Annotated in this window: 39 protein-coding genes and 1 pseudogene (1 of these 40 cut by a window edge); 25 read left to right on the plus strand and 15 right to left on the minus strand. The window is 70.9% G+C overall.

Annotated features, from left to right (window positions below; all coding sequences use genetic code 11):
• The first annotated feature begins 72 nt into the window (after positions 1–72).
• On the plus strand, positions 73–1,212 hold the full coding sequence (locus ACFWQG_RS10660; RefSeq protein ID WP_378507589.1) for a winged helix DNA-binding domain-containing protein: 1,140 nt from the start codon (positions 73–75) through the stop codon (positions 1,210–1,212).
• Positions 1,213–1,257: 45 nt separating this feature from the next.
• On the opposite strand, the gene ACFWQG_RS10665 is transcribed toward ACFWQG_RS10660, so the two are convergent.
• Positions 1,258–2,514: a hypothetical protein gene (locus ACFWQG_RS10665; RefSeq protein WP_378507590.1), complete on the minus strand. Its 1,257-nt coding sequence runs from the start codon at positions 2,512–2,514 to the stop codon at positions 1,258–1,260.
• A 186-nt stretch (positions 2,515–2,700) separates the two neighbouring features.
• On the opposite strand from ACFWQG_RS10665, the gene ACFWQG_RS10670 reads away from it, so the two are divergent.
• Positions 2,701–4,527: a dynamin family protein gene (locus tag ACFWQG_RS10670; RefSeq protein ID WP_378507591.1), complete on the plus strand. Its 1,827-nt coding sequence runs from the start codon at positions 2,701–2,703 to the stop codon at positions 4,525–4,527.
• On the plus strand, positions 4,524–5,945 hold the full coding sequence (locus tag ACFWQG_RS10675; RefSeq protein WP_378507592.1) for a GTPase: 1,422 nt from the start codon (positions 4,524–4,526) through the stop codon (positions 5,943–5,945). The genes ACFWQG_RS10670 and ACFWQG_RS10675 overlap by 4 nt, the downstream gene beginning before the upstream one ends.
• 42 nt (positions 5,946–5,987) lie before the next feature.
• Here the strand turns inward: ACFWQG_RS10675 and ACFWQG_RS10680 are convergent, their stop codons facing one another.
• Complete coding sequence (locus tag ACFWQG_RS10680; RefSeq protein ID WP_378507593.1) at positions 5,988–8,141, minus strand: N-acetylmuramoyl-L-alanine amidase; 2,154 nt, start codon at positions 8,139–8,141, stop codon at positions 5,988–5,990.
• A gap of 245 nt (positions 8,142–8,386) precedes the next feature.
• Here ACFWQG_RS10680 and ACFWQG_RS10685 point away from each other — a divergent pair, with 245 nt between their 5' ends.
• The 3 genes from ACFWQG_RS10685 to ACFWQG_RS10695 all read left to right on the plus strand — a co-directional run bounded on the left by ACFWQG_RS10685 (position 8,387) and on the right by ACFWQG_RS10695 (position 11,838).
• Positions 8,387–9,913, plus strand: coding sequence for a SpoIID/LytB domain-containing protein (locus ACFWQG_RS10685; protein WP_378507594.1), 1,527 nt, complete (start codon positions 8,387–8,389; stop codon positions 9,911–9,913).
• A gap of 111 nt (positions 9,914–10,024) precedes the next feature.
• The gene (locus ACFWQG_RS10690) at positions 10,025–11,260 is read left to right on the plus strand and encodes a cytochrome P450 (RefSeq protein WP_378507595.1); all 1,236 of its coding nucleotides are present in this window, start codon (positions 10,025–10,027) and stop codon (positions 11,258–11,260) included.
• On the plus strand, positions 11,257–11,838 hold the full coding sequence (locus ACFWQG_RS10695; protein WP_378507596.1) for a TetR/AcrR family transcriptional regulator: 582 nt from the start codon (positions 11,257–11,259) through the stop codon (positions 11,836–11,838). The genes ACFWQG_RS10690 and ACFWQG_RS10695 overlap by 4 nt, the downstream gene beginning before the upstream one ends.
• Here ACFWQG_RS10695 and ACFWQG_RS10700 read toward each other — a convergent pair.
• The gene (locus ACFWQG_RS10700) at positions 11,814–12,548 is read right to left on the minus strand and encodes a VIT family protein (RefSeq protein WP_378507597.1); all 735 of its coding nucleotides are present in this window, start codon (positions 12,546–12,548) and stop codon (positions 11,814–11,816) included. The two genes, ACFWQG_RS10695 and ACFWQG_RS10700, sit on opposite strands and share 25 nt — an antisense overlap.
• A 66-nt stretch (positions 12,549–12,614) precedes the next feature.
• A complete protein-coding gene (locus tag ACFWQG_RS10705; RefSeq protein ID WP_378507598.1) occupies positions 12,615–13,424 on the minus strand; it encodes an arylamine N-acetyltransferase in 810 nt (269 codons plus the stop codon).
• A 118-nt stretch (positions 13,425–13,542) separates the two neighbouring features.
• Between ACFWQG_RS10705 and glf the strand changes: the two genes are divergently transcribed.
• The 13 genes from glf to ACFWQG_RS10770 all read left to right on the plus strand — a co-directional run bounded on the left by glf (position 13,543) and on the right by ACFWQG_RS10770 (position 35,126).
• Positions 13,543–14,763, plus strand: coding sequence for a UDP-galactopyranose mutase (gene glf, locus ACFWQG_RS10710; RefSeq protein WP_378507599.1), 1,221 nt, complete (start codon positions 13,543–13,545; stop codon positions 14,761–14,763).
• Positions 14,760–16,679, plus strand: a complete 1,920-nt coding sequence (locus tag ACFWQG_RS10715) for a glycosyltransferase (RefSeq protein WP_378507600.1) — start codon at positions 14,760–14,762, stop codon at positions 16,677–16,679. Before glf ends, ACFWQG_RS10715 begins: the two co-directional genes overlap by 4 nt.
• Entirely contained in the window at positions 16,663–17,178 is a 516-nt protein-coding gene (locus ACFWQG_RS10720; protein ID WP_378507601.1) for a phosphatase PAP2 family protein, read from the plus strand. The genes ACFWQG_RS10715 and ACFWQG_RS10720 overlap by 17 nt, the downstream gene beginning before the upstream one ends.
• Positions 17,175–18,080: a decaprenyl-phosphate phosphoribosyltransferase gene (locus ACFWQG_RS10725; RefSeq protein WP_378507602.1), complete on the plus strand. Its 906-nt coding sequence runs from the start codon at positions 17,175–17,177 to the stop codon at positions 18,078–18,080. Before ACFWQG_RS10720 ends, ACFWQG_RS10725 begins: the two co-directional genes overlap by 4 nt.
• Positions 18,058–19,992: a flagellar motor control protein ZomB gene (gene zomB / locus ACFWQG_RS10730; protein ID WP_378507603.1), complete on the plus strand. Its 1,935-nt coding sequence runs from the start codon at positions 18,058–18,060 to the stop codon at positions 19,990–19,992. The genes ACFWQG_RS10725 and zomB overlap by 23 nt, the downstream gene beginning before the upstream one ends.
• Before the next feature lie 297 nt (positions 19,993–20,289).
• Positions 20,290–21,285, plus strand: coding sequence for an alpha/beta hydrolase (locus tag ACFWQG_RS10735; RefSeq protein WP_378507604.1), 996 nt, complete (start codon positions 20,290–20,292; stop codon positions 21,283–21,285).
• Positions 21,286–21,812: 527 nt separating this feature from the next.
• Positions 21,813–23,699, plus strand: a complete 1,887-nt coding sequence (locus ACFWQG_RS10740; protein ID WP_378507737.1) for an alpha/beta hydrolase-fold protein — start codon at positions 21,813–21,815, stop codon at positions 23,697–23,699.
• 119 nt (positions 23,700–23,818) lie between these two features.
• Positions 23,819–24,364: a DUF732 domain-containing protein gene (locus tag ACFWQG_RS10745; protein WP_378507605.1), complete on the plus strand. Its 546-nt coding sequence runs from the start codon at positions 23,819–23,821 to the stop codon at positions 24,362–24,364.
• Between the two features lie 3 nt (positions 24,365–24,367).
• Positions 24,368–25,333, plus strand: coding sequence for a cutinase family protein (locus tag ACFWQG_RS10750; RefSeq protein ID WP_378507606.1), 966 nt, complete (start codon positions 24,368–24,370; stop codon positions 25,331–25,333).
• Positions 25,334–25,435: 102 nt separating this feature from the next.
• A complete protein-coding gene (locus ACFWQG_RS10755) occupies positions 25,436–26,428 on the plus strand; it encodes an LLM class F420-dependent oxidoreductase (RefSeq protein WP_378507607.1) in 993 nt (330 codons plus the stop codon).
• 171 nt (positions 26,429–26,599) lie between these two features.
• Positions 26,600–28,486, plus strand: coding sequence for a long-chain-fatty-acid--AMP ligase FadD32 (gene fadD32 / locus ACFWQG_RS10760; protein WP_378507608.1), 1,887 nt, complete (start codon positions 26,600–26,602; stop codon positions 28,484–28,486).
• Positions 28,487–28,553: 67 nt separating this feature from the next.
• Positions 28,554–33,581: a polyketide synthase Pks13 gene (gene pks13 / locus ACFWQG_RS10765; protein ID WP_378507738.1), complete on the plus strand. Its 5,028-nt coding sequence runs from the start codon at positions 28,554–28,556 to the stop codon at positions 33,579–33,581.
• A complete protein-coding gene (locus tag ACFWQG_RS10770) occupies positions 33,582–35,126 on the plus strand; it encodes an acyl-CoA carboxylase subunit beta (RefSeq protein ID WP_378507609.1) in 1,545 nt (514 codons plus the stop codon).
• A 57-nt stretch (positions 35,127–35,183) separates the two neighbouring features.
• On the opposite strand, the gene ACFWQG_RS10775 is transcribed toward ACFWQG_RS10770, so the two are convergent.
• The 3 genes from ACFWQG_RS10775 to ACFWQG_RS10785 all read right to left on the minus strand — a co-directional run bounded on the left by ACFWQG_RS10775 (position 35,184) and on the right by ACFWQG_RS10785 (position 43,040).
• Positions 35,184–36,155, minus strand: a complete 972-nt coding sequence (locus ACFWQG_RS10775) for a hypothetical protein (protein ID WP_378507610.1) — start codon at positions 36,153–36,155, stop codon at positions 35,184–35,186.
• 173 nt (positions 36,156–36,328) lie between these two features.
• Positions 36,329–39,616, minus strand: coding sequence for an arabinosyltransferase domain-containing protein (locus tag ACFWQG_RS10780; RefSeq protein WP_378507611.1), 3,288 nt, complete (start codon positions 39,614–39,616; stop codon positions 36,329–36,331).
• Positions 39,617–39,680: 64 nt separating this feature from the next.
• Positions 39,681–43,040 carry an arabinosyltransferase domain-containing protein gene (locus tag ACFWQG_RS10785; RefSeq protein WP_378507612.1) on the minus strand — a complete coding sequence of 1,120 codons (3,360 nt, stop codon included), beginning with the start codon at positions 43,038–43,040 and terminating at the stop codon, positions 39,681–39,683.
• 416 nt (positions 43,041–43,456) lie between these two features.
• On the opposite strand from ACFWQG_RS10785, the gene ACFWQG_RS10790 reads away from it, so the two are divergent.
• Entirely contained in the window at positions 43,457–44,995 is a 1,539-nt protein-coding gene (locus ACFWQG_RS10790; RefSeq protein ID WP_378507613.1) for a serine hydrolase domain-containing protein, read from the plus strand.
• A gap of 28 nt (positions 44,996–45,023) precedes the next feature.
• Here ACFWQG_RS10790 and ACFWQG_RS10795 read toward each other — a convergent pair whose 3' ends face one another.
• From ACFWQG_RS10795 to ACFWQG_RS10805, 3 genes are all read right to left on the minus strand, one after another.
• The gene (locus tag ACFWQG_RS10795) at positions 45,024–46,784 is read right to left on the minus strand and encodes a glycosyl transferase (protein ID WP_378507614.1); all 1,761 of its coding nucleotides are present in this window, start codon (positions 46,782–46,784) and stop codon (positions 45,024–45,026) included.
• An 89-nt stretch (positions 46,785–46,873) separates the two neighbouring features.
• The gene (locus ACFWQG_RS10800; protein ID WP_378507615.1) at positions 46,874–48,520 is read right to left on the minus strand and encodes a GMC oxidoreductase; all 1,647 of its coding nucleotides are present in this window, start codon (positions 48,518–48,520) and stop codon (positions 46,874–46,876) included.
• 82 nt (positions 48,521–48,602) lie between these two features.
• Positions 48,603–48,875 (minus strand): helix-turn-helix domain-containing protein, encoded by a 273-nt coding sequence (locus ACFWQG_RS10805; protein WP_378507739.1) that lies wholly within the window; start codon positions 48,873–48,875, stop codon positions 48,603–48,605.
• Between ACFWQG_RS10805 and map the strand changes: the two are divergent.
• From map to ACFWQG_RS10830, 5 genes and pseudogenes are all read left to right on the plus strand, one after another.
• Positions 48,798–49,460, plus strand: a pseudogene (gene map / locus ACFWQG_RS10810) (type I methionyl aminopeptidase); the annotation flags it as partial. The gene ACFWQG_RS10805 and the pseudogene map sit on opposite strands and share 78 nt — an antisense overlap.
• A 69-nt stretch (positions 49,461–49,529) precedes the next feature.
• Positions 49,530–50,528 carry a sigma-70 family RNA polymerase sigma factor gene (locus ACFWQG_RS10815; protein ID WP_378507616.1) on the plus strand — a complete coding sequence of 333 codons (999 nt, stop codon included), beginning with the start codon at positions 49,530–49,532 and terminating at the stop codon, positions 50,526–50,528.
• Positions 50,525–51,103 carry a TIGR03086 family metal-binding protein gene (locus ACFWQG_RS10820; RefSeq protein ID WP_378507617.1) on the plus strand — a complete coding sequence of 193 codons (579 nt, stop codon included), beginning with the start codon at positions 50,525–50,527 and terminating at the stop codon, positions 51,101–51,103. Before ACFWQG_RS10815 ends, ACFWQG_RS10820 begins: the two co-directional genes overlap by 4 nt.
• A gap of 141 nt (positions 51,104–51,244) precedes the next feature.
• Entirely contained in the window at positions 51,245–51,670 is a 426-nt protein-coding gene (locus tag ACFWQG_RS10825) for a DoxX family protein (protein WP_378507618.1), read from the plus strand.
• Positions 51,671–51,831: 161 nt separating this feature from the next.
• Positions 51,832–52,032, plus strand: a complete 201-nt coding sequence (locus ACFWQG_RS10830) for a PspC domain-containing protein (protein ID WP_378507619.1) — start codon at positions 51,832–51,834, stop codon at positions 52,030–52,032.
• A gap of 10 nt (positions 52,033–52,042) precedes the next feature.
• Here the strand turns inward: ACFWQG_RS10830 and ACFWQG_RS10835 are convergent, their stop codons facing one another.
• The 5 genes from ACFWQG_RS10835 to ACFWQG_RS10855 all read right to left on the minus strand — a co-directional run.
• Complete coding sequence (locus tag ACFWQG_RS10835; RefSeq protein ID WP_378507620.1) at positions 52,043–53,410, minus strand: MFS transporter; 1,368 nt, start codon at positions 53,408–53,410, stop codon at positions 52,043–52,045.
• A gap of 82 nt (positions 53,411–53,492) precedes the next feature.
• On the minus strand, positions 53,493–54,353 hold the full coding sequence (locus ACFWQG_RS10840; RefSeq protein ID WP_378507621.1) for a hypothetical protein: 861 nt from the start codon (positions 54,351–54,353) through the stop codon (positions 53,493–53,495).
• A 129-nt stretch (positions 54,354–54,482) separates the two neighbouring features.
• Positions 54,483–56,399 (minus strand): galactan 5-O-arabinofuranosyltransferase, encoded by a 1,917-nt coding sequence (locus ACFWQG_RS10845; protein WP_378507740.1) that lies wholly within the window; start codon positions 56,397–56,399, stop codon positions 54,483–54,485.
• Between the two features lie 86 nt (positions 56,400–56,485).
• The gene (locus ACFWQG_RS10850; protein WP_378507622.1) at positions 56,486–57,247 is read right to left on the minus strand and encodes a decaprenylphospho-beta-D-erythro-pentofuranosid-2-ulose 2-reductase; all 762 of its coding nucleotides are present in this window, start codon (positions 57,245–57,247) and stop codon (positions 56,486–56,488) included.
• Positions 57,247–57,671 carry the final stretch of an FAD-binding protein gene (locus ACFWQG_RS10855; RefSeq protein WP_378507623.1) on the minus strand. 1,027 nt of this gene lie beyond the right edge of the window, so only the last 425 of its 1,452 coding nucleotides appear in the window; its start codon lies off the right edge, out of view — the gene reads right to left on this strand; the stop codon is at positions 57,247–57,249. Before ACFWQG_RS10855 ends, ACFWQG_RS10850 begins: the two co-directional genes overlap by 1 nt.

A 57,671-nucleotide genomic window follows, 5' to 3' on the forward strand; every position in this document is an offset into this window, starting at 1 on the left:
GGGGGGGAGGAGGGGGGGGGGGGGGGGGGGGGGGGGGGGGGGGGGGGGGTCCCCGGGGGGTGTTGGCCCTGTTTGTCCCGCCGACATCCCTTGTCGCGGGGGGGGTGGTCCGCAACGGTAACCAACCCGCCCCGCGGCCTGGTGTGCCTGCACGCCACCGACCCGGCCACCGTCTACCTGTCCGCGCGGGCCCGGGTGGACGGGATGACGGTCGGTGACCTGGATCGGGCGCTGTACGAGGAGCGGTCGCTGGTCCGGCACCTCGCGATGCGCCGCACCCAATTCGTCTTCCCGCGCGAGACGCTGCCCGCCGCGCAGGCCGGGGCGAGCGGCCGGGTCGCCGACCGGGAACGCCGCAGCCTCGTCCGCGATGTGGAGAAGGCGGGGCTGTTCGGCGACGGCGCCCGATGGTTGGACGAGGCGGGTGCCGCGGTGCTCGGCGCGCTCGCCGACGGCGCCGGGCCGGTGTCCTACCGCGAGCTCAAGGCGGCGATTCCGGTGCTCGCCGGGGCCATCGTGCACGGGGAGGGCAAGAGCTGGGGCGGGAAGATGTCGATCGGGCCGCGCGTCCTGACCGTGCTGTCCGCGGAGGGCCTCGTCGTGCGCGCCGGCAACGACGGGTCCTGGTGGACGTCCCGAAACCGCTGGGCAACAACGGAATCGTGGCTCGGGTCGCGGATCGCGTCGGTCCCCGAGGGGGACGGCACCGCGCGCCTGGTCGCCGAATGGCTGCGCGCGTTCGGGCCGGGCACCGAGGCCGACCTGAAGTGGTGGCTGGGTTCGACCCTGACGGCCGTGCGGCAGGCGCTGTCGGTGCTGGACGTCGCCCGGGTGGACCTCGACGGCGGGGTGGGCTACCTGCTCGCGGACGACCTGGCGCCCGTCGGGGCGGTCGAGCCGTGGGCCGCGCTGCTGCCGGGTCTGGACCCGACGACGATGGGGTGGCGCGAGCGCGACTGGTACCTGGGGTCCTACCAGCAGCCGCTGTTCGACAGTGTCGGCAACGCCGGACCCACCGCGTGGTGGGACGGGCGGATCGTCGGCGGCTGGTGGCAGGACGAGGCGGGTCGGGTGGTGGTGCACCTGCTCGAGGACGTCGGAGTCGAGGCCGAGCGGGCGCTCGCCGCGGAGGCCGACGCGCTCACCGAATGGCTGGGCGGGGTCCGGGTGATGCTGCGCTTCCCGTCCCCGCTGTCCAAGCAGTTCGCCTGACCGGCTGCCGTTCCGGGCATCGGCGGTGCCCGGAACGGCGGCGTGCTACCGCGCGTCCTGGTCGGCCTTGGTCAGGATCAGGTACTGCGCCGAGATCTGCCGGTAGACGTCGGTGCGGTCATCGAGGCCGCTTGCCTCCCCGATGTAGCGGCCCACCTGGACCGAGCAGGAGTATTGGTCGGCGCTCTGCGTGGTCTTGGTCAGGCAGCTGGCATTCGGCAGGCCCGCCGGGCTGGGGATCGTCGTCCACCCGTTGGACCGGCTCAGGCCGTCGAATTCGGTGAGCATCGCGGCGGCGTCGTCCGGGGTCGACGCCCGGTACACCGTCGTCTTGTAGATCGCGTTGTGCTCGGAGCCGTGCTTGGACAGGGTCCGGTACATCTCGGCGGGGGAGGCGTAGAAGTGCGACATGCCGCGCGGGCCGTACACGCCGCGGTCCGCGTCGCCGGCAGGCGCGTCCGCCGCCGCCGGGATCGCATAGATCAGGATGTCGTTCTGGTCGACCTCCAGCTGGGGGCGCTCGCCACCGTTCTGGGACCGGGTGGGGGTCCGCGGGAACCGGTCGATCAGCGGTCCCTGCAGCTCCACGATGCGGGCGAGGGTCGCTTCCACCTCGTCGGCCCGGTCCTGCGGCGCGCTCGCCCAGGAGTAGAGGACGTACTCGCCGTGCGGGGTGAACGCCGCGAGCTCGACCTCGCCGGCCACCGCGGTGCTGCTGATGCCGTGCGAGTCCGGCAGGCCGGGGATGTCCACGGCCGTGCTCCCCGGGCGCGCCGCGGACGCCTCGGCCATCTGCCCGGCCGCGGCGGCGGCGGCCGCCGGGTCGATGTACCGCATCACCAGGTTCGTCAGGGCCCGTTCGGTCCCGGCCCGATCGCCAGCGGTCGAGGTCCGCGCCGAGGTGACGAAGCCGTAGATCGCGGACGAGGCGTTCGCGGGGACCTCGTAGACGCTCTCGTCGAGGGTGCCCTTGAGCATCTTGTAGTTGCGGACCACGAACGTCGGGAGGGTCGGATCGTTGAACTCCGGGTCGACCTCCCACGGGGCGACGACGAACTCGGCCATCCGCTGACCGTCGACCGGCGCCACCTCCTCCGGGGTCGCGTTGCCGAACGCGGGAGCCGGGTCGGTGGGGTAGTCGCCGGTGTCCAGCGCCGCCGGATCCACCTCGGCCGTTGCGGTCTCGGCGGTCGCGGTGGTCTCCTCCGACTGCGGGTCCGTCGCCTCGGTGCCGCCGCATCCGGCGACCGCCCCGACGGTCACGGCCGCCGCCACGATCAGCTTGCATCCTCGAAGTCGCACTGCGCTGTCCCCTCTGGGTGTCGATGTCCACCCGGCCGGGTGGTTGGGTCTCGCACGTTGGATGCGGCCGGGCGGCGAAATGTTCCCGGCGGCCGCGGTCAGCGCGCTAGCGCCCACGTCCGGGCCCCCTCGGAACGGCCGTTAGTGTAAGTGCGCAGCTGGCAGCCGGGCGGACGAGGGGGAATCGTGGGTGGTGTCGACTCCGCTCCAACGCCGGAGCGTGTGGCGGAGGTTGTTGCCGCGGCGGGGAAGGTGCTCCGCGCGTACGGCCTCGACGAGCTCGCCGACCTCGCAACGAGGAAGAACGACCCGGACCGGCAGAACCGCACGGTGGTCGTCGTCGGCGAGGTCAACCGCGGCAAAAGCTCGCTGGTCAACGCGCTGGTGGGGCGGCGGAACCTGTGCCCGGTCGGCGTGGACACCACCTCGTCGGTCACGGTGAGCGTCGTCCCCGACGTCGACGGCGAGGACGGGACGGCGACGCTGCTGACCCCCGGCGGGGCACGGCGGATCCCGGTCGCCGAGTTGGATCGGTGGGTGACCGTGGACGGTGCGGGGGTCCGCGATCCCGACGCGGAGTCGCTGCCCACCGCGGCGGTGGTGCCACTGGCCGGGCATGCGCTCGGCGACGTCTCCGTCATCGACACCCCCGGCGTCGGTGGCCTCGAACCCGGCCTGGCGGCGTTGGCGACCCAGACCTCCGCGCAGGCGTGCGTGCTGGTGCTGGTGTGTGATGCGTCCAGCCCGCTGACGGCGCCGGAGATGGCCTTCGCGAGGGAGGCGGCCGCGTCCGTCGACGCGTTGGTGGTCGCGGTGACGAAGACCGACAAGAACCTGCGCCGCTGGCGGCCGATCGTCGCCGAGAACGAGCGGCTGCTGCGCGAACACCTGCAGCGGGCGGTGCCCGTCATCGGGGTGTCCAGCCTGCGGGGTGTCCTCGCCGCCGATGACCCCGACCCGGCACGACGCGCGCACCTCGAGCAGGTCAGCGGAATCGGCTTGCTGCGCAGCGAGATCCATCACCGTCTCGCCGCCGCGTCGGCCCTGCCCGCCGCCGACGCGCTGCGCACCGCATTGGAGGGGCTGCGCACCGTCGCGACCCGGGTGGACGGCGAGTTGGCCGCGGTCGACGATGCGGCCGACCGGTTGCCCGGTCTCACCGCCGAACGCGACCGGCTGACCGAACTGGAGGAGCATTCCCGGCAGTGGGAGCAGTACCTCGCGCGGGACATCACCCTGGTGCGCCAGCAGTCCGCCGACGATCTCGACCGCCGACTCGACGAAATCCGCGACAAGTGGACGACATACGTGAATTCGCATGGCATGCAGGTGTTGCGGCGCAGCCCACAGAAATTTGTCGCCGACATGCAGACCGACCTGCAGGCGGCGATGGCCGAGACGCTCGCCGGTTTCCTGCAGCGGCTGCACGCGGAGGTGTACCAGCCGCGGCTCGGCGATGACCCGGTGCTGTGGGAGGACCTGTGCGGCCGGATCGTCGACTCCATGCGGGACCGGACGATCGAGTCGCATCAGGTGGCGAGCCGTCGGCAGGGTCTGATCGACCCGGCGCTGCTGACGATGGGCGTGGTGGGGTCGTCGACGCTCGGCGGCCTGATCGGGCTGTCCGCGGTCGTCGGAATCGGTGCGGTGGTCGGGACGGTGTGGGTGGGGGTGAACCTGGGGCACCGCGCGATCCGGTCGGGGAAGGCGAACCTGCTGACCTGGCTGCGGGAAACGATCGGCACCACCAAGGTCACCGTCGGCAGGCTGCTGGACGGCGCGGTCGCGCAGGCACGGCCGGAGATCGTGATCGGCTATCGCAGCCACCTGCGCCGCACCCTGGAGGACCTGCGTCGGACCATCAGCACCGCCGAGCAGGCCGCCTCCTCGGACGAGGCGAGCCGCACGAAAACCCGTGAGCGGCTGCAGAACAACCGCCGGATCGTCGGCAAGCGGATCACCGAACTCGAGGAACTGCTTGCCCAGTCGCCGGTCGGGGCGGTGACCCGATGACGCGGGCGGGCCACGACCCGGTGCACGCGGTCGTGGACGACGGGCTGCGCAGGCTCGCCGCGCTCGGCGGGGATCTCGCCGACCACGCGAACGGTCTCGGCGCGATCCTCTGGTCGCCGCCGCGGGTGGTGATCGTCGGCCGGCTCAAGGCCGGGAAGTCGACGCTCGTGAACGCGCTGATCGGGGCGCCGGTCGCGGAAACCGCCGCGCTGGAGGCGACGAAGGTCGTCACCATCTACCAGGACGGGGCACCGTCCCGGGCCGAGGTGGTCGGACTCGACGGGGTGCGCCGCCCGGTCGCGGTGTCACCCGGCGCCGAGATGGCGTTGCCGATCCCGGCCGCCGAGGTCGGGCACGTGCACCGATGGCTGCCGTCGGCGGCGATCCGGGACGTGACGCTGATCGACACGCCGGGGCTGGCGACGCTGACCGCACCGAACGAGGCGGCGACCCGCCGCGCGCTGATCGACGGTGTCGACCAGACCAGGACCGCCTCCGTCGACGCGGACGCCGCGGTGTTCCTGTTCGACGCGACGCCGCGCGCCGACGAGCTCGAGTTCCTCCGGACGCTGCCGTTCACGCCGCTGAACGTCCTCGGAGTGCTCTCCCGGGCCGACGGATTCGGGGAAGGTGCCCTCGGGCAACAGGATCCACTGGTGCTGGCGAGGTCGCATGCGGCGGAGCTGGGGCGACGACTGGCCAGAACGGCGACGGCGGTGACGCCGATCTCGGGGTTGATGGCGCAGACGGCGTACACCGGCGCGCTCACCGAGCGGGACGCACAGTTGCTCGCGGGCCTTGCCCCGTACCACCCACTGGACCTGGTGGACCTGCTCGACTCCGACGACCCGGCCCCGCTGACCCCCGCGGACCGGGACCGACTGCTCGACCTGCTCGGTGAGTACGGCATCCTGCACGGCCGCGGCGTCGCCCGGTCGGGCGCCGCCGCGCTGGGGGCGTGGCTGGCGGAGCGTTCCGGCGTGGAGGACCTGCGGCGGCTGATGCACGCCTCGATCGGGCGGGTCGCGGTGTGGCACAGGGCGGGACGGATCCTCGACCGCCTCGACCGGCTCGCGTATCAGCATCCGGCGCGGGACCAGATCCGCACCATCGCCCACCAGATGCGGTCGGCGCCCGCGCTGCGGCAGGTGACCCTGCTCGAGGATCTCGCGCGGCTGCTCCAGGTCGATCCCGAGTCGCCGCTGGTCGACGAGGTGCGTGACCTGTTGGCCGGCGACACCGCCTGCGGCAGGCTCGGGTTGGCCGCCGATGCCGACCCGGCGCTGATCCGGGCGACCGCCCAGCAGCGCCTCGCCGACGCCCAGCAGCGGGCCGCGTTCTCCACCCAGTCCGCGGCGGAGGACACCGCGCTGGTGACGGTCATCGCCGCCTACCAGGACATGCTCTCGGCCCGCTGAGGATCCGAACGGATCCTCAGCGGGCCGAGAGGGAATCGGGTGTCAGCCCGCGGGCGCGGGTGCCGGAACCAGTGCCTCCGCGGGTGCCGGAGCAGGGGCCTCGGCGGGGGCGGGCGCCTGCGGGGCGGACCCCGCGACCGGTGCTGCGACGTCGGCGGCCGCGCCGTTGTACGCCCGGAGCACGGTCGTCACCACGCCGGTGACCTCGTTGAAGATCAGCGACCCCTTCTCAAACTCGGCCCGCATGCCGTCCGGCACCGCGTACTCGTCGCTGATCGGGAGGCCGAGCGTGCCCGCGTCGAGCCCGCTCTGCTGCCACGTCTCGTAGATCTTGCCGAGCACCGTCCACACCCCGCCGTTCGGTGACGTCGCGATCACCCCGTTCGCGAACTTCACCAGCAGGTTGCCCGCCTTGGCAGGCAACTCCCCGGTCAGCGCGGCGCCGAGCCGTCCGGTGTCGCCGCCCTCCGCGATCCACTTCTGCGCGATCGGGGACTGATCGGTCAGCTTCAGGATCTCGTCGACGAGGGCGACGACCGAGTCGGCCGATCCGGTGTCGAAGGGCAGGGCACCGCCGGAGGCCGGGGGAGCGGGCGGGGCCGCGTCCGGTGCCGGGTTGGCGGGCGCGGCGGCGAGGACACCCGACCCGCTCGAGGAGCCACCGTCCGGGTTGGCCTTCGCGATGGCCCGGATCTCGTTCATCTTCGTGTACGCGGAGTCGCCGGGGCAGCTGGTGTTGCCGACATCGCGGTGCGCGAAGATGATCGGCAGGTCGACCGCCGCGCCCTGCGGGTACGGCGTGAACTCGGTGCCCTCCGACCACATCGTGGTGCGCCCCTGCGGGTCCAGGCCCGCCTTGGCGAGCCGCCAGCCGAGGAACCGGCCGACCGCGTCGACGGTCGCCTGCGGCGGGCTGACCGTGGAGAAGTCGCCCATCATTGCGATGCCCATGGTGTTCTCGTTGAATCCGCCCGCGTGCGCACCCTGGACGTTGCGATCCAGGCCGCCCGCCCGGCCCTCGAAGATCTGGCCGTACTTGTCGACCAGCACGTTGTATCCGACGTCGCACCAGCCGAGGGTCTGCGCGTGGTACGCGTAGATCGAACGGACGATCCCCGCCGACTCGGCGCGGGTGTAGTCGTTGCTGCCCGCGGTGTGATGCACCGTCGCGCCGCCGAGGCTGTCGTCGTAGGTCGGGCCGTCGCAGCGCAGCGACTCATCGGCCCCCCACTGGGCGCGGGTGATCACTCGCGGGCCGGACCCGCCGACCGAGGTCGCGATGTCGGACAGCGACGCGTCCGCGTCCCCCGATCCCGGCTGGATGAGGACGGCGGTGACCGCGTCCGCCAACGCCTGCGCCGGGTCCTGCGCGCGCAGCGGGGTGCTGACAGCGGCCGGGGCGAATGCGATCGGGTCCTTCGACGGGTCGGTCGGGGTCAGCACGTTCGGCCGGGCGGGATCGGCGGGCTGCGCTGCCCCGGCGGGGGCCGCGTCGGCGGATCCGCTCGGCGTCCCGGCGACCGCCTCCGCGGCCTTGGTGACCAGCACCTGCACCGCGGTCGTGTCACCGACGTACACCGGCTCGGTCCCGGTCTTTCCGCCCGCCGCCCGATCGTTCTTGCCGGTCTCGAGCTGCTCGGTCGCGAACCACGGACCCCACGAGCCGTCGGCAAGCCGGGCCCGGACCTTGGCCGCGGTCGCGCCGAGCTCGGAGGTCAGCGCGATCATGCTGAACGGGGTGTCGCGGACGATCTCCTTGACCGCGGTGCCGAGCTCCTCCGCTGGCGCGGGGGCGCCGTTCTCCGCTGGCGCGGGGGCGACCGGTTCGGCGACATCCGACGGCGCCGACGGCAGCAGCTCGGTCGGCAGGGTGATGGTCTCCGGGAGGGTGATGCCCTCGGGCAGCGGCAGGCCCTGCGGGACGGCGATCTCCGACGGGAGTGGCAGCTTCTTCAGGTCGGACAGGCGCAGGTCGGGCAGATCGAGCCCGGTCAGTTCCTTCACCGGAACGACGATGTCGGGGATCTGGGCGAGTGCGATCTCGGCGATCTGGGTTGGGACCGCGACCGGCGACGAGTCGCTGGTCGAGCGGATGCCCGACGTACTGGACACGCCCCAAACCGCGAACGGGGCGGCGATGGCCACGGCGGCGACCGTCCCCAGGACGATCGACGACTTCGGTCGACGGTGCGGCAAAACGGCTCCCTCGGTTGCTACTGGCGTGTGCGGTCTGCGCCGGCTGCCGGGATGGTGACATCCGACCCGACGGTGTTACTGGTGTTACCAATGTGACAGATGTTGCCAATGCCGAGCACTCTTGCAACACTAGCCACAGATTACCTAAGCCTCAACTTTAGATTGAGACTTTGCTCGATGTCCGGGTGTCGACCGTTCGGCCGACGAGGACCCGGGGACAACTCCGTCGACGAGGAGACCTGGCCATGGCGAAACTCCGTCGCACATCAGCCCCGCGGAGACGATCCGATCGCGGGGGGCGCACCTCCCCGCTCCGTCGGTCGCTGACCCTGGGGGTGGTGCCCGCGCTGGTCGCGGCGGGCGCGGTCGGGACCCTCCTCGTCGACTCCGGGGACCCGGCGGTGATGCCCGTGGTCGCCGCCGACACCCCGTTCACCATCTCCGGCCACGGCCACGGGCACGGCCGCGGCATGGGGCAGTGGGGTGCCTACGGGTACGCCAAGAACGACGGATGGTCCGCCGAGCGGATCGTCGGCCACTACTACGGCGGCACCGAGCTCGGCGACGTCACCGACCGGCGGATCGGGGTCCGGCTCGTCGGGCTGGACGGCAAGGGGCTCGGCGCCTACTCGGATGCCGGGGCGCGGGTGGCGGGCCGGGACGTCGCGCCCGGCGAGGCCGTGCACCTGACCGCGACCCCCGGCGGCGCGGCGGTCGTCGTCACCCAGGGGTGCGACGGCGCGGTCGTGTGGCAGGGCGCAACCGACCATCCATGGGTGGACCCGATCGACCTGTCCCCGGACCGGCCCGCGAACGAACACCTGAAACTGTGCGGCGGCAACACTTTCCGCGGATCGCTCGGCGTCGCGCTCGACGGTGTCGAGTCCCGGGTCCTCAACAACCTCGACCTCGAGGACTACCTCCTCGGGGTGGTGCCGGTGGAGGCAAAGGCCGACTGGGCCGACAGCGGCGGGAAGGAGGCGCTGCGCGCCCAGGCGATCGCCGCCCGCTCCTACGCGGCGGCCGAGCATCGCTATCCCTACGCCGAAACCTGCGACACCCAGGACTGTCAGGTCTACGGCGGGTCGAGCCGGGAGGACGACCGGACCACCGAGGCGGTGCGGACCACCGCGGGCAAGGTGATCACCCGGGGTGGGCAACCCGTCTCCGCCGAGTTCTCCTCGTCCACCGGCGGATACACCTCCGGCGGTGAGTTCGCGGCCGTCGAGGATCGCGGGGACACCCTCTCGCCGACGCACGACTGGACGCAGACCCTCACCGCGGGCGAGATCGGTCGCGCGTTCGGCGTCGGCGACCTGCGGTCGATCACCGTCGTCGGCCGCAACAACCTCGGCGCCGACGGCGGCCGGGTCACCGACCTTGAGGTCGCCGGATCGGGCGGCACCGCCCGGGTGTCCGGTCAGGAGGCGCGGACGAAGCTCGGCCTCAAGTCGGACTGGTTCACCGTCACCGAGGGGCTCGTCGCGCCCGGTGCCGCGCCGGGCCCGGCCCCGGACCTGCCGCCGACCGCGCCCGGCGAACCGCCCGCCCCCACCGAGATCGAGAAGAAGTACGCCGAGATCGGTGGCCCGGCAGGGGCATTGGGTGACCCCATCGGCCCGGAGATGTCTATGCCGGACGAGGCGGGCCGGTTCCGGATGTTCGAGGGCGGCGCGATCGTGTGGACGCCCGCCCTCGGTCCGCAGGTCATCGACGCGAGCGTGGTGATCTCCGAGCTCCCCGGTCTCCCCGGTCTCGGCAGCACCAGCTGACCCAGCCAAGCGGCTGCGCCGCCCGTGCGTGATTTTCACCCCGACCGGGGTGAAAATCACGCACAGTTCGGGGTGGTTGACATATTCGAGCATCTGTCTCACTCTCGACACATGACGACGATGATGTCCGGCAGTGTGGCCTACGTTCCGCCCACGGGGGAGACCTGGCGCGACCCGTTCGGCATGTACGCGGCGCTGCGCGAGCACGACCCGGTCCACCACGTGGTGCCCGCGTCCACCCCGCAGCACGACTACTGGGTGCTGACCCGGCACGCCGACGTGTTCGCCGCCGCCCGCGACCACGAGACCTTCTCGTCGGCGGACGGGCTGACCACCAGCTACGGCGAACTGGACAAGATCGGCCTGCGGGACAATCCGCCGCTGGTGATGCAGGACCCGCCGCAGCACACCGACTTCCGCAAGCTCGTCGCCCGCGGTTTCACGCCGCGTCAGGTCGAGTCGGTGGAGCCTGCGGTACGGGCCTTCGTGGTCGAGCGCATTGAGGGGTTGCGCGCGGCAGGCGGCGGCGACATCGTCACCGAGCTGTTCAAGCCGCTGCCGTCGATGGTGGTCGCGCACTACCTCGGGGTGCCGGAGGAGGACCGCGGCCGGTTCGACGGCTGGACCGAGGCGATCGTCGCGGCCAACGCGACCGGCGACCCGCTCGCCGCGGCGAACGCGGTCGGCGAGCTGATGGGGTACTTCGGGGAGCTGATCGCCCGCAGGCACGCCGAGGCCGCGACCGGGGAACTCGGCGACGACACCATCTCCCACCTGGTGTCCGCCGGGATGGGCGCGGACGGCGACCTCTCCGGGCTGCTGTCCATCCTCGGGTTCGCGTTCACGATGGTCACCGGCGGCAACGACACCACCACCGGCATGCTCGGCGGATCGTCCGCGCTGCTCACCCTGCACCGCGACCAGCGGGCGCTGCTCCTTGAGGACCCGTCCCGCATCCCGGACGCCGTCGACGAGCTGCTGCGCCTGACGTCGCCGGTGCAGGGGCTCGCCCGCACCACCACCCGCGACGTCACCCTGCACGGCGTCACCATCCCGGCGGGCCGGAAGACGTTGCTGGTCTACGGTTCCGCGAACCGCGACCAGCGAATGTACGGCGACGACGCGGAGCAGTTGAACGTGCTGCGGGCGCCGCGTCAGATCATGACGTTCAGTCACGGCGGCCACCACTGCCTCGGTGCCGCGGCCGCCCGGATGCAGGCCCGCGTTGCGCTCGAGGAACTCCTCGCCCGGTGCCCCGAGTTCGAGGTGGACGTCGACGGAATCGTCTATGCGCCAGGAAACTACGTCCGGCGTCCGCTGCACGTCCCGTTCCGGGTGCGTCCGTGACTTGGCTGCGGGAGGAGCGGTCCGGGATCGCCGCGGAGCGGATCCTGGACGCGGCGGCGGACCTGTTCGTGCGGCGCGGTGTCGCGACCACCGGGATGGCCGAGATTGCCGCCGCCGCGGGATGTTCACGCGCCACCCTGTACCGCCACTTCGACGGTCGGCGCTCGCTGCACCGCGCGTTCGTGCACCGGGAGGCGCGCCGGGTCGGTGAACGCGTCGCCTCCGAGGTCGCCGCCATCCCCGACCCCGAACGCCGGATCGCCGACGCGATTCTCGCCGCCGTCCGGCAGGTGCGGGAAACCCCGACCCTCGCGGTCTGGTTCGCGGTCGAGGACGCCGGGATCGCGTCGGAGTTGGCGAGCACCTCGGAGGTGATCGAGGTGCTCGGCGCGGCCTTCCTCGCCGGCGCGTCCGGCGCCGACGGGACGGATCTGTCGCGGCAGGCACGGTGGGTGGTGCGGGTGATCGTGTCGCTGCTCACCGTTCCCGCGGCGGACGCCGACGAGGAGCGGGCCCTGGTCGAGCAGTTCGTGGTGCCCGCCCTGGCGGCGGGTCAGACCACGGTGCCGAACGCCTGACCGATCGCGAAGGTCACCACCATCGCCAGCGCGCCACCGAGCACCACCCGGGGCACGGCGCGGGCCCGGCGGGATCCTCCGAGTCGGGCACTGATGCTGCCGGTCAGGGCGAGGGCGACCAGCACCGCGACGAACGTCACCGGGATCCGCAGCGGCTGCGGCGTCGCCAGGATCGCGATCAGCGGCAGCATCGCGCCGATCGTGAAGGACACCGCCGACGACCTCGCCGCCTGCCACGGATTCGTCAGGTCGTTCGGATCGATGCCCAGCTCCGCGTCGGCGTGCGCGGCGAACGCGTCGTGCGCGGTCAGTTCCTCCGCCACCTGCCGGGCGGTGGCCGGTGCCAGGCCCTTCGCCTCGTACAGGTCCGCCAGCTCCCGCAGCTCGTCCTGCGGGGTGTCCCGCAGTTCGGCGCGTTCCCGCGCGAGCAGTGCCCGTTCGGTGTCCCGTTGGGTGCTCACCGAGACGTACTCGCCGAGCGCCATCGACACCGCGCCCGCCGCGAGCCCGGCGAGGCCTGCGGTGAGGATGGGGCCGCTTTCGGTCGTCGCCGCCGCGACACCCACCACCAGGCCCGCGGTCGAGACGATGCCGTCGTTCGCGCCGAGCACGCCCGCCCGCAGCCAGTTCAGCTTCGCGTACAGGCCCTGAGCAGGTGGCTCGGTGGGCGTCGGGTCGCTGTCGCCGGGTGCGTGCACATCGGTGCTCATGACCGAAACGCTATCGGCGTCAACGGCATCCGGCCAGCAATGTAAGCCTGCCCGAAGTCCGGCGGATCAGTCGAGGCGCGCGAACGCGGCGTCAAGGCCGTCGAGACCCGCGGCGTCGATCAGAAAGTCCCGCTCCAGGACGGTCCGGAAGGCGGCGGCGTCGTCGATCGGCGAGTGCTCGGTGCTGCCGTCCGCGTGGTGCACGGTCAGCCTGCGACCGGCCAGCGCGTAGCGGCGATCGTCGGTGGCGCGCGCCGCCATCGGCATCGTGACGAACCGCGACTGCGGCCACGTCGACAGGTACCAGTTGGTCGGCTCGTAGTCGATCGGCTGCTGCGGGTGCAGGTCGAAACGGTACGTGGTGCGCCACTCGTCGCCGATCCGGGCCTGCATCGCCCAGTCCCCGTCCAGGTCGACCAGCCGGAACGGCTCGAGCGGGGTGTCCTGCACGGTGTCGCGTTCGAGGCGCAGGGTGCCGGTCAGCGTCATGCCGCCGAAGCCGGTGTCGATCACACGCCGCTCCTCGTCGAGGTCGACGAGCAGCAGCATGTGCGTGCGGCCAGTGATTGCGTGCGGGTCCGGGGACCCCCACAGCACCCGCCCGGCCAGCGCGGTGACCGTATATCCGAGGTCCAGCAGCGCCGCCCGCAGCAGCAGGCCGTGTTCGAAGCAGTAGCCGCCGCGGCCACCGTCGACGAGCTTCGCCCGCAGGGACGGCAGGTCCAGCCGGTTCGGCACACCCCGGAACGGGTCCAGGTTCTCGAACGGGATCGAGCGGGTGTGCCCGGCCGCGATCGCGTCGAGTGTCGCGCGGGTCGGGGACCGATCGCCGGTGTGGCCGATCCGGGACAGGTAGGCGTCGAGGTCGAGGGTCACGCCCTCACGGTATGCGGTCCGCCGCACCGTGCGTGATTTGTACCCCGGTCGGGGTGAAAATCGCGCACGGGCGGCGGAGCCGCGGCGCCGTTGCGGGCTTCCGATACCCTGGTTGCCCGTGACCTCCGTATCCCCAGACTCCGCGACCTCCGGCCAGTACGACCTGATCATCGTCGGGTCCGGCTTCTTCGGACTCACGATCGCCGAGCGGGCGGCGACCCAACTCGGCAAGCGGGTCCTTGTCCTCGACAGACGGCACCACATCGGCGGCAACGCCTACTCCGAGGCCGAGCCGGAGACCGGCATCGAGGTTCACCAGTACGGGGCGCACCTGTTCCACACCTCGAACAAGCGGGTCTGGGACTACGTCACCCAGTTCACCGACTTCACCAGCTACCAGCACCGCGTCTTCGCGATGCACAAGGGGCAGGCCTACCAGTTCCCGATGGGCCTCGGGCTGGTCTCGCAGTTCTTCGGCAAGTACTTCACCCCGGATGAGGCGCGCGCGCTGATCGCCGAGCAGTCCGCCGAGATCGACAGCAAGGACGCGTCCAACCTCGAGGAGAAGGCGATCTCCCTGATCGGGCGCCCGCTCTACGAGGCGTTCGTCCGGGACTACACCGCCAAGCAGTGGCAGACCGACCCGAAGAACCTGCCCGCAGGCAACATCACCCGCCTTCCGGTGCGCTACACCTTCGACAACCGGTACTTCAACGACACCTACGAGGGTCTGCCCGTTGACGGCTACACCGCGTGGCTGGAGAACATGGCGAAGGACGACCTCATCGAGGTGCGCCTGAACACCGACTGGTTCGACGTCCGCGACGAGCTGCGCGCCGCCAGCCCCGACGCCCCGGTCGTCTACACCGGACCGCTGGACCGGTACTTCGACTACGCCGACGGCGAGCTGGGCTGGCGCACCCTCGACTTCGAGACCGAGGTGCTGCCGACCGGCGACTTCCAGGGCACCCCGGTGATGAACTACAACGACGCCGACGTCGCGTACACCCGCATCCACGAGTTCCGGCACTTCCACCCCGAACGCGAGTACCCGGCCGACAAGACGGTGATCATGCGGGAGTTCTCCCGGTTCGCCGAGTCCACCGACGAGCCCTACTACCCGATCAACACCCCCGCGGACCGCACCAAGCTTGAGGCCTACCGGCTGCGCGCGAAGGCGGAGACCGAGAACGCGAAGGTGCTGTTCGGTGGCCGCCTCGGCACCTACCAGTACCTGGACATGCACATGGCGATCGCGAGCGCGCTGAGCATGTTCGACAACACGCTGCGCCCGCACCTGGAGTCCGGTGCCCCGCTCGGTGGCGGGGTGGAGGCATGACCCCGAAGCACGTGATGGACCAGGACGCGCTCGTCGACACCCCGGATCTGCTCGGCACGGCGCTGCTGCAACGGGTGATCCTGCCGCGCGCCGGTGAGCCGCTCGACGTCCGCACCCTCTACCTCGAGGAGTCGCCGACCAATTCCCGTCGGGCGCACTCGCTCTCGCGCACCTCGCTGTCGTTGGGCGCGGAGTCCGAGGTGTCGATGTGCAGCTACTTCAACGCCTTCCCGGCCAGCTACTGGCGGCGCTGGAGCATCCTGACGTCGGTGGTGCTGCGGCTGGAATTGACCGGACACGGCCGCGTCGACGTCTACCGCTCGAAGGCGGACTCGTCGCGAATCCACGTGCAGGGCAAGGAGTTCCGCGGGGATTCGGATCCGACGACCGTGGAGTTCGAGGTGGACCTGGCGCCGTTCGAGGACGGCGGCTGGATCTGGTTCGACATCACCACCGACACCGACGTCGACCTGGTCGCCGCGGGCTGGTACGCGCCGATCGAGGCGCCCGGCGCCGGTCGGGTCGCCCTCGGCATCCCGACGTTCAACCGGCCGACCGACTGCGTGAAGGCGCTGACCGCGCTCGGCTCGGACCCGCTGGTCCTCGACGTGATCGACGCCGTGATCATCCCGGACCAGGGCACCCGCAAGGTCCGCGACGAGCCCGGATTCGCGGAGGCAGCCGCGGTCCTCGGCGACCGGCTCGCGATCCACGACCAGGCCAACCTCGGCGGCTCCGGCGGCTACAGCCGGGTGATGTACGAGGCGCTGAAGACCACCACCGCCGAGCACATCCTGTTCATGGACGACGACATCGAGATCGAGCCCGACTCGATCCTGCGTGCCCTCGCCCTGTCCCGGTTCGCGAAGTCCCCGATGCTCGTCGGCGGGCAGATGCTGAACCTGCAGGAACGCAGCCACCTGCACACGATGGGCGAGGTGGTGAACCGGTCCATCTTCATGTGGTCCGCCGCCCCGAACGTCGAGTACGACCACGACTTCTCCCGCTACCCGCTCGGCGACCGGGAGAACTCGAAGCTGCTGCACCGGCGCATCGACGTCGACTTCAACGGCTGGTGGATGTGCATGATCCCGCGGGTCGTCGCGGAGGAGATCGGCCAGCCGCTGCCGCTGTTCATCAAGTGGGACGACACCGAGTACGGGCTGCGGGCCCGCGCCGCCGGCTACCCGACGGTGACGATGCCCGGCGCCGCGATCTGGCACATGGCCTGGTCCGACAAGGACGACGCGATCGACTGGCAGGCGTACTTCCACCTGCGCAACCGTCTCGTCGTCGCGGCGCTGCACATGCCGGGCAACGGCCGCGGCATGGTCGTCAACACGGTCAAGGCGACCCTCAAGCACCTGCTGTGCCTCGAGTACTCCACCGTCGCGATCCAGAACCAGGCGATCCGCGACTTCCTCGGCGGCCCGGAGCACATCTTCGACCTGCTGCCGACCGCGCTCGGCCAGGTGCACGCGATGCGCAGGGAGTACCCGGACGCGGTCGTGCTGCCGTCATCGACGGAGCTGCCGCTGCCGTCCGGCGCCGGTGTCGGCGCCGTCGGTGACCCCGGCAACCCGCTCGCCAAGCTGGTCCGGCTCGGGAAGGGCCTGGTCCACAATGCGACGCCGGCGCACGAGGAACACCACGAGCGCCCGCAGCTGAACGTGCCGACCCTCGACGCCCGCTGGTTCCTGCTCTCGCAGGTGGACGGCGTCACCGTCACCACCGCCGACGGTCGCGGCGTCGTCTACCGCAAGCGCGACCCGCGGCAGGCCTGGGGACTGCTCACCGAGGCCATGCGCCTGCGCCGCGAGCTGGCCCGACGGTTCCCCGAACTCAAGGACGAGTACGCCGCCGCGGTGCCGTCGCTGACGAGCAAGGAGAGGTGGGAGCGTGTCTTCGGCATCTGAGGTCAGGATCCTGAACCGGGTCCAGTCCACGATCGGCGCGCGCCCGGAGGTCGTTGCGGCCGCTCGCGGCCTGTCGCACTTCGGTGAACACGCCCTCGGCTGGATCGCGATCGCCGGTGTCGGCGCCGCGCTGGACCGGCCCCGTCGCAGGCAGTGGGCGGGGGTCGCGGTCGGCGCGGTCGGCGCGCACGCCGCGTCCATCGTGATCAAACGAGTGGTCCGCAGGCCCCGGCCGAACGACCCGTCCGTCCAGGTCAACGTGTCGACGCCGAGCAAGCTGAGCTTCCCGTCCTCGCATGCGACCTCGACCACCGCCGCCGCGGTGCTGCTCGGTCGGCTGACCGGGCTACCCTTGCCCGCGGTGCTCGTGCCCCCGATGCTGCTGTCGCGGCTGGTGCTGGGCGTGCACTACCCGACCGACGTGCTCGCCGGGTCCGCCCTGGGAGCAGCCTCGGCCGCAGTGGTGCTGCGCGCCGACAGGAAGTGTGGAGAGAGATGAGCGAGCACCCGACCGAGGTCGCCGGACCGCCCAAGTCGCTGCCTGCCGGGATCGTCAAGGCGCTGCGCCCGCGGCAGTGGGTGAAGAACGTCCTGGTGCTCGCGGCGCCGCTGGCGGCGGGCTCGGTCACCGAGCCCGACGTGCTGCTGCCCGTCGCGCTGGCGTTCGTGGTGTTCTGCATGGCCGCGTCCGGCATCTACCTCGTCAACGACGCGATGGACGTCGAGTCGGACCGGCAGCACCCGACGAAACGGTTCCGGCCGATCGCCGCGGGCGTGCTGCCCGTCGGGCTGGCGTACGCGATGGCGGCGGTGCTGCTCGCCGGCTCGATCGGGCTCTCGTTCATCGCGAACTGGCAGCTGGCGGTCGTGATGTCGGTGTACATCGTGATCCAGCTGGCCTACTGCTTCGGACTGAAGAACCAGGCCGTCCTCGACATCTGCATCGTCTCGTCCGGGTTCCTGATCCGGGCGATCGCGGGCGGTGTCGCCGCCGACATCCCGCTGTCGCAGTGGTTCCTGCTGATCATGGCGTTCGGCTCGCTGTTCATGGCGGCGGGCAAGCGGTACGCCGAGCTCAAGCTCGCCGAGGCGACGGGCGCGAAGATCCGCAAGGCGCTGCAGTACTACACGTCCACCTACCTGCGGTTCGTCTGGACGCTGGCCGCCACCGCCGTGGTGATCTGCTACGGACTGTGGGCCTTCGAGCGGGATCAGGCGACCGGGACCAACTGGTTCGCCATCTCGATGATCCCGTTCACGATCGCGATCCTCCGCTACGCCGTCGACATCGACGGCGGCGAGGCCGGTGAGCCCGAGGAGATCGCGCTGCACGACCGGGTGCTGCAGTTCCTCGCGCTCGCGTGGATCGGAGTCGTGGGTGTCGCTGTCTACATCGCCTGACACGGGCCGCGCGGAGGAGATCGCGCCACCCGCCCGCGCCGCGTCGGAGACCGTCGCGGCGCCGGTGGCGCGGCTGGTGTACCTCACTGGGATCGTGGTCACCGGTGCCCTGTTCCTGTGGGGTGCGTGGGAGCGGCGCTGGATCGCCGACGACGGGCTGATCGTGCTGCGCACCGTCCGGAACCTGCTCGCCGGGAACGGGCCGGTGTTCAACGCGGGCGAGCGGGTGGAGGCGAACACCAGCACCCTGTGGACCTACCTGATCTACGCGTTCGGCTGGGTGACGCAGATCCGGCTCGAGTACGTGGTGCTGACCCTGGCGCTGGTGCTGTCGGTCGCCGCGGTGGTGCTGGCGATGGTCGGCACCGGAACCCTCTGGCGCGGTGCCGACCAACGGGGTCGCTCCGCGGGCTCCGCTGCTGCCGCGGGCACCCTGCTGCTGCCCGCGGGCGCGCTGGCCTACATCGCGGTGCCCCCGGCCCGCGACTTCGCGACCTCCGGCCTGGAGAGTTCCCTGGTCATCTTCTGGATCGCCCTGCTGTGGCTGCTGATGGTGCAGTGGTCCCGCCGCACCCCGACCCCCGGCCGGGTGCTGGTCCTCGCGTTCCTCGCCGGGCTCGGGCCGCTGGTCCGCCCGGAGATGGTTGTCCTCGCGGCGCTGGTGCTGTTGATGCTGGTGCTCAGCCCGGGGACCTGGCGGCTGCGGGCCGCGATCGTCGCGGTCGCTGGCGCGGCCCCGGTCGGCTACCAGATCTGGCGGATGGGCTACTACGGCCTGCCCTATCCGAACACGGCGGTGTCCAAGGACGCGGGCGGCGCCAAGTGGTCGCAGGGCCTGACGTATCTGTGGAATCTCGTCGGACCGTACTGGCTGTGGCTGCCGCTGCTGGTCATCGGCGGCTACGTCGGGTGGCTGGTGTACCGGCGCAGCGGGTTCGCGCTGCCCGGTGACCGGGTCGGCGCGACCGGTCTGGCCCGGCTGCACAGCCCCGCCGCGGTGGTGCTGCTGTTCGTCGGCACCGGACTGCTCCTCGGCGTCTACTCGGTCCGGGTCGGCGGCGACTTCATGCACGGGCGGGTGCTGCTGCCGGTGCTGTTCTGCCTAATCCTGCCGATCGCGGTGCTCCCGGTGCGGGTGCCGCGCCGGGACCAGTGGGGGCGGACACCGGCAACCGCGCTGTTCGCCGCCGGTTCGCTGGCATGGCTGGTGACGATCGGGTGGGCGGTCGTCGCGTCCACCGCGCAGGGCATGCCGAACGGCACCGTCGTTGGGAAATCCGGCATCGTCGACGAGCGCAACTTCTACGTCCTCAACACCGGGCACGAGCACCCGATCCGGGCCGAGGACTACCTCGACTACCCGCGAATGCGCGCCATGGTCGAGACGATCAACAACACTCCCGACGGCGGCCTGCTGCTGCCGTCCGGCTACTACACCTTCTGGGATCTCGTGCCGCCGCCAGCGCCGATCCCGGAGGGCGGCGCCGGTCACACGGTGTTCTTCCTGAATCTCGGCATGACGAGCATGAACGTCGGCCTCGATGTGAAGGTCGTCGACCAGATGGGCCTTGCCTATCCGCTCGCCGCGCACACCGAGCGGCTCGGGGACGGCCGGATCGGGCACGACAAGGCGCTCTACCCGGACTGGGTCGTCGCCGACACCGGGATGGTGGACCGGCATCCGTGGCTGCCGCCGTACCTGGACGAGAACTGGGTCGCGCGGGCCCAGGTCGCGCTCACCTGCCCGGACACCCAGGAGTTGCTGGCCTCGTCGCGCGGGGACCTGACGCGGGCGTTGTTCATCCGCAACGTGAAGCGCGCGTTCCACTACGCGGGCTACCGCATCGACCGGGTTCCGGAGTACGAGATCGCGCGGTGCGGGCTGCAGTTGCCGCCGGAGCTGCCGCGCTGAGACGCGGGCGGGTGAAACCCCGACTAGCGACAAAGGTCACGTTCATGTAACGCTCGTGACCGGAATGCGATGTACAGATAGATGAACTGCCCGGTACCGGCCCCGCGGGGCCGATTTCGGGCGCCGGGGCAGTGGTTGTCAGGTCAGGGACGTTCGCATACGCTGCGGCGAGCGCAGTGTGACCTTGATTCGTTCCACTGCCGGTCCCGCGTGCGTTGGGCCGGCAGAGCCGTGGCTTCGTGCCAGACTTTCGGGCCGCTTCGGCGGATACCGCAGGAGAGAAAGAGAGCAATATTCATGCGTATTGGCAGACCGAGGTTCCAGAACCTCAAGCGACGCCTCCTCGGCCTTTCGGCCGCAGCGCTCGTGCTGCCCGTCACTGCTGGTATTGCGGGTACCGCCGTCGCAGGCGCCGCACCGTCCGTGCACCGCGCACCGGCGGGCGGCTTCGAAGAGGTGATGGTTCCCTCCTCCATGGGCCCGGTCAAGGTGCAGATCCAGTGGGCGAAGCGGGGCGGCGACGCCGCGCTGTACCTGCTCGACGGACTCCGCGCCCGCGACGACCGCAACGCGTGGTCGTTCGAGACCAACGCGCTCGACCAGTTCGCGAACGACAACATCACCCTGGTGATGCCGGTCGGTGGCCAGTCCTCCTTCTACAGCGACTGGATCGCGCCGTCGAACTTCAACGGCCAGAAGACCACCTACAAGTGGGAGACCTTCCTCACCGAGGAGCTCCCCGATTACCTCGCCACCCGCGGCGTCTCGCGCAGCAACAACGGCGTCCTCGGCCTGTCGATGGGCGGCTCCGCTGCCCTGACGCTGGCCGCGTACCACCGCGACCAGTTCAAGTTCGCCAGCTCGCTGTCCGGCTACCTGAACATCTCGGCGCCCGGCATGCGTGAGGCCATCCGCGTCGCGATGCTCGACGCGGGCCGCTTCAACGTGGACTCCATGTGGGGCCCGCCGTGGAGCAAGGCGTGGCTGCGCAACGATCCGTTCGTGTTCGCCCCCAAGCTCGAGGGCCTGTCGCTGTACATCTCGTCGGCGAGCGGTCTGCCGGGTGAGTACGACGCGCCGCGCAAGCCGATCGACTACTACAACACCGCGAACGGCATGGGCCTCGAGGCCCTGGCCCTGGTCAACACCCGCGCCTTCCAGGCGCGGATGGCGACCCTGGGGATCCCGGCGACCTACAGCTTCCCGTCGAACGGCACCCACTCGTGGCCGTACTGGTCGGCGGAGCTGTTCAAGGCCCGCGGCCAGATCCTGGACACCCTGAACGCCTGGTGACCGGATCTCCAACGCGATGACACGGATGCCGCTCTGGCCGCCCACCCGGGCGGTCCGGGCGGCATCCGTCGTTTGACGGACACGTAACAAACGACACACACACCGCGCGTCACAGGCGTCACAGCAGTCCGGTGTGTACTAATGGGCACACGAGTGTTCAGGCGTCACAGCGGTGCGTGCGGGGGTCGGGGACCAGCCGACAGCCGCCGGGTTCCGACGGGGGTACAACGCGGAACCGGCCGACAGAGAAAGAGAGTCACCGTCACATGCGACCAGCATCGAGAAAGTTGGGTGCGCGTTTCGGGGGGAGCATCGGCTCCCCACGGCGACGCGGGCGCGCGTTGACCCTGCTGGCGGCCGCGCTGGTGCTGCCGACCGCGGCAGGCCTGACCACCGCCACCATCGCCTCCGCCGAGCCGTCCACGAGCCCGGCCGCGACGACCACCACCACCACCACCACCGTCGCGCCGCCGGACCCCGGGACGGACGTCCGGGAAACGCTGGCACCGAAATCGGCGACCACGCCGGTGTCCGCCACCGCGACGGAATCCGCGGAACCGACGACGACCACCACCGTCGCGCCGCCGACCACGACCGTCGCGGCCACGACCACGACGACCACCACGACCGCGGCACCGACCACGCCGCCGCCCGCCGCCGCGCCGCGGGTGATCTCGGCGCGGTCCGCGCCTGCACCGGACCGTTCGATCCCCGGCGTGTCGAAGGTGCAGTGGATCACCGACCGGCGGGTCGCGCTGTGGGTCGACTCGGCGGCGATGGGCGCACCGTTCCAGGTGCAGATCCTGCTGGCCAGGGACTGGAACGCCAGGCCGGACGCCACCTTCCCCGCGCTGTACCTGCTCGACGGACTGCGGGCGCGTGACGACGAGAGCGGCTGGACCATCGAGACCGATGCCGCCAGCTTCTACGCCGACAAGAATGTCAACGTCATCCTCCCGGTCGGCGGCCAGTCCAGCTTCTACTCCGACTGGCTGGAACCGGACAACGGCAAGTTCTACCAGCTGGAGACGTTCCTGACGAAGGAACTGCCCCCGGTGCTGGAGAACGGCATGCGGACCACCGGCACCCGCGGCGTGATCGGGCTGTCGATGGGCGGCACCTCGGCGATGTTCCTCGCCGCCCGCAACCCCGGCTTCTTCACGTTCGCCGGCTCGTTCTCCGGCTACCTGAGCACCACCTCGCTCGGCATGCCGCAGGCGCTGCAGTACGCGATGAACGATGCGGGCGGCTACAACGTCAACAAGATGTGGGGCCCGCCGAGCAACCCGCTGTGGAAGGAGCACGACCCGTACATCCTGGCGGAGAAGCTCAAGGGCACCAGCCTGTACATCTCCAGCGGCAGCGGCATGGCGGGCCCGTATGACCAGCCGTCCGGCATCCCCGGCGTGTCCACGAACTACGCGGGCATGGGCCTGGAGATTCTGTCCCGGCTGACCTCGCAGTCGTTCGCGACGAAGCTGAACAAGCTGGGGATCCCCGCGCAGGTCAACTACCGCCCGTCCGGCACCCACTCGTGGCCGTACTGGCAGTTCGAGATGCACCAGGCGTGGCCGCAGGTCGCGAACGCGCTCGGAACCGAGGTCAGCGCCCCGGCGTGCGGCCTGAACGGCGAGATCGGCGGGGTCGCGAACGCCAACCCGTGGCTCGGCGGCTGCGTGACCGGTGAATACTCGGTCGCCGGTGGCCTCGCGCAGGACTTCCGCAACGGCCGGATCTTCTGGTCGGGCGGCACCGGCGCCCAGGTGGTGACCGGGATGATCGGCGGCGAATACCAGGCGATGGGCGGTCCCGCCGGTCCGCTCGGATTGCCGTCCACCAGCGAGTTCGGCACCCCCGACGGCCGCGGCCGCGGCAACCACTTCCAGGCCGGGTCGATCTACTGGACCCCGCAGACCGGTGCGCACGCGGTCCGCGGCGCGATCCGCGACGAGTGGGCGCGGCAGGGCTGGGAGCTGGGCCCGCTCGGCTACCCGGTCGGCGACGAGGTCGACACCCCGACCAAGGACGGCGCGGTGCAGGGCTTCGAGATCGGTGCCATGTACTGGAGCCCGACCACCGGCGCGAACGCGGTGCAGGGGCTGATCATGCAGAAGTACGCCGAGCTGGGGTACGAGAACAGCTGGCTCGGGTTCCCCCGGTCCAGTGAGCGGGGCCCGATCCGGGACAACGGCCGGTTCAACGAGTTCGAGCACGGCAACATCTACTGGAGCCCGGCGAGCGGCGCGTGGTCGGTGAAGAACGGGCCGATCTTCGACGCCTGGGCCAGGGAGAACTATGAGGGCGGCCGGCTCGGCTACCCGATCAGTGACGAATATCCCTTCGAGGGTGGTGTCCGGCAGAACTTCCAGTTCGGCACCATCACCGCCAAGGGTGGAAACACCCAGCTCGGATAGCGAATCGACGTCGACGGGCCGGGTTGCGTAGAGCGGACCCGGCCCGTCGACGTCGGTACCCTCGACAGCGATCACCCGCGGCGTTCCGAGCGCCGACCACACAGAGGACTGTGACCCACATGCTCGTTTCTTCCCGTTCCCCGTTCGCCAGGGTGCTGGCCGTCGGCGCGTTCGCGGCCCTGTCCGTCGGGGTCCTCGCCGGCTGCGGCAGCGACGACTCGACGGCGTCGAGCACGCCGACCCTGACCACGGCGGCCGGATCGGGGTCGCCGACGGTGCCGCCGCTGGCGACCGGCATCGAGGTGCCCGCGTACACGACGCCGTCGGTCGCGGCGACCGCGCCGCCCGAGACCCCGGAGGCGGTGCCGAGCGGATTCCCCGGCCCCACCGAGGCCCCGGCCCTCGACGACCGCGGCCGCGCGTACCTGGAGGCGCTGAAGAAGGGTGGGGTGACCCCGGCCGACAACGGCGACATCGCGATCTCCACCGCGAACTACATCTGCGCGGCGAAGGAGAGCAACGTCGCCGAGGACGAGATTCTCGCGTACGTGACCGGCATGGCCGGTGTCGAGGCGGGGCTCGCCGGCGGGACGCCGACCGACGAGGACGCCACCAAGGCCGCCCGCGTCTACATCGACGCCGCACAGTCCACCTACTGCAAGTAAGCCATGTCTGCCGCACGGAAATCCCGCAGCCGCCTGCTGCGAACGCTGGTGGCCCTGATCGTGGTCCTGCTGGTCGCGCTCGTCGCGCTGGTGGCCTGGTACCTGCTCGCGGGCCGGGTCCCGAAGCCGCCGGTGACCCCGCCGGGGCCGGAGCGGCCGTCGGCGCAGCCCGCGAGCTGCCCCGACGTCCAGGTGGTCGCGATTCCCGGAACCTGGGAGTCCAGCGCCGCCGACGACCCGTTCGCCCCGACCGCGAACCCGAACTCCCTGATGCTCAACATCACCAGGCCGCTGCAGGCCGAGTTCGATCCGCAGCGGGTGCAGGTGTACACGGTGCCGTACGTGGCGCAGTTCTCGAACCCGGTCGCGCTGCCGCCGGACGGGCAGATGTCCTACAACAAGAGCCGCGGTGAGGGCACCGCGAAGGCAACCGACGTGCTGGCGGCGATGCACGCGGAGTGCCCGCTGACCAGTTTCGTGCTGACCGGGTTCTCGCAGGGTGCGGTGATCGCCGGTGACCTCGCGGCGAGCATCGGCGCCGGAACCGGGCCGGTCCCGGCGGACCTGGTGCTCGGGGTCGGGCTGATCGCCGACGGCAGGCGTGACCCGGCGGCCGGTGTGACCGTCGGCCCGCCGGTCGCGGGTGTCGGCGCGGAGTTGTCGCTGGCCGGGATCAAGCTGCCGGGCATCACGATGACCGGCGCCCGCCCCGGCGGATTCGGCGCGCTCAACGATCGGGCCGTGCAGATCTGTGCGCCGACGGACGGCATCTGTGATGCGCCTTCCGAGGCGTTCAAGCCGGGGAACTGGATGGGGAGCCTGTCCCGGCTCCTCGAATACGTCAACAATCCTGTGCACGCGCTGTATAACAGCTTCGTCGTTGATGGAAACGGCACCACGGCGACCCAGTGGATGACAAACTGGGCCGCTGAGAAGGTGCGTACGGCACCCACCCCTGCTCATGAGTGAGGGAGTCCCTGTGCACGAATAGGGGTGGGCGTCGGTACCCGATAGAGTGACCAACCGGTCACCAGCCGTTTCCGCACTGCCAGCTTTCAGGAGAATCGATCGATGAGTTCCGCCGACGCGCCCGCGCCGCGCAAGTTCCGGTTCGCGGCCGGTGGCGAGGGTAACGCCGACGAAGGCGGGGCCCGGCGCTTCGTCAAACTGGCCCAGCAGGCCGAGGAACTCGGGTACGACAGCTTCATGATCCCGGACCACCTCGGCAACCAGGTCGGCCCGATCGCGGCCCTCGGCGCCCTCGCCGTCGCCACCGACAAGATTCGGCTCGGAACGGCAGTGTTGGCCAACGGTTTTCGTCACCCCGCCGTCCTCGCGAAGGATGCAGCCACCATCGATGTGCTGTCCGGGGGACGCCTGGAGCTGGGCATCGGCGCGGGGTGGATGAAGGACGAGTTCGACAAGGCCGGGATCGCGTACGACCGGCCCGGTGTCCGCATTGCCAAGCTTGAGGAGTCCCTGCAGATCCTGGACACGCTGCTGCGCGGCCAGGAATGCACCTTCGAGGGCAAGTACTTCACGATCAACGGACTCAAGGGCAGCCCGCGACCGCGGCAGGGTCCGCGCCCCCCGATCGCGATCGGCGGCGGCGGCCCGAAGATGCTCGCGCTGGCCGCCAAGTACGCGGACATCGTGTCGCTGGCCCCGCCGAGCAACGCGGAGGGCCGGATGCTGCTCTCCGGGATCACGATGGAGGCCACCGCGGCCCGGGTCGACCGGATCCGGGAGGCGGCGGGGGACCGGTTCGACGACATCGAACTGAACTGGACGATCACCACGATCATGCCGACCGATGATCGGGAGGCGATGGCGGAGATGGCGTTGGCGGCGATCGCGAACGGGTACCCGCCGAACATCGAGGCGGACGTCACGCTGACCGTCGAGGAGATCCTCAACTCGCCGTACCTGGCGATCGGCACCTACGAGGAGATCGCCGACCAGATCAGGGCCGTTCGCGCGCGCACGTCGATGTCGTACGTCGGCATCTTCCCGACCCAGATGGAAGCGTTCGCGCCAGTCATTGCCCAGCTCAAGGGGGAATGACCGGCGTGGGACTGTAATATTCCGTTGGTTTGGGGTGCGAAACAGGTCGTTGTCAAGACGCGATCTGACTATTGCCACTAGACACTGATTGCATGATCCCCTCGCGGGAGCAGGGAATGAAGCCCGCCGGTGCGCGATCCTGGCGCCGGGGCTTGCCTTGGAGGAGAAGGTATGAAGAACTTCGATGACTACGTCGACGGATCCGGCCAGATCGTTCTGACGCCGGGCAACACCCTTGTCGACTACGTCGAGCAGCACACTCGGGACAACGCCGACGAGCTGGCATACCGCTACATCGACTACTCCCGTGAACGCGACGGCGAGGTGCACGAGCTCACCTGGAACCAGTTCGGGGTCCGGCTGCGCGCGGTCGCGGCGCGGCTGCAGCAGGTGACCAAGCCCGGCGACCGGGTCGCGGTCCTCGCCCCGCAGGGCCTCGACTACGTGATCTCGTTCTTCGCCGCCATCCACGCCGGGACCATCGCGGTGCCGCTGTTCGACCCGGACGAGCCCGGCCACACCGACCGCCTGCACGCGGTCCTCGGCGACTGCGAACCCGCAGCGATCCTCACCGCGTCCGAGTCGGCCGCGGGCGTCCGGCAGCTGTTCCGGTCGCTGCCCGCGCCGCAGCGGCCCCGGATCATCGCCGTCGACGCCATCCCGGACACCGTCGGCGAGACGTGGAGCAACCCGGATCCCGCCCTCGACGACATCGCCTACCTGCAGTACACGTCGGGCTCGACCCGCGTCCCCGCCGGTGTCGAGATCACCCACCGGGCGGTCGGCACGAACGCGCTGCAGATGGCCGACGCGATCGGGCTGAGCACCGACTCCCGCGGCGTCACCTGGCTGCCGCTGTTCCACGACATGGGCCTGCTGACGGTGATCCTGCCCGCGCTGGGCGGCAAGTACATCACGATCATGAGCCCGCGGGCGTTCGTCGCCCGCCCGTACCGCTGGATCAAGGAACTCGCCGCGGTCGCCGACGGTGCCGGCACGTTCGCGGCGGCGCCGAACTTCGCGTTCGAGCACGCCGCCGCCCGCGGCCTGCCGAAGAGCGGCGAGACCCTCGACCTGTCCAACGTGATCGGCCTGATCAACGGCAGCGAGCCGGTCACCACCTCGTCGATGCGCAAGTTCAACGAGGCCTTCGCGCCGTACGGGCTGCCGAAGACCGCGATCAAGCCGTCCTACGGCATGGCCGAGGCGACGCTGTTCGTCTCGACCACCGACCAGGCCGACGAGGCCAGGGTCATCTACGTCGACCGGGACCGGCTGGGGCAGGGCCGGATGGTCAAGGTCGCGCAGGACGCGCCCGGCGCCATCGCGCAGGTCTCCTGCGGGCACGTCGCGCGCAGCCAGTGGGCCGCGATCGTCGACCCCGAGACCGGTGCCGAGGTCGCGGACGAGCACGTCGGCGAGATCTGGCTGCACGGCAACAACATGGGCATCGGCTACTGGGGCCGCACCGACGAGACCGCGCAGACCTTCCACAACAAGCTCACCGACCGGCTGACCGAGGGCAGCAAGGCCGACGGCACCCCCGCGGACGCGAACTGGATGCGCACCGGCGACTACGGCGTCTACGTGGACGGCGAGCTGTACATCACCGGCCGGGTCAAGGACCTGGTGATCGTCGACGGCCGCAACCACTACCCGCAGGACCTCGAGTTCTCGGCGCAGGAGTCGAGCACCGCGCTGCGGCCCGGGTTCGTCGCCGCGTTCGCGGTGCCGGCGAACCAGCTGCCCGCGGAGGTCTTCGAGTTCGGCGCCGCCGGCCTCAGCTACGACGCGGACGACGCCTCCGAGCAGCTCGTGGTCGTCGCCGAACGCGCCCCCGGCGCGGGCAAGGCCGACCCGGCCCCGGTCGCCGACGCGGTGCGGGCGGCGATCTCCGGTCGGCACGGGGTCACCGCGCGCGACGTGCTGCTGGTGCCCGCCGGTTCCATCCCCCGCACGTCCAGCGGAAAAATTGCGCGACGCGCCTGCAAGGCCGCGTACATCGAGGGCACCCTGCGCGGCGGCTACCAGCAGACCGCGTTCCCGGACAGCGTCTGAACGCGCAACCGTCCCCGACGACCCCTCCGACGACGAGTAGCGTGATGCACTGATGGCTGAGACAGAGATGACGGTCGCGCAGCTGCGCGAATGGCTGCGGAACTGGGTTGCCGGGGTCACCGGGCAACCGGTCGACCAGATTTCCGACGACCGGCCGATGGAGGAGTTCGGCCTGTCGTCGCGGGACGCCGTCGCCCTGTCCGGGGAGATCGAGGACCTGCTCGGCGTCACCCTGAGCGCGACCGTCGCCTACCAGCATCCGACGATCGCCTCGCTCGCGACCCGGATCATCGAGGGCGAGCCGGAGGCACCGGAGGGCGCGGACGAGGCCGGGTACTACGCGCCACGCGACCTGTCCGGCGCGCACGACGTCGCGATCGTCGGCCTTGCGTCCCGGTTCCCCGGAACCGGGCACACCCCCGACGAGATGTGGCGGCTGCTGATCGAGGGCCGGGACGCGGTCACCGACCTGCCCGAGGGACGCTGGTCGGAGTTCGCGGCCGACCCGCAGATCGCGGACGCCATCGCGAAGGCCAACACCAAGGGCGGCTACCTCGACGACGTGAAGGGCTTCGACGCGGAGTTTTTCGCGATGTCGCCGCTCGAGGTCCGCAACGTCGACCCGCAGCAGCGGCTCGCGCTGGAACTGGCGTGGGAGGCGCTTGAGCACGCCCACATCCCGGCCAACGAGCTCAAGGGCGAGCAGGTCGGTGTGTTCATCGGCAGCTCCGCCAACGACTACCAGCTGCTCGCGGTCAGCGACCCGGTGCACGCGCACCCGTACGCGCTGACCGGCACCTCCACCTCGATCGTCGCGAACCGGGTCTCCTACTTCTACGATTTCCGCGGCCCGTCCGTCGCGATGGACACCGCCTGCTCGTCGTCGCTGGTCGCGGTGCACCAGGCGGTCCGGTCGCTGCGCACCGGCGAATCGGACATCGCGCTGGCCGGCGGCGTCAACATGCTGATCGCGCCCGCCGGGACCCTCGGCTTCGACGAGACCGGTGTCCTCACCGCCGACGGCAAGATCAAGGCGTTCTCCTCCGACGCGAACGGCATCGTCCGCGCCGAGGGCGGCGGCCTGGTCGTCCTCAAGCGGCTCGAGGACGCCGAACGCGACGGCGACACGATCCTCGCCGTCATCGCCGGATCCGCCGTCAACCAGGACGGCCGCTCCAACGGCATCGTCGCCCCGAACCCGGACGCGCAGGCCGACGTGCTGCGCGCCGCCTACCGGGACGCGGGCATCGTGCCGTCCGGCGTCGACTACATCGAGGCGCACGGCACCGGCACCATCCTCGGCGACCCGATCGAGGCGGATGCCCTCGGTCGCGTCGTCGGCCGCGGCCGCGACGCCGACAAGCCGGCGCTGCTCGGCTCCGCGAAGACCAACTTCGGCCACCTCGAGTCCGCGGCGGGCGCCGCCGGGCTGATCAAGGTCGTACTGGCGATGCGGGAGGACAAGCTCCCGCCGTCGCTGAACTATGCGGGCCCCAACCCGTACATCGACTTCGCCGGGGCGCACCTGCAGGTGATCCCCGAGGCCACCGACTGGCCGCGGTACACCGGTCGCGCGATCGCGGGCGTCTCCGGCTTCGGCTTCGGCGGCACCAACGCCCACGTCGTGGTGCGCGAGTATGCGCCTGCGGCGCCCGTGAGTCCTTCTGGTCTCGAGGCGGGCCAAAAGGACGCACAGGCGGCGGAGCCGCTCGACGTCGCGGCCGAGGCGGAGTCCGTCCTGGCCGACGCCGCCGAGTCGATGGGCATCGAGGCGCCTGCGGCACCTGTGAGTCCTTCTGGTCTCGAGGCGGGCCAAAAGGACGCACAGGCGGCGGAGCTGCCGGTGCTGCTGCCGGTGTCGGCGTCGATGCCGTCCCGCCGTCGCCGCGCCGCGTCCGACCTTGCCGACTGGCTCGAGACGGAGATCGGCAGCACCACCGGACTCGACGACCTGGCCCGCACCCTCGCCGGGCGCAACCACGGCCGCTCCCGCGCGGTGGTGCTGGCCCGCACGCACGCCGAGGCGATCGCCGGACTGCGTGCCGTCGCGGCGGGCAAGCCGGGGCCCGGCGTCTTCTCCGCCGACGCGCCCGCCGCGAAGGGCGCGGTGTGGGTGTTCTCCGGGTTCGGGTCGCAGCACCGCAAGATGGCCAAGCAGCTGTACCTGAACAATCCGGTGTTCCGGGCCGCCGTCGACCAGGTCGACGAGCTGATCGAGTTCGAGACCGGCTACAAGATGGCCGAGAAGTTCCTCGACGACGCCGTCGACTACGACGTCGAGACCTCCCAGGTCGGCATCTTCACCATCCAGATCGGCCTGGCCGCACTGCTGCGGCAGCACGGCGCCGAGCCGGAGGCCGCGGTCGGGCACTCGATGGGCGAGGCCGCCGCGGCGTATGTCACCGGGGGGCTCTCCCTCGAGGATGCGGTCCGGGTCATCACCGCCCGTTCCCGGCTGATGGGTGAGGGCGAGTCCGCGCTGGTCGGCGACGACATCCGGCTGATGGCGCTGGTCGAGTACAGCGCCGCCGAGATCGAGGGCGTGCTCGGCGACTTCCCGCACCTCGAGGTCTGCGTGTACGCGGCACCGACGCACACCGTCATCGGCGGCCCCCAGCCCGAGGTCGAGGCGATCGTCGCGCGGGCCGAGGCCGAGGAGAAGATGGGCCGGATCCTGCAGACGAAGGGCGCCAGCCACACGTCGCAGGTCGACCCGATCCTCGGTGAGCTGGCCGCGGAACTCGCAGGCATCGAGCCGCACCCGCTGACCGTCGGGCTGTACTCGTCGGTCGACAAGGAGACCTTCTACCGGGCAGGCCACGGCCCGATCCACCCGGTCGAGTACTGGACCAAGGGCATGCGGCACAGCGTGTACTTCACCAACGCGGTGCGGATGGCCGTCGACGCCGGACACACCACGTTCGTCGAGTTGGCACCGAACCCGGCGACGCTGATGTCGGTGGCCGCCACCGTGTTCGACGCGGGCGTGCACGACACCCAGCTGATCCCGACGCTCAAGCGCAAGGAGGACGAGGAGGTCGGCGTCCTGACCGCCCTCGCGCAACTGTACGTACACGGGCAGCCGGTGAACCTGTCGTCGCTGCTGCCCGCCGGCGGCTACGCGAACCCGCCGCGGACGGCGTTCCTGCGTAAGGAGCACTGGCTCGACATTCAGGTCAGCACCGGTGGGTCGGGACGCCCCCCCGGCGCGCACGTGTCGCTGCCCGACGGCAGGCACGTGTGGGAGGTCGCGGCCTCCGCCGTCGCCGACCTGAACACGCTCGCGGCATCCGCTGCCGCGCAGGTCCTCTCGGACGTGACGCTGACCGCGGCGATCGCCCGCGGCGACCTCCCGCCGTCGGGAACCCTCACCACCACCCTCGCGCCGCACCCCGGTGGCGGTGCGCTGCAGGTGCATTCGAAGACCGACGGCACCTTCACGTTGCTGCTCGACGCGGTGGTCAGCTCCGGTGCGGCGCTGCCCGAACCGGTGATCGCCGCACCCGCGGCACGGTCCAGTTCGCCGATGGAGGAGCTGCCGGAGGTCGTCGAATCCTTCGGCGACACGTGGGATCCGAACGGAAGCCAGTCCCTCGAGGATCGGCTGGCGCTGATTGTTGCCGAGTCGATGGGCTACGCGGTCGAGGACCTGCCCGCCGAGATCCCGCTGATCGAACTGGGTTTGGATTCGCTGATGGCGGTGCGGATCAAGAACCGCGTCGAGTACGAGTTCGATATCCCGCAGTTGCAGCTCACCGCGGTCAAGGACGCGAACCTGCGCGAGGTCGAGAAGTACCTGCGCTACGCGGTCGAGAACCGGGACGAGGTCGCGGCGCTCGCCGCGCAGCAGCAGGCGGAGAAGGAGGCCGAAACTGCCTCCGAGGCGATGGATTCCGTGCTCGGCGCGGAGACCACCAGTCCGGTCGCGGAGGCGGAGGAGATCCTCTCCGCCGAGGCACCGGACGGCGCTGCCGTCGCCGCCCCGAGCGTCGGCGACGCCTCCGACGAGGACGTCAACGTGCCGCCGCGCGACGCAGCCGAACGCCTGACGTTCGCCACCTGGGCGGTGGTGACCGGCAAGTCCGCGAGGGGCATCTTCAACATTCTCCCGGTCCTCGACGACGACACCGCCGAGAAGCTGGCCGCGCGCCTGAGCGACCGCGCCGGTGGCGACGTGAGCTTCGATGACGTCCTCGACTGCGAGACGATCGAGCAACTCGCCGAGAAGGTGCGGCCGCATCTCGAGGACGAGGGCAAGATCGACGGACTCGTCCGGGTGCTCCGAGCGCGTCCCGAAGGCTCCTCAGCCGTACCGGTTTTCGTCTTCCACCCGGCCGGCGGATCCACCGTCGCGTACGAGCCGCTGCTCAAGCGACTCCCCGCAGGAACCCCGATGTACGGCTTCGAACGCACCGAGGGGCCGATCGAGGTCCGGGCCCGCGAGTACCTGCCGCTGATCACCGAGATCCAGGGCGACGGACCGTACGTGCTGTACGGCTGGTCACTCGGCGGCGCGCTGTCCTACGCGGTGGCGAAGCTGCTGCGTGAGCAGGGCAAGGACGTCCGGGTCGTCGGCCTGATCGATACCGTGATGGCGGGCGAGGAGGTCGAGGACACCCCCGACGAGATCCGCAAGCGCTGGCAGCGGTACGCCGCATTCGCGAAGAAGACCTACAACGTCGACGCGCCGCTGCCGTACGACAAGCTCGCGGCGGCGGAGTCCGACGAGGAGCAGATCGAGATCCTGATGAACCTGCTCAAGGTGAGCGGCGCGAAGATCCCGGGCGGGATCATCGAGCACCAGCGCACCTCGTGGCTCGACAACCGGGCGCTGCAGACCGTCAGGCCGGACCGCTACGACGGCCACGTCGTCCTGTACATGGCGGACAAGTACCACGACGACGCGATCGCGCTCGAGCCCGCGTTCGGGACGCGCACCCCCGACGGCGGGTGGGCGAAGGTCGCCGAGGACCTCGAGGTCGTCTACGTCGGCGGTGACCACGTCCAGATCGTCGACGAACCGTACATCGCGAAGGTGGGTGCCGATCTGACCGAACGGCTGGCCGCCATCGAAGCCGAGAACCGGAGTAACTGAGTGAGCACCACCACCGCCGAGAAGCTGGCCGAACTGCGGGAGAAGCTCGAGGTCTCGAAGGCCCCCGGCAACCCGAAGGCGATCGAGAAGCGTCGGGTGAAGGGCCTTCCGACGCCTCGCGAGCGCATCGACATGCTGCTCGACCCCGGCACCTTCGTCGAGTTGGGGCAGCTCGCCAGGCAGCCCGGCGACCCGTCGAACCCCTACGGTGACGGCGTCGTCACCGGTCACGGGCTCGTCGACGGCCGCCCGGTCGCGGTGTTCGCCCACGACCAGACCGTTTTCGGCGGTGCGGCAGGCGAGATCTTCGGCCGAAAAGTGGCTGCGGTCAACGACTTTGCGATCAAGATCGGTTGCCCCGTTGTCGGCATCAACGAGTCGGCGGGTGCCCGCATCCAGGACGCGGTGACGTCCCTGGCGTGGTACGCCGAAATGGGTCGCAGGCAGGAACCGCTGTCGGGGATGTGCCCGCAGATCTCGATCATCCTCGGCAAGTGCGCGGGCGGTGCCGTCTACGCACCGATCAACACCGACGTCGTGATCGCGACCGAAGAGTCGTACATGTTCGTCACCGGACCCGACGTGATCAAGTCCGTCACCGGCGAGGACGTCAGCCTCGACGAGCTCGGTGGCGCACGGAATCAGGTGGAGTACGGCAACATTCACCACGTCGCGCCCGACGAGAAGGCCGCGTTCGAGTGGGCGCGCAAGTACCTGAGCTACATGCCGTCGAGCTGCACCGAGCAGCCGCCGATCATCAACCCCGGCCTTGAGCCGGAGATCACCCCGGACGACCTCGAGCTCGACACGTTCATGCCGGACGCCGACAACGCGGGCTACGACATGCACGACATCCTGGTGAAGATCTTCGACGACGGGGACTTCCACGAGGTCCGCAGTCAGACGGCGCAGAACATCATCACCGGCTTCGCGCGGGTCGACGGCCGTCCGGTCGGTGTCGTGGCGAACCAGCCGATGCACCTGTCCGGTGCGCTGGACGCCGCCTCCTCCGACAAGGCCGCCCACTTCGTCCGCGTCTGCGACGCCTACGACATCCCGCTGGTGTTCGTCGTCGACACCCCCGGCTTCCTGGTCGGGGTGGAGCAGGAGAAGATCGGCGTCATCAAGCGCGGTGGCCGGTTCCTGTTCGCGTTCGTCGAGGCGACGGTCCCGAAGGTCACCGTCGTGGTGCGCAAGTCGTACGGCGGCGGCTACGCGGTGATGGGCTCCAAGCAGCTCGGCGCCGACATCAACTTCGCCTGGCCGACCGCCCGGATCGCGGTCATGGGCGCGGAGGGCGCGGTCAACATCATCGGGCGCAGGCAGATCGAGGCAGCTGGCGAGAACGCACCCGCGGTGCGCCGGGACCTGATCAACTTCTACAACGAGCACGTTGCGACGCCGTACATTGCCGCCGAGCGCGGCTACGTCGACGCGGTGATCGATCCGTCGACCACCCGCCTCGAGATCCGCAAGGCCCTCACCGTGCTCCGCGACAAGACCGTTTTCAAGAATCCGCGCAAGCATCACCTGCTGCCGTTCTGACCCCCATACAGGTTCCCTAATGTCACATTGGCGCACTCCACGATCCCCAATGTGACATTAGGGAACCTTGGGGCGGAGTCGAACCTTTGGGCGTGGTCGGGACGCAGCGTGCCCGTAATTGTCCCTGAGGTCTTGCAGTGCGAGTGCGGGGTTCTGGCGCAGCGTCTTCGGCAGATGGCACAGCACGACTATCCCCGCCGCCTGCATGCGCGCCCGACGGAGCACGGTTGCCTCGTGATCGGTCAGGGTCAGGTGGTGCTTGAGGGAGTCGATTTCCCAGGCCATCGCAACATCGTCGATCCAACCGTCCGGCGACGCGACGAATTCCCCGTTGTGGGTTTCGACCTCGCGGTTGTGCACCATCGTGGGCAGCCCGCTCCGCTTGTAGATGCGTTGGGCGTGGATCTCCTCGACGGAATGCGCATCGTCGGCAAGCTCTCTCAGGACGGATCTGGCCAGGGCGGTCCCACGACGGGAGCCCTCGGCGAGTTCGATCGCGAGCTCCTCGAGCGAGGTGTCGCCGCGCTGGATGACCTCGGCCAGCAGTGCGCGGCAGTCGTCGCGCCGACCGATTCGCCGCGCCGCGTCCATCGCTGCCCTGGTGACCGAGGCGTAGCGAACGGGTCCACGGTCGCTGATCTCGCTGGCGTCCGGCATGCGCCAGGTCCGTTCGACCTTGACGTACCCGGTCGGTGCCCGGTGCCGTGATGCGGGAATGAGGAGCAGGACGTCCGACATTGTCGCCGAACGACGGAATCCGTGCTCAGCGAGTGCGGCGTGACCGGACAGGACGCTGTCAGGTCCGCCGTACATCAGGGCGGCGGTCGCACGCTGTCGTGCACTGGGGACCCCGTTGTGCAGCAGAATGATCCCGGGAAGAATCCGTTGCCACGGACCGCCCGGAAGGCAGTAGCGGGCGAGGGTCTTCGGTGCGACGCCGAGACCGCGGAGGGTGCTCGACCGGATGGCTAGGTTCGTGCTGTACCCGACGAGCGTGTTGTAGTCGTCGGCCCATTTTCCGCGTCGCATGCCGTCAGTGTGGGTGGTCGCCGGCGCGGGAGGTCCCGTCCGAGCCCCGACTCCTGGCGTTCTGTGGATGAATCTCCGGCCTGTGGATAGTTGAGATTCCTCCACACCGGAGGTTCCCTAATGTCACATTCAGGATCGTGGAGTGAGTCAATGTGACATTAGGGAACCTCGGGCTATGGGTAGACGCGCATCATGCCGGGGCTCCAGAAGCCGGAGCGGGTCACCGTGGCCGTGTCGACGGTGGCCGGGGTGGCGTCGGGGAAGTGCCGGGTGTACCGCTCCAGCGCGCCCCAGTCCCGACCCCAGTCGTCCTTCATGTAGGTGGGGACGGTGGAGGATTCGGCGAGCATTTCGGTCCAGCCGAGCGGGCCGCCGTTCTCCGCGGCCTGCCAGGTGTCGGTGGAGCTGACGGCCAGCGGCCGGTCCGGCAGGATCCGGTAGCCCGGCATCTCCGCGACGCCGTAGCGGTGGTCGAACGGGCGTTGACACGGGAACTGCAACCCGACGGCCCAGTCCAGCAGCACCGGCTGCTCGGAGCCGAGATAGGTGTTCAGTGTCTGCAGCTGCGGCACCCGCGGCGGGGTGAACGCCAGCCACTGGTCACCGGAGAGGTTCGGGTCGTTGGCGGTGATCCGGACGGTGTCGGTCTCGGCGGGCAACTCGTCCAACGGGATCCGCAGATTCCGCCACGACGGGGCGGGCCCGATGTCCTTGGGCAGGTAGCTGCCGAGGATGGTGACGGTGCCGTCGGCCTCCCGATGGCCGTACTCAAGGCGCAGGGCCTGCCCGTAGGTCACCTCGCCGTCCTTCGACTCCGACCAGATGCGGCCCGCCGCCGTCACCACGACGAGCGGGGCGTCGTCGCTGCGGGCGGGCAGCGCGTACCAGCTCGACGTCAGCAGCGCGGGCTCCTGCACCCCGGTCTGGTAGCTGCCGAGGACCGGGGTGGTGGCCGGGTCGAGGCCGAACGGCAGCTTCGCGGTCGATCCGTTGACGCCGCGGGCCCCGGTGCCGCCCTCGGTGCCGGCACTGGCGCCGGTGACGAATTCCGGTCCGACGGACTGGTTGTCGGTGTTCGCCTGACCGGGCTTGACCTCGGTGTAGTCGGCGGTGAGGTCGGATGGAACCCCGTCGGGGCCGAAGCCGACGGCGTTCACGCCTGCGAGCGGATCCGTGACCCCGGGTTCCGGGAGTGGTTGCAGCCGACCGGCGTTCGGGTCGGCCTCGGTGAGCACGTGGTCGGCGAGCCCGCACGGCGACCCGGTGACGGCGTCGATGTTGGAGCGCGCCAACGAGTACGCCGGGTACTGCGCGACCGCGCCCTTCGTCAGGGACAGCACCTCGAACAGCACCATCAGTGCCGCGACGACGGTCAGCGGCATCGCGGCCAACGCCGTGATGCGGCGTCGACGGCTGCCCGACGCCCGCACCTGCTTGCCGATGAAGTCCTCGCGGAAGTACTGCCAGCCGACCAGCAGCACGCACGCCACGAACAGCACCAGCAGCACGGTGTTGACCTGGATCCCGGCCAGGGAGACGGTCTTGTCGAACCACGGGATGCCGTAGCTGGAGACGTACCACCAGCCGTTGATGCCGGAGAACGAGAAGGCGAGCACCAGCAGCAGACCGGCCGCGAACATGGTCCGGTTGCGACGCGAGCGCAGCGCCGTCGCGGACACCGCGACCGCGGTCAGCGCGGCGAGGGCGCCCGCGATGCCCGCGTACACGCCGAAGTGGTGGGTCCACTTCGTCGGGTTGAACATCATGAAGAAGACGGTGCCGAACACGACGCCGAGCAGACGCCACGACGGCCCGACGGCGGCGCCGGGAACCCGCTTGCGGCGCAGCAACACGAACAGCGTCGTGAACAGGCACAGCACCATCACCAGGAACGCGAACCGGCGGGAGACCGAACCGTCGACGGTCTGCACGAACAGGTAGTAGTAGCGCAGGAACTCCTCGTACCACTGCATGTTCGGGCCGATCAGGGTGCGCACCCGGGTGGCCTCGCGAACCCCGGCGAAGGTCTGGTCGGCGAACACCGCGACCAGCACCACCGCGCCGGACGCGAGCAGCGGCGCCACCAGCGGCCAGGTGCCGACGGCGCGGTGCCTGCGGACGACGATGCGGACCATCGGCCGGGCGCCCGCGAGCAACGCGGCGACGCACATCAGGCCGGTGGGGGCGGCGCCGAGCGAGAACGCGGCGATCATGATTGCGACGGCGGCAGGGAGCAGGCGGCCGGTGGCGATGGACCGTTCGACCGAGCACCAGGTGAGCAGGGCGCCGAGCGCGACGATCGGCTCGGGGCGCAGGCCGTTGTCGTAGGGCAGCCAGAACGCGAGGAACACCAGGCCGCCGGTCCACACCGCGGCCTGGTTCAGGCGGACGGCGCGGCCGAGCCGGGGGAGCACCTCCCGGCTGATGACCAGCCAGCACAGGATGCCCGCGATCAGGGCGGGCAGCCGCATCCAGGGGCTGGCGGTGGAGACCTTCGCCATCGCCGCGAGGACGTCGTAGTACCAGCCGAACGGCGCCTCGGGGACCCCGAACCAGCGAAAGTAGTTCGCCATGTAGCCGGAATGCTCGGACACCCGGGCCATCGTCAGCAGGTAGCCGTCGTCGGAGGTGTTCGCGCCGATGAAGTGCCACAGCACCAGGGTGCCGACGATCACCCCGTCCAGCGGACGGACCCGCCACCAGTGCGACGGGAAGAAGCGGCGGGCGCGGCGGCCGTCGATGCCGTCGAGGCGGTGCAGCGCGACCAGGGAACTGACCGTCAGCAGCACCGCGAGCACCATCGCGGCGAGCTTGACCAGGGTCGGGGACGACGAGAACCGGGAGTCGAGGTTGGAGGTGAACGTGAGGCCGTCGGGGGCGGCACCGGTCAGGTCGGTGAAGACGCCGACGACCTGCGGGCGCAGGTCGCCGGTGAGGGTGCCGGTGACGGGGTTGCCGTCGACGGTCAGGCCCTCGAAGGTGGCGGTGGTGGCGTCGATGTCCGAGCTGATGGCGATCGCCGTGCAGCCGCCGCCCGCGACCGCGTCCCTGGGCGCGGAGGCGACGACGACGTTCCGGTCGAGGACGTCGACGCTGGTCTCGGTGACCCGGACGGACATCGCGTTCAGCGGGGCGCCGCTGCCGTCCGGTGGTGCGGTGCCGAGCAGCAGCCCACCCGACGCGGGCAGGTCGTCGACCAGGCGGCAGGGGATCGACGCCCGCAGGTCGATCGGCACCTGCGCCATCAGCGGCGCCTCGACGCTGCCGACGGTGCCGGCCTGCGGCCAGTTCAGGGTCGCCGCGGTCTGCGTGATCGGCAGGAACGGGGTCGCCACCGCGAGCACGAACCCGAGCAGACCGGTCACGATCGCGACCAGCCGGGCGGTCCGGTACTGGGTGCGCGGGTCGGGTAACGGTGCTGGCGCGGGGGCGGGCGCGGTGGCGGTCAGGGCGTCGGACACGGTTGTCGATGGTATGACAGCCACCTGAGTGGCCCTCACAGCATCGACGAACCGGCGCCCGGGGTCAGCGAGCCGCGATCGGGCCCGGCGACCAGAGGCCGGACCTGGTCACCGTCTCGGTGTCGACCGTGGCGGTGCCCGCCGTCGGGTCGAGCGGGGTGTACCGCTCGAGCGAGCCCCAGTCCCGCGCCCAGTCGTGGTTCAGGTAGCTGGGCATGGTCTCCGCGGTCAGCAGCAGGTTCACCCAGCCGAGCGGGCCGCCGCCGAACGCGTCCTGCCAGGCGTTGGTGGAGTCGGCCCCGACCCGGTCGGGCAGGATCCGGAACTCGGGGACCTCCGCGACGCCGTAGCGGTGGTCGAACGGCCGCTGGCAGGGGAAGGACAGCCCGACGGACCAGTCCAGCAGCACCGGCGCCTGCGACCCGACAACGTCCTGCAGCGTCCGTGTCTGCGGCAGCCTCGGCGGGGTGACCGCCAGCCACTGCTTCGGGGTGAGGTCGTGGTCGTCGGCGACGAGGCGGACCGCGTCGGCGTCGGAGGGGATTGCGTCCATCGGCACCCGCAGGTTCCGCCACGACGGGGACGGGCCGATGTCGATCGGCGCGACCGCGCCGAGCACGTCGACCGAGCCGTCCGCGTTTCGGGTGCCGTATTCGACGTGCAGGTCCTGCCCGTGGGTTTCGATGCCGTCGGGGTCGACGTACCGGATCCGGCCCGCGGCGGTGACCACCAGCAGCGGGGTCGCGTCGCTGCGGTCGGGCAGCGCGTACCAGCCGGTGGTCAGGTGCGCGGGCCCGTCGCTGCCGGAACTGCCGAGGACCGGGGTGGTCGCGGGGTCCAGGCCGAACGGCAACGCGACGGAACTGCCGTTGACGCCGGTGCTTCCGGTGCCGCCGCCGGTCCCGGCGGAGGTGGTTCCGGTGGTGGTGGTTGACCCGGTGTCGACGGTGTTGGCGCCGCCCGCCGCCTTGGCCTCCTCGTCGGCGGTCAGGTCGACGGGCACCCCGTTCGGGGTGAACCCGGTGTTCTCGGCCGCGGCGAACGGGTCGGGTCCGGCGGTCAGCGGGGCCAGCATGCCCGCGTTGGCGTCCGGTTCGATCAGCACGTCGTTTGCGAGCGCGCAGCTGTCGCCGGTGAGGGTGTCCAGGTTGGACCGCGCCACCGAGTAGGCCGGGTACTGGCCGACGGCGGCCTTCGCGAGGGACAGCACCTCGACGAGCACGATGAACGCCGCGGCCAGCGTCAGCGGCGACGCGATCAGCGTCCGCAGCCCGGGCCGCACCGGCTGTTCCGGCCCCCGATACGGTTCGCGCAGGTGCTGCCAGCCCGCGTACAGCAGAACCAGGATGCTCAGCGCGAGGAACGCAGTGGAGAACGGTTTGCCGCTGATCGACGGCGGCTTGTCCCACCAGGGGACGCCGTAGCTGGAGACATACCACCAGCCGTTGGATCCAGTGAACGCCAGCGCCAGCAGGAACAGCACGCCGGACGCGAACAGCGCGCGGTTGCGGCGGGAGCGGGCGGTGGCCGCGGCGATCCCGACGGCGGTGACCGCGGCGATCGACCCGGCGAGGCCCGCGTACACCCCGAAATGGTGCGTCCACTTCGTCGGCGTCGACATCATCAGCAGCAGCGAGACGAACACGATGCCGAGGATGCGGCGGGACGGGCCAGCCGCCGCGCCGGGGATCCGGCCGCGCCCGCGCAGCAGCAGCATCGCGCACACGATCAGGCACAGCACCATCGCGAACACCCCGAACCGGCGGGCGAGGGACCCGTCCGGTGAGATGTTCAGCAGCGCCTCATACCGCTGGTACTCGCCGAACCAGGACACGTTCGGCCCGATCTCGGTGCGGACCTTGATCGCCTCGAGCACGACCGCGAGGGTCTGGTCGGCGAAGATCGCGATCAGCACCACCGTGCCCGCCGCGAGGACCGGCGCGAGCAGCGGCAGCACCCCGGTGCCGCTGGCGCGGGTGACGACCAGCTTCACCAGCGGCCGCAGGCTGACGATCAGCGCGGCGACCGCGATCAGTCCGGTCGGCCCGGCGGCGAGCGAGAACGCGGCGAGCAGCACACCGACCGCGGCGGGCAGCAGCCTGCCGGTGGCGATCGCCCGCTCGATCGAGCACCAGGTGAGCAGGGCGCCGAGCGCGATCACCGGTTCGGGGCGCAGGCCGTTGTCGTAGGGCAACCAGAAGGACAGGAACACCAGCCCGGCGGTCCACACCGCGATCCGGTTGCGGCGCACCGCGCGGCCGAGGCGGGGGATCACCTCCCTGCTGATCACCAGCCAGCACAGGATCCCGGCGACCAGGGTGGGCAGCCGCATCCAGGTGCTGGCGGTGGACACCTTCGCCAGCGCGGCGAGGACGTCGTAGTACCAGCCGAACGGCGCCTCCGACACCCCGAACCAGCGGTAGTAGTTGGCCATGTAGCCGGAGTGTTCCGACGCCCGGGCCATCGTCAGCAGGTAGCCGTCGTCGGAGGTGTTCGCGCCGATGAAGTGCCACACCACCAGGGTCCCGCTCACGACGGCGTCGACGGCGCCGAACCGCAGCCAGTGCCGCGGCAGGAAGCGGCGGGCGTGGCGCCCGTCGGCGAGGTCCAGCCGGTGCAGCGCGGCCAGCGACAGCAGCGTCGCCGCCGCCCCGACGATCATCGCGATCACCTTGAACGCGGTGGGGCTCGACGAGAAGCGGGAGTCGAGGTCGGCGTGCACCTCGAGGCCGGCGAGGGCGGTGCCCTCACTCGTGCCCGGGGCGGTGCCCTCACTATTGCCCGGGGCGGGCCCGGTCAGGTCGGTGAACAGCCCCACCAGCTGGGGGCGCTGGTCGCCGGTGACCTCGGCGGTCACCGGCCCGGTCCCGTCGGCGGCGTTCAGCCCGGCGAACGTCGCGGTGGTTCCGTCGGCGTCGGAGTGCAGGACGAGGGCGCTGCACCCGGTCAGGTCGGCCAGCGGCGCCGCGACCATCCGTCCGCCGCGCAGGACGACGGAGACGGTGCGGTCCTCGTCCGTCCCGACGGCGACGGTGAGGCCGACCGTCTCGGCGTCGGGCGCGGAGGCAGGGACGGTGGACAGGACGGTGCCGCCGTCCGCGCCGAGGTCCGCGAACACCGGGCAGGGAATGTGGGCGTCGAGGGTGAGCGGCTCGTAGCTCACCAGCGGCGCCTCGACGCCGGTCAGCTCGCCGTTCTGCGGCCACGACAGGGTCGCGGCCTGCTGCGAGACGGGCAGCAGCGGCGTCGCGACCGCGAGGAGGAAGCCGAGCAGTCCGGCGACGGTCGCGATCAGCCGCACCGTGCGGGAGGCACGCTGATCCGGCGCCTGCGGGGACGTGGGGACGGCGGGGGCGTCGGACTCGGCTGGCACAGGGATCGATCGTATGGGATGGGCGGGCCGTCGCAGGCGAGCGTGGCCCATCAGTGGAAACGCCGCCGGTGATGCGGGGCGGCATCACCGGCGGCGGGTCGAGGGCCGGACGACGCCGCGAGGGAGCGGTGGCCCGGTCGGCCGGGGTCAGGAGTCGAAGGCGAAACCTCCTCCGCCCTCGGCGCCGCCGCCGGCCGCACTGCCGACACTCGGTCCGAGCAGCGACGCGATCAGCGAGAACATGGTCGAGAAGGACATGGGAGCTCCTGATGTCGCGGTCCGGCACCGGTCGGTGCCTGCTGCCATTCGACCGGGTGCTGGCGGCTCCCGCCGCGATTCGGCGGCAGGTTAGGGGACGGTGGGGGGCAGATCGGACATCCCCGACCCCCTATGTGCGCCCCGGGGCGGCGCTCCCGGGGGTGCCGCGTCTGATGTACTGGCCCCCCGACGAAGCGAGGTGAGAATCGATGGCGGGGCGCCACCGTGGTCTTCCGTACCTGGTCCGACTGGTCGTTGCCGGTCTCGTCTGTGTGACGGTTGCCCTCGCGGCGGGGGCGGGTGTGGTTGCGGCGCAGCCCTCGTCGGGGTCCACCGCCGACGAGGACGTGCTCGGGTACCTGCAGGCGCAACTGCGCGCGTCCCACGTCCCGTCCGCGGCGTACGCGATCGTGGCGGACGGTGGGGTGACCGGTTCGGGAGCGCTCGGTGCCGGCGTCACGGTCGACACGCCGTTCCTGCTCGGCTCGCTGAGTAAATCGTTCACCGCGCTCGCCGTGATGCAGCTGGTCGATCAGGGCAGGATCGCCCTCGATTCGCCGATCACCCAGTACATTTCGTGGTTCCGCACCGCAGGCGGAAGCGAGCCGATCACCGTCCGGCACCTGCTCGAGCAGACCAGCGGGTTGCCCACCGCTGCCGGAACGGTGGACCTGTACGAGCCGTCCGTCACCCTGGAGGACCGGGTCCGAGCCCTCGCCGACATCGAACTCGTCAGCACACCAGGCGCCGAATTCCACTACTGCAACAAGAATTACGCCACCCTCGGCCTGCTGGTGGAGACGGTGTCCGGGCAGGCCTTCGCCGACTACGTCCAGGCGCACATCTTCGATCCGCTCCGGATGACGCGCAGCTTCACCGACCTCGATGCGGCGCGCGAGGCCGGACTGGTCGAGGGCACCACCACCGTCTTCGGTGCGTCCGTCGAACGGGACACCCCGGCCTTTCCCGGCGCGCTCCCCGACGGCTATCTGATCTCCACCGCAGGCGATCTCGGCCACTACCTCGAGTTTCAGATGACGGGCAGCTTCGACGGCGTCCGCCTGCTGTCCGAGGCCGGCCTCGCGCTCATGCACGCCCCCGCGGTCCCGATCGCCGACGACGGCGCGCTGTCCGGCGTCGACGACTACGGATTCGGCTGGGGTGCCGGGTCGGTGGCCGGGCAGCCGGTCGTCCGGCACGACGGCGACCTGGCCAACTACCACTCCAATCTGGGATTCCTTCCCGACCGCGGCGTCGGACTGGTCGTTCTCACGGCAGCCAACCCGGTTCTGGTGGACAGCGGGACGGCGTTCGATGGTGCGATGGCGATGCTCGCGGGCGATGGCGCACCGTCGATCAGCAACGCCTTCACCGTCACCTACGTCGTCGTCGGCGCGGTCGCCGCGGTGGCCCTGCTGGCGATGGTGCTGGCGACACGGGGACAGGTCCGGCGCGCACGCACCCTGCCGCGGCGGTTGCGGGACAACGGTTTCGTCGCGGGCGCGCTGCTGCCGGGCCTGCGCGACCTCGCAGCCGCGGTCGCGGTGTATGTCGCGGTGTTCGTCGGGGTCGGGTATCTCGGTTTCGGCGGGCCGGTGTCGATTGCCGTCGCGTTCGGTGCGCTGCCCGACGTCACCGTGCTCGTGCTGGTGATCGTGGCGTTCCTGGCGCTCCGTGCCCTCGCATGGGTCGGCTACGGGATGCTGGTCCGGGCCAGGGCGGGGGTGCCGCGCCCGCTCCCGACCTGAACGGTTCGCGCCACCCGGCGACGGCGGCTCAGCGTGCCCGCAGGTCCCACACCCACACGTCGGAGGCCCGGTGCCCCTGGTCCCGGAGCAGGTCCTGCACCGTCAGCCGCAGCGCCCGCTCGTTGCTGCCGTGCGGCATGACGAGGACGTCGGCCCGCCAGTACGCCAGGTCGGCGGCGGCCTCGGCGCGCATCGCGTCGGTGACGTGCGGGACGACGCCGTCCTTCTGCACCCGCGCGAGCAGGCTCGCGGTCGGACGGTCGTCGGGGCCGTACTTGGCCTTCTTGTCCGGGCCGACCGGGCCGACGAAGTAGCCGCCAGCCAGCGGGAACCCGAAGCCGGCCTCGACCTGCCAGGTCAGGGCGCGGGCGTCCTCGGGGCGGGGCAGCGGGATGGTCACGACGGAGCCGCCGCCGACGTACTGCCGCCAGGTGCCGTCGGTGAAGAACTGGGGCGCGGGCGCGCGCTCAACGGCGTGCAGGGGCAGCGGGGTCAGCGGCAGCAGGGCGAGGACCAGCGCCGCCGTCCACGGCGCCAGGGTGGCCCGCTCGCGGCGGGCCCGGTCGATGGTCAACGCGAGCAGCAGCGCGATCGCGGGGATCGCCCCCATCGCGAAGCGGGTTTCGAGGACCGATTCGAGCAACGGCAGCCGCTCAAGCAGCGACCACGGCAGCCAGATACCGGTGCCGTCCCGGCCGATGGTCAGCTCGGCGCCGAGGGACAGCGTGCACAGCGCGACGACGGTGATCGCGGCGGCGCGGGCGATCGCGACCCGGCGCAGCCACACCGCGGCGGCGAGCGTGACGGCCAGCAGCGGCCAGCCGAAGTAGGCGTTCTCCTCGGTCGCGTTGATTGCGACGTCCTGACCGGGGGTGACGCGGCCGCCGACGGACTGGCGCGGGAACTGCAGCAGCGCCTTGAGGTCGTTACCCATCGGGCCGTGGTCGATGGAGCGGTAGCTCTGCGGGCCAAAGAACTGCCACCACAGCGGCCCCGCGGTCAGGATCAACGCGATCAGCGCGGCGAGCAGCAGCGGCTTCGTCGCGCGCCGTGCCGCGGGAAGGAACAGCCGGGGCCGGACCGCGTAGTAGGCGGCGGTGAACACCCCGAACGTGAGGGCGGTGATCAGCAGCGGCTCCTCACCGAGCGCGATCTGCATCGCGACCAGCAGGCCCAGCCAGACGGCGGTGCGGGTTCCGGCGCCGCGGGAGAGGCGGATCACGCAGCCGAGGATCACCGGGAGCAGCGCCAGCACCACGAAGTTGGGGTGCCCGTTGGCGTGCGAGATCACCGCGGGCGCGAAGCCGCAGAACAGGCCGCCGACGGTCGCCGCGACCCGGGACACGTCCGCGTAGCGGCGCAGGAACCAGTACCAGGCGTACGCGGTGGCGGCGAGCCCGAACGTCAACACCAGCGTCCAGGTGACGGTCGGGCCGAGCAGCAGCGTGATCGGCGCGAGCGGGACGCTGACCCCGAACATCGCGGTGTTCGCCATCAGGTTCACACCCTGCGGATAGTTCTGCAGCAGTGACCCGAGCGGATTGTCGAGGCGGGTGATCGAGCGGGCGGCGAGGGCGAAGAACCACTCCCACATTCGCTGATCCTGGCCGCTGCCGGTGAGGTACCCGGACGCGGGCTGCCGCCACTGATTGCCCATCACGACGACGGCGAGCGCGGTGAACCCGGCCGCGACCAGCAGATCGGGGCGGGCCGGTCGCGGGCCGCGGCGACGCGTCGCGGCCCGCGTGGTCGACGGTGCGACCACGGTCGATGTCGAGTCCGCTGTCATGCACCGTCCCTTCGATCGGTTGGCACCCGGAGCGGGCACCAACCGATCACGCTACCGACCGGCGTCGGGGACCGCCCGCGCCGACCGGGTCAGGCCCGGGCGGCGACGAACCGGTCCAGGCAGCGTTCGGCGATCGCGGTGATCGTCAGCGCCGGGTTCACCAACGCGGACGATCCGGGCAGCAGCGCGCCGTCAACGACGAACAGGTTGGCGTAGCCGTCGACCTTCCCGTCGTGGTCGCAGGCGCGGCCCATCACCATGCCGCCGAGGCCGTGCCAGGTGCAGCCGGACCCGAAGTCGACGAGCCGGCTGTAGACCGGGACGCCGGTGGCAGGCGAACCGAACCGCACCTCGGTCCGGTCGTGGAACCGGCCGGCGAACCGCTTCGCGCGGGCGTCGACGTCGCTGGACTCCTCGCTGTGCGGATAGTTCAGCTCGGCCCGCCCGGTCGCCGGGTTGTAGTCGACCGACCCGCGTTCGTCGCTGATCACCTGGATCAGGTTCGCGGACGTGATGCCGCCCGCGGCGTCGGGGAACGGTGACGCCTCCCACGAGATGGAGATCGGCCCGTCCGGATTGTCGTCGTCGTACATGACCGCGACACCCGGCCCGCCCTGCCTGGCGCCGTAGTCGCGGCGCAGCAGGGTGCGGGCCATCAGGAAGTCGCCGTTGTTGCCGTACCCCTTGCCGACCTGGTCGCCGAGCCGGGGCAGGGTGCCGCGCGCCTTCGCGGTGGCCAGCAGCGCCGAGGTGTAGAAGGAGCCCGCGGCCATGAACACGTAGTCGGCGACGAGCGTCTTGTGCGCGACGGCGGCACCGGTCTCGTCGATGACGCGGACCGCCACCTCGAACCGGTCCTGCCCGGACACCTCACGGATCTCGGTGACCTCGTGCATCGGTTCGACGGTCACATTGCCGGTGGCCTCGGCGGCGGGCAGATAGTTGTGGTCGACGCTGTTCTTGGCGCCCGAGTTGGAGCCGTACGGGCCCTCGCCGATCGAGTACGACGCGGGCCTGCGCCCGGCGAGTTCGTCGCGGACGAGGTCCCAGTCCACGCAGAAGTCGTGCAGCACCGGCTCGCCGCCGAAGTCGCGGATGTCGTCGAGCCAGGCCCGCGCTCCCCGGTAGGACGGGTGGGCGAGCAGGTCGGCGGGCAGCGGGGAGGTGCCGAGCATGGCCCTGGCCCGCGGGAAGTAGACGCGGTCGAGTTCGGTGTAGTCGATCTGGGTCGGGAAGACCTGCTCGAAGTCCCGGCGCCGCGGCTGCGGGGTGAACGCGCCGAAGGCGAGCGAGCCGCCGCCGACACCGGCGCCGTACAGGGCGTCGATGCCGTTGCCGCGGACCCGGTCCACGATGCCGGGGTAGCGCGGGATGGTCAGGATCTTGGTCGCCTGGTTGAGGTGCGGCCGGTCGGAGAACCAGGCGGAGCGGCCGTCCGGCTGGTTGATCGTGCTGAACGTGTTGCCGGCGGGGTCGATCGGCCAGCGGCGACCGCGTTCGAGGACGGTGGTGCGGACACCGGCCTGCCCGAGGCGCAACGCGGCGACGGCGCCGCCGAATCCGCTGCCGACGACGATCGCGGTCCGGCCGCGCAGCGCGGTGGGGGCGGGTCCGGCCTGCGCGGCGGCGGCCCCGGCGAGCCCGAGTCCGCCGAGGCCGAGCGCGCCGAGGCCGAGGGCGGCACCGCGCAGCACGGCGCGACGGCTGGCGGTGTGTGGTGTCGAGGGGGAGGTCACGGCGGGGAAGATACGGGGTCGACGCGGCGCTGTGGGGTGCGTCGCGGGAGACCGGGAGCCGGGTGAGGCCTGCGCGTCCTGGTCAGGACGCCACGTCGCGCTCGACCGGTGGGTCCGCGAGAACGTGCGCGACCCGGTCGAGGGACAGGCCGAGGACCCGGGCGAGCGCGGACACGGTGAAGAACGCGGGGGTGGCGATCCGGCCGGTCTCGATCTTGCGCAGCGTCTCGACGGAGATCCCGGCCGCGGTGGCGACGTCGACCATGCTGGCCGGGCGAGTCTGCGCGAACTGGACGCTGCTGCGGCCGCGGTCATCGCGGAGGCCGGGGCGCGTCCGGCCTTCCTCGGCTATCACCCAAACTGGGCGCCCACCCCCTTCCCCGGCGTGGTGTGTGTCAGCATCAATGATGCGGTCGTGCACGGGATTCCGACGGATGCGGTGCTCGCCGACGGGGACCTCGTCAGCCTCGACTGCGGGGCGTACCTCGACGGATGGTGCGGCGACTCGGCGATCAGCTTCGTGGTGGGCGACGCAGACCCCGACGATCTGAGCCTGATCACGGACACCGACGAGGCGCTGGCCCGTGGCATCAGCGCCGCGGTCGCGGGCAATCGGATGGGCGACATTGCCGCCGCCATCGGAACGTGCGCGCGGGCCCGTGGCCGCCGGGTGCTCGCGGACCACGGCGGACACGGCATCGGCCGCGCCATGCACGAGGACCCGGACGTGCCGAACGAGGGCCGTGCCGGCCGCGGAATGCGGCTGCGACCCGGGCTGGTGCTCGCGCTCGAACCGATGCTCATCGGCGGTGGCACCGGCGACTATCGGCACGACCCCGACGGGTGGACGCTGCGCACCCTTGACGGGTCGCGGGCCGCGCACAGCGAGCACACCGTCGCGATTACCGAATCGGGGCCGGTGGTTCTGACACTGCCCTGACACCGGCCGATGAGTTTCCGCCCGCCCACCGGTCTGTACTCCGATGGCCGATCGAGGAAGGGTGGGTGCATGAGCGACGCGACGACAGTCCGGGATGAGTTCACACCGCAGGCGGAGCAGTACCGGCGCGAGTTGCTCGCGCACTGCTACCGGATGTCGGGGTCGGTGCACGAGGCGGAGGACCTGGTGCAGGAGACGTACCTGAAGGCGTGGCGCGCCTACGACAAATTCGAGGGCCGGTCCTCGCTGCGCACCTGGCTGTACCGGATCGCGACCACGACCTGCCTCACCGCGCTCGAGTCCAAGGGGCGGCGCCCGCTGCCGACCGGGCTCGGCGCGCCGAGCTCCGACCCCGCCGACGACCTCGTCACCCGCGAGGAGGTGCCGTGGCTCGAGCCGATCCCCGACGAGATGCTCGGTGTCGCCGCCGCGGACCCGGCGACCGTCGCGACCTCGCGGGAAAGCCTGCGGCTGGCGTTGATCGCGTCGCTGCAGTTCCTGCCGCCGAAGCAGCGGGCGGTGCTGATCCTGCGGGAAGTGCTGGCCTGGCCCGCCGCCGACGTCGCGGAGCTACTCGACACCAGCACCGCCGCGGTCAACAGCGCGCTGCAGCGGGCCAGGGCCCAGCTCGCGCAGGCCGCCCCGGCGGAGGACGCCGTCGTCGAACCGGTCGACCCCGAGCAGCGGGCGTTGCTGGACCGGTACATGGCCGCGTTCGAGAACTACGACATGGCGGCGCTGACCGACCTGTTCACGAAGGACGCGGTGTGGGAGATGCCGCCGTTCGACGGCTGGTACCAGGGGCCGGCCGCGATCCGGTCCCTGATCGAGAACAACTGTCCCGCCACGGGTTCCGGTGACATGCGGCTGGTGCCGACGGTGTCGAACGGGCAGCCAGCCTTCGGTCTCTACATGCGCGCGGAGGACGGGGTGCACCGGGCGTTCCAACTGCAGGTGGTTTCCCTGGGGCCGTCCGGGATCGGGCATGTGACGGTGTTCTTCGACCTGTCGCTGTTCGCGAAGTTCGGGCTGCCGGACGTCCTGCCAGCCCCGGATCCGGCGACATGACGGCCGAGTGGACCACCGGGCCGCTCGCCGACCCGGTGCCGCTGCTCGAACGCGCGATCGCCTACACGGACGGCGCGCTGCGGAGCGTGACGGACCGGGACCTGGACCGGCCGACCCCGTGCTCGGGGTGGGATCTGCGGATGCTGCTCGCGCACATGAACGAGTCGCTGACCGTGCTTGAGGAGGTCGTGCTGGATCGGGCGGTGGTCCTGGTGCCCGCGTCGATCCCCGATGCGGGCACCGACCCCGTTGCCGCGCTGCATGATCGGGCCTGCCGAATGATGAGCGCGTGGCGTGGGTCCGGTGACCGGGGCGCGATCCGGGTGGGCGGCGTCCCCCTGCCGTCCGACATCGCGGCCGCGGCGGGCGCCCTCGAGGTCGCGGTGCACGGCTGGGACGTGGCCGCCGCGTGCGGCGTGCCGCGGGAGATCCCCGGCGGACTGGCCGATGAACTGCTGTGGTGCGCCCGCCTGTTGGTGTCGGACGCCGACCGGCCGGGACGCTTCGCGGCGCCCCGCCGGGTGTCGGCGTCGGCGGGCCCGGGTGAACGACTGCTGGCCTTCCTCGGCCGCTGACCGCCCTTGCCGGTCCGGGCCACCGGCAGGAGTGCCACTGCCGCTTCGGAACCCGCGGGCGATGAGTTTGGGTGCGGTGCGGTGTCTATCTGACAACGGCTTCACGCACCCCGCGCGGAGCACCGGATCCGAGGAGTCCCCATGACCGCCACTCCGATCGCCGTCCAGTCCGCCCCGACCGGCGCGGTGTCCCCGCGCTCCCGACTGGCTGGGCTCGTGGTCACCGCCCTCGTGGCCGCGTTCCTGCTATTTGATGCCGTCATCCACCTCGCGAACATCGAGCCGGTGCGGGAGTCGATCGCCGAGTACGGATTCCCCGACTACGCGCCGTACGTGATGGGCATCGTGATGCTGGTGTGCCTGGCGCTGTACCTGCTGCCCGTCACGTCGCTCCTCGGGGCGGTGCTGCTCACCGGCTACCTCGGCGGCGCGGTCACCAGCAACATCCTCACCGAGCAGCCGCTGCTGTCCACGATCCTGTCGCCGGTGTACGTCGGCATCCTGGTCTGGGGCGGGCTGTTCCTGCGGGACGCCGAGGTCCGGCGGATCATGCCGCTGCGCCGCTGACGCCGCGCCGCGCGGGCCACCGTCCCGAATGGGCCATTTGGTCAGTTCAACTGACCAAATGGCCCATTCGGTACGTGGGGCGGGGCTCCGGGCGAAGATCAGGGTCGAAATCGGGGTGACACCTGATGCGCCGAGCCCGGTCCGGGCGACAGGATGTCGACATGACCTTCGACAGCAACACCACCAAGCCCTTCGCCCGCTCGACCTCGCAGCGCATGCTCGGCGGCGTGTGCGGCGGCGTCGCCGAGTACTTCGGGGTCGACGCCAACCTCGTCCGGGCCGGCGCCGTCCTCGCTGCCTTCGCTACCGGTGGCACCGCCGTCCTCGTCTACCTCGCGCTGTGGATGCTGTTGCCCGCGTGAGGTAAACGGATCAGCCGACCGGGACCGCCCGCGGCCAGCGCGGGTGCGCCGCGTCGATGACGACCGCGTGGGTGTGCCGGTAGAGGTCGTCCCCGACGAGGTCGGCCGCCGCCCGCTCGGCGGGGGTGAGCGACCCCGCGTCGTGCAGGTGCGTGATCACCTCCGGGTCGTGCCGCGGCCACATCCACAGTGCCGCAGCGAGTCCGGCGGCACCGATCACCGACAGCGTCACCCAGGTAGCGGTCAGCCCGGAGGCCGCGAGCCATCCCGCGATCGGGTAGGTGACCAGCCACGCGAGGTGCGAGAGCGAGAACTGTGCGGCGAACAGGGCGGGTCGGTCCGCCGGGCCGGACGACCGCCGCAGCACCTGGCCGGTGGGGGTGAGCACCGCGGCGGTGCCTGCCCCGACGACCGCCCACACGCCGACCGCGGCGGCCCAGCGCCAGTCGCCACCGTCCGCGAGCGAGAGCAGGATCGCCGCCCCGAGGCCGGCGAGCAGCGTACCGCCGCCTGCCAACATCACCGGCCGGGCCCCGACCCGGTCCAGCACCCGTGGTGCGGTGAGCGCGACGACCAGCGTCCCGAATCCGTTGGCGGCCAGCAGAACCGCCACACCAGACTGGGTTCCCCCGAGGGTATCGCGGACGTAGTTGACGGTGTTGACCATGATCACCGACCCGGCCGCCGCGACCGCGAGGTTCAGGCCGAGGAGTCCCCGCAGGCGTGGGGTGGCCGCGAAGATGCGCAGGCCGACCGTGATCCGTTCCCGGAACGTGCCCTCCGTGGGTGCCGTGCTGTCGGGGATGCGGGTGGCGATCACCAGGGCGGCCGAGACAACGAATCCGAGTGCGGTGCCGACGAACAGCCAGTGGAAACTCACCAGGGTCAGGGCAACCGCGGCCAGCATCGGGCTCAGCAGCGTCTCCATCGTTGCGGCCAGCTGCGCGGCCGACAGCGCGCGGGTGTACTCGCGTTCGTCGGGGAGGATGTCCGGGATAATCGCCTGATAGGTCGGGGTGTACGCGGCGGAGGCGGTCTGCAGGACGGCGATCAGCAGGTAGATCTGCCAGACCTGATCGACAAACGGCAGCGCCATCACGATCGCCCCGCGAATCACGTTGAGCGAGATCAGGAACGGTCGTCGGGGGAGCCGGCCCGCGTAGGCGGCGACGACCGGGGCGACGGTGACATAGACGACCATCTTGATGGTCAGTGCGGTGCCGAGCACCGCTGCCGCGTCGGCGCCGGCGAGCTCGTAGGCGAGCAGCCCGAGCGCAACCGTGGTCAGGCCGGTGCCGAACAGGGCCGACACCTGGGCGGTGAATAGCCGGAGGTAGTCGCGGTTCGCGAACAGCGACGTGAGGGTGGACTCGGACACGGTGGTGGGTTCCTTCGTCGATGGGGTGGGTCGCGGGTGCGCGGACAGCAGCAGTCGCACATCGGGTCGCCTCCGGTGGGTGTCAGTGGTGCTGGTGTGCGGCCGCGGTGAGGGTGAACGCGGCGGTGCGGACGGTGTCGCCGTGCTTGAAGTCGAGGAACAGGCGGTACGTTCCGACACCCGGTGCCGCGGTGTGGAAGGTGACGGCCGGTCCGGGTGCGGTGACCCCGTCGCCGGGCGCCCCGTTCGGGTGGACGTGCACGTAGGCGAGGTCGCCCGCGCGCAGCACCACCAGGTGTCCGTAGGCGCCGAGGTACGGCTGCAGGTCGGTGACGGGCACGCCGTTCCGGTGGACGGTGAGGGTCAGCAGGCCGCCCGCCCCGGTGGTCAGGTCCCCGTCGAGGGTGACCTCGTAGTCGTCGACGACGACAGTGCGGTTCGGGGCGGGCGTCGGCCGGGGGTCGTAGGCGCCCGCAACGGCGAGATCGGCGCCGAGCGTGATGGTGCGTCCGAGCGCGGTCGGCGCGATGTCGGTGAACACCCGATAGGCGCCCGCCTCCGGCAGGTGCAGGCGCACCGACCAGTTGCCGTCGTCGGCCAGCACGGGGTGCACGTGCCAGAAGCCGGTCAGCTCGCGCCGCGCGACGATCAGGTGCAGGTCGCGGTCGTGGATCGAGGTGTAGTCGGTGACCGGGCGGCCGTCGGGGCCGAGGATGCGGAACCGGAGGTCGAGGTCGCCGGGCCGGACGACGGTCTCGGCCAGGTCCAGGGTGTAGCCGTCCTGTGTGATCTGCAGTCCGCCCGGCAGGCCCGCGGGATGGTCACCGCCGCCGTGCGCATGACCGGCGTGGGCGTGGTCGCCGTGACCGGCGTGGGCAGCGTGAGCGTGGCCGCCGTGGGCGTGGGTGCCGTGGGCGTGCTGGTCGTGGGTGTGGGTGCTCATCGTCGTTCCTCTCGTCGCGGGGTGGTCCCAGGAACGAACATACATACCCCCAGGGGGTATCGCAAGGGGTGTGGAGAATCGGCGTGTGGGTGGGTCGGGTTTTCGCCGGGTGGGTGACCCGGCCGGGGGTCAGTGCCGGGTCACAACGGTGAACGGGCCGACCTCGGTCGCGGTGAACCGCGGATCGTCGAACAGCGCCTTCGGGAACTCGACCGTGTACCGCTTGACGTTCGGATCGTTCGGGTAGACGTCCGCGGCCAGTCGCAGGGTGTAGGCATCGTCGGCGGACCGGAACACGAACACGTCCGGCGCCCGCCACGGGGCCTCGTCCATCGCGGCGATCAGGGCGTCGGGGGAGTCCGACTCCGCCCAGCGGGCGATCGCTGCGGCGCGCTCGTCGAACTGCGCGAGCGGGTTCGCGTAGTGCGACGTCAACCCCTGGAACCCGAAGTACGGATAGAACGACAGGAAGCCGGTGTCGGCGGTGAGGACGACGGTGCCCGACCGCGGTCCGGGCCGCTGCGCGAGGATCTCGTCGTCGACCTGTGCGTAGTAGGCGGCGGCCCCGGCGGGACGCTGGTCCGCCCGCACCCCGTCACCGTCGGTGTCGGTGTAGGCGGTGGTGATTTCGGGGGCAAGGTGATGCGGGATCGACTGGCTGAACGCGACCGCGCCGAGGGCACCGACCGCGACCGCCGTCGCCTTGATCCGCGGATTGTCGCTGCTCGCCAGCAGGATCCACCGGGTGACGTCGACGAAGCCGAACACGCCCGCCGCGCCGAGCAGCACCAGCAGCACCGGCTCCAGCCGGAACGAGAGCAGCGTGCTGCCCGCCGCGGTGAACGCCATCGACAGCAGCGACCACAGGTACACGGCAATGACGCCGATACCGAGGGATTGTGCGCGCCGTGACGACCACGCGCGGCCGACCAGCCACACGGTCCCGAGCAGGCAGAGCAGCCCGACGAGGGAGGCGTCGAACATCGGCAGCGGCAGCGTCGAGCCGGACTCGGGCAGGTAGTGGGTCGCGGTGCCGGACCCGGCGAGGGTGTGGGTGCGCAGCGCGAGCAGGAACGGTGCCCACACGATCAGCGCGATCAGACCGGCGATCACCGCGATCGCGACAAGCCGCAGCAGCGGGTCGCGGGCCGCACGAATCCCGTTCGCGCGCACCGCGACCCCGGCCGCGATCAGGGCCATCAGCGTCACCGCGAACGCGGCGTACCCGAGATACAGGGTGTAGAAGGTCGCGGCGAGGCCGAGGAACAGGCCGGTCCCGACCACCGCGCCCCAGCCGCCGCCGCGGGTCGGGCCGACGCGGTGCAGCCCGCCCCAGGCCAGCACCAGCACCGGCGGAAGCAGGACCACCAGGACCGCGCTGTACGCCTCGGGGGAGGCGAACGCGACGGTGATCGCGGTCGTTGCGGCGGTCGCGACGACGGCGAGGTCACCGCGAATCAGCTTGGACCACAACACGAGCGCGACCGCAGCGGCCACCGCTAGGGAGCCGATCGCGTACGGCTTGAACATCTCCCAGCCGTCCATGCCGAGCAGGTTCGCGAGGCGTCCGCCGATCCAGAACCAGCCTGCCGGATAGAACGACGGCAGGTCGACATACGTCATGTCGTCGAGGCGGGCGGTGTCGGTCAGCCGGGTGAGGAACTCGGTGCGGAACTCCTGGTCGACGGAGACACCGTGCAGGTACAGCTTGGTCGCCGCGAGCGGCATGCCGAGCGTGACGGTGACGAACCCGGAAACCCCCACCCAGGACGCCACTTTCGCGACCAGCGGGGCGCGTCCCGCCCGCAGCAGCCACACCGATACCGCCAGCAGCGCCAGCGTGGCCACCTGCCCGACCGTGGTCAGTGCGCGAGTGACGTTGGAGGAGTTGAACGCCGGCCAGTCGACCACCGAGAACGCGACCAATCCGGCGGCGGCGACCACCGCGGCGACGAGGACCGCCGCCGCCATCTCGCCGAGCGCCCCGATCGCCCGGCGGGCGGGTCGAACGGGGTGGGGCGGGGCGGTGCCGGCGGTCGTCGTCATCACGATTTCGGAGTCTAGGCGCTGCGCACCCGTGAGTACTTTCGGTCCGTCAGGGGGCCAAAAGGACTCACGGGCGGCGCAGCCGCCTACACCGGGAGCTTGCGGAAGACGGCGCGGGGGACGTGCCGCAGGATCATCATGACGAACCGGAACGGGCCCGGCGCCCAGACGATCTCCTTGCCGCTGTCGGATGCGGACACCGCCATCCGGGCGACATCCTCCTTGTTGACCGTCAGCGGGGCCTCCTTGACGTGGGCGCTGAACTGGGTGCGCACCATGCCCGGCCGAACCACGGTGACCTTCGGGCCGAACGGGGCGAGCGCCTCGCCGAGGCCTAGGTAGAAGCCGTCGAGGCCGGCCTTCGTTGAGCCGTAGACGAAGTTGGCGCGCTTGACGCGCTCACCTGCCACCGACGACATCGCGATGATCCGGCCGTAGCCCTGCGCCTTCATCTTCTCGCCGACCAGCACGCCGACGGACACCGACGCGGTGTAGTTGACGTTCGCGACGAGGACGGCCTTGGCCTGGTTCTGCCAGAGTTCCTCGGAGTCGCCGTCGAGCGCGAACGCGACGATCGCGACATCCACGTCACCCTTCTGCCAGGCGGTGTCGATCACCGCGGGGTGCGCCTTGGTGTCCAGCGCATCGAAGTCGATCACATCGACCTCGGTGGCGCCCGCGGCCTTCATCTGCGCGACGGCGTCCTCGCGGAGCGGGTCCCCGGGCAGCGCGGCGAGCACGACGCGCATCGGCGCCTTGCGCAGGTACTCCTCGCAGATGGCGAGGCCGATCTCGGAGGTGCCGCCGAGCAGCAGCAGGGTCTGGGGGTTACCCACGGCGTTGATCATCAGCTCAGTTCCAGTCGTCGGGACATGTCGGAGGCGAAAACGCCTGTGGGGTCGTACTTGCGGCGGGTGGCGATCCACTCGCCGATCCGCGGGTACATCGAGTGGAAGGTCTCCGCGGTGGTGCGGGAGTCCTTCGCGGTATACAGCCTGCCGCCGAATTCGAGGACCCGCTTGTCGAGTTCGGTGACGAACTCGTTCAGGCCGGCCTTGATCGGGAAGTCGACGCACACGTTCCAGCCGCGCATCGGGAAGCTCAGCGGCGCCTGGTTGCCCTCACCGAACAGCTTGAACACGTTGAGGAACGACACGTGACCGGACCGCTGGATGTCGACGATGATCTTCTTGAACTCGTCGACGGCCTCCGGCGGCACCACGAACTGGTACTGCAGGAAACCGTGCGAGCCGTAGGCGCGGTTCCACTCCC

This window comes from Rhodococcus sp. NPDC058532 (assembly GCF_042719255.1).
In the GTDB taxonomy this organism is placed as follows: domain Bacteria; phylum Actinomycetota; class Actinomycetes; order Mycobacteriales; family Mycobacteriaceae; genus Rhodococcus_G.

What these genes read in the sequence shown, in the direction of transcription:
- ACFWQG_RS10675 (WP_378507592.1), top strand. Translation starts at nt 4,524, where the DNA reads ATGACGCGGGCGGGCCACGACCCGGTGCACGCGGTCGTGGACGACGGG.
- ACFWQG_RS10685 (WP_378507594.1), top strand. Translation starts at nt 8,387, where the DNA reads ATGGCGAAACTCCGTCGCACATCAGCCCCGCGGAGACGATCCGATCGC.
- ACFWQG_RS10690 (WP_378507595.1), top strand. Translation starts at nt 10,025, where the DNA reads ATGACGACGATGATGTCCGGCAGTGTGGCCTACGTTCCGCCCACGGGG.
- ACFWQG_RS10700 (WP_378507597.1), bottom strand. Translation starts at nt 12,548, where the DNA reads ATGAGCACCGATGTGCACGCACCCGGCGACAGCGACCCGACGCCCACC.
- ACFWQG_RS10715 (WP_378507600.1), top strand. Translation starts at nt 14,760, where the DNA reads ATGACCCCGAAGCACGTGATGGACCAGGACGCGCTCGTCGACACCCCG.
- ACFWQG_RS10725 (WP_378507602.1), top strand. Translation starts at nt 17,175, where the DNA reads ATGAGCGAGCACCCGACCGAGGTCGCCGGACCGCCCAAGTCGCTGCCT.
- ACFWQG_RS10735 (WP_378507604.1), top strand. Translation starts at nt 20,290, where the DNA reads ATGCGTATTGGCAGACCGAGGTTCCAGAACCTCAAGCGACGCCTCCTC.
- ACFWQG_RS10745 (WP_378507605.1), top strand. Translation starts at nt 23,819, where the DNA reads ATGCTCGTTTCTTCCCGTTCCCCGTTCGCCAGGGTGCTGGCCGTCGGC.
- ACFWQG_RS10750 (WP_378507606.1), top strand. Translation starts at nt 24,368, where the DNA reads ATGTCTGCCGCACGGAAATCCCGCAGCCGCCTGCTGCGAACGCTGGTG.
- ACFWQG_RS10755 (WP_378507607.1), top strand. Translation starts at nt 25,436, where the DNA reads ATGAGTTCCGCCGACGCGCCCGCGCCGCGCAAGTTCCGGTTCGCGGCC.
- fadD32 (WP_378507608.1), top strand. Translation starts at nt 26,600, where the DNA reads ATGAAGAACTTCGATGACTACGTCGACGGATCCGGCCAGATCGTTCTG.
- pks13 (WP_378507738.1), top strand. Translation starts at nt 28,554, where the DNA reads ATGACGGTCGCGCAGCTGCGCGAATGGCTGCGGAACTGGGTTGCCGGG.
- ACFWQG_RS10775 (WP_378507610.1), bottom strand. Translation starts at nt 36,155, where the DNA reads ATGCGACGCGGAAAATGGGCCGACGACTACAACACGCTCGTCGGGTAC.
- ACFWQG_RS10785 (WP_378507612.1), bottom strand. Translation starts at nt 43,040, where the DNA reads ATGGGCCACGCTCGCCTGCGACGGCCCGCCCATCCCATACGATCGATC.
- ACFWQG_RS10790 (WP_378507613.1), top strand. Translation starts at nt 43,457, where the DNA reads ATGGCGGGGCGCCACCGTGGTCTTCCGTACCTGGTCCGACTGGTCGTT.
- ACFWQG_RS10795 (WP_378507614.1), bottom strand. Translation starts at nt 46,784, where the DNA reads ATGACAGCGGACTCGACATCGACCGTGGTCGCACCGTCGACCACGCGG.
- ACFWQG_RS10815 (WP_378507616.1), top strand. Translation starts at nt 49,530, where the DNA reads ATGAGCGACGCGACGACAGTCCGGGATGAGTTCACACCGCAGGCGGAG.
- ACFWQG_RS10820 (WP_378507617.1), top strand. Translation starts at nt 50,525, where the DNA reads ATGACGGCCGAGTGGACCACCGGGCCGCTCGCCGACCCGGTGCCGCTG.
- ACFWQG_RS10825 (WP_378507618.1), top strand. Translation starts at nt 51,245, where the DNA reads ATGACCGCCACTCCGATCGCCGTCCAGTCCGCCCCGACCGGCGCGGTG.
- ACFWQG_RS10830 (WP_378507619.1), top strand. Translation starts at nt 51,832, where the DNA reads ATGACCTTCGACAGCAACACCACCAAGCCCTTCGCCCGCTCGACCTCG.
- ACFWQG_RS10840 (WP_378507621.1), bottom strand. Translation starts at nt 54,353, where the DNA reads ATGAGCACCCACACCCACGACCAGCACGCCCACGGCACCCACGCCCAC.
- ACFWQG_RS10845 (WP_378507740.1), bottom strand. Translation starts at nt 56,399, where the DNA reads ATGACGACGACCGCCGGCACCGCCCCGCCCCACCCCGTTCGACCCGCC.
- ACFWQG_RS10850 (WP_378507622.1), bottom strand. Translation starts at nt 57,247, where the DNA reads ATGATCAACGCCGTGGGTAACCCCCAGACCCTGCTGCTGCTCGGCGGC.